Raw genomic sequence first — 57671 nt, forward strand, 5'->3', positions numbered from 1 at the left:
CAACAGTGGTGCCTACAAGACCGAGGTGACCGCTGGCGGCGCGACGTTCGTGACCGGGCAAAACGACATCCAAGACATCGTCATTCGAACCGACGGACGGATGTTTGGTTATCAGCGGCTGAACAACGTTGCCGATACGGTCGGTGCGTTGGTGGAAATCGACCCCGGTACCGGTGCCATCCTGTCAACGCAAAACGACAACATCCCTGGGACCGAATCGAGTTCCAATGTCTCGTCGATCGATGACCAAGGCAACACACGCAGCCGTGATCAACGTGCGCTCGAGATTACCAATTCCGACGAAGTGGATGCGTTAACCTTTGAGCGGACCGGCGTCGACAACCAAAGTAACCCGGCCCCCATCCCAGAATACGATGTTTATTTCTCGGTCCGTGAATCCGATACGGCATCGAAGTTGTATCGCGCGACCCAAACCGGTGACGCCACGCCGACGCGAGCTGCAGGCGGGAACCCACGCTACGGTGTGCTCGGAGACATTCAACCGGCCGGGGTGACCTATGCAACGACATTCCTTACGGCGCGGGATGCCGCGGATCCACCGAACTTCACCAGTATCCGTCTCAAGTCCCGTGTCGCCGGTGACGCAGGCAATTTCACGATCAATGTATTCGTCAGCACGAATCAACCCACGGCCGTGACCAGCGCCAGTCTCAGTTCTCGTACCATCAATTTGCGATTGAATGCCACCGGCGGTCCTCCGTTCACCGGCGCGGGATCGGCTCAGGACATCGTCAACGCGATCAATTCTCATGACGACGCCAGCCAGATCGTGACAGCGCTCGTCTATGGTGGCAACGCTGGCGATGGCGAAGGGAATGGCGGCACGGCGGCACTGAGTCTCGCCAATAGCGGTGGAGGCGTCTTCACCGGCGTCGGACTCGACGGTAACGGGCTTGGGCCCTTAGCCGGACGGGTCACTGGATTGTCCTTCGAGAATTTTGATGGCAGCGGCCGTCTTTTCGGGGTGACCAGCGGCGGTGAATTTATTGCGATCGATAAGAATTCAGCCTTGGTGACCCAAAGTACGGAGTTGACCGATTCGACCGGTACCCCGTTCAATTTCCAAGGGCTCACCCTAGGCCCGCAAAACGCTGAAGGTGGGATTTACGCCAACACCTTCTTTGCGATCACGGACGACGATCGCGTCGTGGCGATTGATGCCAATGGCGATGTGGTCAATATCTTTGACTCGGGCAATTCTTCGCAGTTGATCACGGTGACTCCTGGCTTACCGACGACCGATGGTTATTTCACGCTCTCGTTTGACAACGGTTCGGGGCCGCTCACGACCGATCCGATTTCCGCCAACGCGCCTGGCATCGTTAGCCCCAACGAAGTACAGAACCTTGACACGGTTGCCTACGATGGAACGTTCACGCTGTCGTTCCAGAAAGATCAGGGCGGAGTCACCAGCCCCGTCGATGCGATCAGCGACATCGCAACCACCTTCAGAGCTCAGGATCTCAACGACTTCCCCGCCGCACCTTTCGTGATCCGTGTTCAGAACGAAGAGATGTTGGTAACCGGTCGGTTCGGGACACTTCTGCAAGTCACGCGCGGCGTCAACGGCACCACCGCCTCGGCACATCCCAATACGGCAACCGTGTACGAAGTGGTGACCTCGCCGTTGGACAGCGTCTTGGGAACGACCGTGAAATCGACTCTCGCGGGGGTGGACATCGACAATCAATCAACCTCGAACACCCTTTCAGTTTCCGATGCTTCGCCGTTCCCAGCGGCAACCCCCTTCACGATTCGTGTTGATGATGAGGAGATGATCGTCACGAATGTTGCCGGCAACGATTTGACGGTAACACGAGCTGCGAATTCGACATCGATTGATTTCCATTACTTGGGGACTTCCGTAGAAGTCTTGAACGACACGTTGACGGTGTTTGATGCCGTCCCGTTCCCGACCACTGCTCCATTCAACTTGCGAATCGGCAACGAAGACCTTCGCGTGGTCGGCGTGAGTGGCAATCAATATGAAGTGATCCGCGGGATCAATGGCACGACGAGTAGTTCGCACGCGATTGGGGACACGGTGTTCTTAATCGACACTACCGCTCCGATCGCCTACGATGCCTCGACACTAGAGATTCGCAATGCGTTGACGGCTTTGCCGAGTATCGGTTTTGGCAATGTCAATGTGACGACCAGACCGTTGCTGGGAAATAGTGTGAATGCGGTAGCGATCGAATTCATCGGCGACCTCGCAGCAAAGGATCTAAAACCGCTAACGGTCGATACGACTGCTTTGGTGAGTGATCGGGTTGATCAAGTCACGCTGGGTGGTTCCTACACCGGCGGTACGTTCCAGCTATCGTTTGGGGGAACAGCGACCGAGCTATTGAATTACGATACCGATGCCACCATCGTGCAAGCCGCCCTGGAAGCGTTACCACTGATTGGTGCGGGTAACGTTGTCGTTACTGGCGGCACGCTACCAGGAACACCACTGAACATCCGTTTTGTCGGTGCGATGCTGAACCAGAATGTGCCTCCGATCACGTTGATACCGGCACCCGGTTTCGTGGCTGCCAATGAGCAGCAACTGGTCGAGATTATCGGCGCGCCGACGGGCGGCGGTTTTACGCTCGAGATGAACGATCCAGCCAATGGCCTTGTTGGCACAACAGCACTGATCGCCTTTGATGCCGATGCTGCCGCAGTGCAAGCGGCCTTGGAAGCCGGGATCGCCGCGCTGGTTGGAAATGTCTTGGTGACCGGTGCTGGCACGACGGCAGATCCGTTTGCCATCGAATTCATTGGAACTTTCGCTGAGACGAATCTAAGGCCCTTCAACTTCACCAACAGTTTGACCGGTGGAACCTCACCCGATGTCGTGATCGCGACGGCAGTGGACGGCCAATGGACGAATGAGCAGCAACAGGTCGAGATCACTGGCGCGCCGACAGGCGGAAACTTTACGCTGGAAGTGAACGATCCTAACAATGGGCTTGTTGGCACGACCCCGTTGATCGCGTTTGACGCCGATGCGGCGACCGTGCAAGCAGCGCTGGAATCCGGGATCGCTGCGCTGGTTGGAAATGTTTTTGTGACCGGTGCGGGCACACTGGCAGATCCGTTCACGATCGAATTCACGGGACCGTTCGCAGGCAAGAACCTAGGACCCGTCAACTTCACCAACAGTTTGACCGGTGGGACGTCACCCAATGTCGCGATTACAACGTTTACCGATGGCCAGGCGAGTCTGACCAATAATGAACGGCAGCAGATTCAGTTTGTGGGCACACCGACCGCGGGAACCTTCACCTTGTCGCTTTCGGATGTACCCAACGGACTGATTGGAACGACAGCGGGGATCGCGTTCAATGCTAATGCAGCGGCAGTACAAACGGCGCTTGAAACCGCATTTGTCGCTCTGACCGGAAACCTTGCGGTTTCTGGCGATGGCTCCGCAGGGAATCCGTACATCGTTGAATTCATTGGGGCATTTGCCGACACCAATATCACCCAATTCACCTTCGCGAGCAACCTTGTTGGTACCACCGGACCGGGGATGGCGATCACCACCTTGTTCAACGGAGACCACACCGCAACGGTTACTCGACAGATTCAAAGCCCGACCGTCGCGGTCCCCTTGGGCACCGACGTCGATGGAACCTTGAGCGTCAATGATGCTCTGTTGGAATTGGCGACGATTAACGCCAACGACATCCAAACCAGTGGATTCTTGCCGGATCCTGGTGTCACCGTTCGCTTCACCGGCCAATACCTCGGAACGAATCAGCCCGCATTGTTCGTTGACAACTTCTTGATGCTCAATGGTTCCGCTGCGCAGGTTGCCATCACCGGCGCTGCCGGGGACGGATTGCCGGATGACTTCGTCAGTAGTATTACGGGCATGTCAGGCAATTCGATCGGTTTGGCTTTTTCACCGGTCGACTTCAACCTTTGGCATCCGACGATGATGCGAGCGAGTGACGCTGGGCATGGAATCAATCAGGTTCCCGACTCCACGCGTACTCCTGCTGATGTCAATGCGAATATCATTGATGCGATCAATGGGGGGACACGAAATGCTAACCAGTCGGAGGGTGGAGCGAGTTTTTACTTTGGTTTCGAGCAATGGGTCAATTCAAACCAAACCAATGCCAACACCGAAAGCTACATCAATCCTGAGGTAGGAACGAATGCGCAATATGGCATTCGAACTCAATTGCAGCACCAGGATCTGAGCAGCACGGGGATCGCGAGCAACAGTTACAATTTGCCAGGTGGTGCACTTGGCTCGTTGCAGACGTCCGACTTCTCCTTGGCGGGTACGAGTAAACTCGATCGCCCGACGCTGTACTTCAGCTATTTCCTTGAGACCGAGGACTACGAAGGTCGCCACGAAAACAATGTCTCGGGCGATAACCCGTTCCGCGATAGCGCACGAGTGTTCGCATCGAGAGATGGCGGGGTGACTTGGGAATTGTTGGCAACCAATAACTCCCAGCTGAGTAACTCGAACGTCAGTGGCAACAATCAAGCCGAATTACCTGGCTTCCTGTCGCATCTATCCGATGCAGGACTCAACAGTGCCGATCCACGATCGGAACAGGATCAAATGGTTCAAGAACTGTTCGACAATACGGGCCAGTGGCGACAGGCGCGGATTGATTTGTCGACGTTTGCAGGCGAGTCCGACGTGCAATTGAGATTCGATTTCAGTACCGCCGGCATGATGGGCGAAGCAGGTCTGCCGAGTGAACAATTTGGTCGGTTAGAAGACAGCGCCCGATCCATTCGATCGTTGAACAACGATTTCGAAGGCTTTTATGTCGACGACATTATCGTCGGTTATGCAGAGCGTGGCGAAATGGTGTCGGGGACCATCGCCGATTCCTCGATTACGGACTTGTACGCAGCGGGTGCGCGAACCCAGGACACGGATTCCGACGCCTTCCCGGATATTGTCAGCGGACCTTACCAGCTCGAAATTCGACGCTCAGGGACTCCTCAGACCGAGCATGTTCTTTCCGCATCCAATGGTCCCTTCGTTAGCAAAACATTCGAGACCAACGACCGACACATCAATATTGTCACGGAAACGGCATCGGTTACTTTCGAGGCGGGAACGACGTACCCGGTGACGACCGCAGAGGACACCACGCTCAGTGGCAATCTGATCCCAGCGGCTGAGATTGCGGAATGGCAACCAACGTCAACCCATCCTTACACCGGGTCGCTGAGTCTCGAGTCGGGAGCGGTTTCTCAAGGCGGGGCAACCCCACAGCTGTACTCGGTCTATCACGCACAGCGAAGTGATCTTTCAACTGCTGGTGATGGCGCAGGTGTGATCGAGTTTTCGTACAGCGTCTCCTCTGCTGCCGAAGCACATGGATTGCGGTTCTTGATTGACGGTGTCGCTCAGAAATTGATGCCACCGGACCCTGATTTCCCATCGATCGATACAACCATCGCGACGGGCGATCTCGGATACCGAACCGTTCAGTTCTCATTCAGCAGTGGCGACCATTTGTTCGAGTGGGTCTATGATTTCAGCGACACGAGCGCCGCGGCAGCGGGACTCAATCGTGCCTTCATCGACGACGTCCGCATCCTGCAAGGCGGAACCGGGTTGGTCGCAGACCGCAACCGCGATCGAGCTCAGGGTGTCTTCGTGATTGATTCCAACTTCATCACCGATTCGTCGGTGGTGGGGATCAACGTTCAACCGGGGACGGCTGAGGCGGGCGGCAGCGTTCCGCATCCAGGATCGACGATCAATTTCCCACAATTGAACACTGCGAGATTAGTTCCCGGCGTCGTGATCCAAAACAACTTGGTTGCCGGATCCTCTGGGATCCGCTTTGCCGGTGAGAATACGGCGGATCCTCAGCGACCGGTGCCGTTTGGCAAAATCGTCAACAATACGCTTGTTGGCGATGGACAATCTGGTATCGGAATCGATGTGGTCGGGCTAGCGAGTCCGAACCTGATGAACAATTTGATGACCGATTTGGCCGTTGGGATTCAAAACGGTGGCACCGGTACGATCATCAGCGCGAACTTCTTCCAGAACAACGCTGCCAATGGAGCGACCGGCGGTGCTGCGATCACGCCTGGTGATTCCGAACCGTTGTTCGTCGACGCCGCAAATCGCAACTACTACTTGGAAGCCTCCTCCGCTGCACTCGATAGCTCGCAAGACGTTGAACAAGATCGCGCTAACTTTGTGACCTTCAAAAGTTCGCTGTTGATTCCCGCATCACCCACCGCTGCGCCAAACCGCGATGTGTACGGTCAATTGCGAGTCGACTCGGGCGGTTCGGGTGGCGGTACGGGTGCCGACGTCTTTAAGGACCGGGGTGCCGTCGACCGATCGGACACCGATCAACCTTATGCGGTTCTTTTGAATCCGGTGGACAACGATGTTCAAGGACAAGACCGCGATCCCAACGCAACGGTCGTGCATCTGACCAATCCGCTGTTGGAAAACTTCAAGATCCTGCTGGGGGATGGTCGAGGTCCCAGTTCACCGTTCGAAGGAACCGGGGTCAACGGCTTGACGGTGGAAGACGCCAGCAACCCCGCGATCTCGCAAGAAGCGGTGAAGATTGTCCATAACGGTCGATTGTTGGTGGAGAACGTCGATTATTCGCTTGGCTACAACACACAAACGGGTGTGCTGCTGCTATCACCGTTGTCGGCGTTGTGGGAGCAATCGGGCGTCTACACGATTACGCTCGACAACACCACGATTGCCGATTTGGCGGGCAATCCGTTGCGATCAAACCAGACCGATGGATCGACTCAGTTCTTTATCTTGATGCCAGACGTGCAACTCGATTATGGCGACGCGCCGGACAGTTTCGGTACGTTGTTGGCGAGCAATTCCGCTCGTCACACGATCCAACCCGGTGCGACACCCCGTTTGGGTTCGCGAGTGGATGGCGAATCCGATGCGTCGATGCCTACCGATGACACACCGCAATCGATATCAGTCGCTTCACCCTCGGGCTCCGCGCTGTTTGTGTTGACAAACACGCTCTCGAGTTCGACGATTGCGATCGACCCCGCGGTGACCGCCGTGGGTGGTGAACAGATTACGGTTCAAATTGGACCGAACAGCGCAACGTTTGAGTTGGTAGCGACCGGATTTGCAGCGAAACGTGGCAACATCGCCGTCCCGCTGTCGGTCACCGACGACGCGGAGTCTCTGGCTGTCAAGTTGGCCGATGCGATTGACGCGTCGCTGGTGTCCGAAGGGGACGCCGCCGTCGTTTCGATCGACGCTGCTGCCCCCGCGACCATCGCGATTGACGCGTTTGATGATGAAGATGGCCTCACGATTGGAATCTTCAACGATGGAACAACCGACTTCGGAGTCTTCTTGAAACCAGGGGCGCCGGTTACAACGATCGATCCCGCCGATGTACTCGGCTTCTTGAACCCACTGGATCAACTGGGAACGGCGGTTTCGATCAACGCCAGTTCCGCTGGCATGTTGGATGCATGGATCGATTTCAACGGAGATGGTGCGTTCGGACCGACCGAGCAAATTTTCACAAATCAGCCATTAACCGTTGGTGACAACACGTTACAAATCGTTTCACCCCTGGGATCCGCCGATGGAATGCGTTGGGCCAGGTTCCGCATCTCCGAGGAAGGCAATCTTGGACCGGACGAGTTGGCAATCGGTGGTGAAGTTGAGGACTATCAGGTTCAAATCATCAATGTGGAGCCGACCATCCCAGCGGACGACACGTTCACGATCGCCGAAGACGGCACGCTGGACACCGAGACCGACCTGACCTTGAATTCGCTATTTGTCAATGATGCGATCACGGGCTTCCTGCCACCGCGGTTTGTCGTCAACGATCAGCCGACCAAAGGCACGTTGACGGTCACCGACCCGTTAACCGGCCGTTTTGTCTACCAACCGTTTGCTGATTTCCATGGACAAGACAGCTTTACCTATTGGGTATCGACGCAACCGGTCCCTGGATCGACCTTGCCAGCCGATGTCGAACTGGCCACGGTCACGATCAATGTCACCCCGGTCAACGATACGCCAATGGCGGCGGATCAAACCTTCGTCACGCTCGAAGAAACGGCGATTACGGTGACGGCCCAGGACTTGTTGAATGGTGCCGTTGCCGACGAATTGGCCGAATATCCCCCGGCTCCCGGAACGCCAGCGGCGCCGTGGAACGAAGACAACCAAACCTTGACCGTCTTGTCCGTTGAATTGCCCACGGTTGGGGGTAATACCGTGGTCACAGCTGCCAACGCAGCATCGGGGCCATTTGTAACCGACCGCGGTCAATACGAAGTTCACTATGACACCAGCGGCAACTTTACGGATTTGGTCTTCACTCCGAACACCGATTTGAATCGCGACAACCAGCGATTGGTTGATGATCCGATCTTGCTCGAGGCGTTTTCGTTTACGATCACCGACAGCGGTGAATCGATCGATCCCGATACCGGCGCCATCATCGCCGGCACACCGCTGACGGCGACTCGAATGGTCTCCATTGAAGTCAAGCCGATCAACGACACGCCAGTTGCAAATAATGATGTCGTCAGCGAATTCAATGTCGATTGGGTTGCCTACTTTGTGGATCCAGAAGTCGCGCCGGTACCGAGCGAAGACACTGACTTGGTCATTCCGCACGGCTACTTGCTGCGGAACGATTTCAACGGACCGGCCACCGCCCACGATGAACTTGATGGTTTCAATGATGGTGCGTTGACCGTAACCGCAGTCGATGCGGTGTCGGTACTCGGTGGAACCGTGTCGATCGTTGACGATACGATTGTCTACCGTGCTCCGGAAAACGTTTACGGACTCGACACGTTCGTCTACACGATCACCGATACCGGAATCGACGAAGACGCCAGCGGCGTCCGAACCGACACACCTCTAACAACCACCGCGACGGTGACGGTCTTAGTCAAACCGATCAATGATACGCCATTGGCCAATGATCTTGACGTCACGATGATCGAGGCCCAAGAATTCTTGACCGGTACGAACATTTTGGATCCCAATGCCAGCAGCGATGGCGTTGGATTCAAGATCATCACAGCGGCGGACTTGCTGCGTCTCGGGGGCACCGGCGGTGCACTCGAAGCAACGTTTAGCAATGGCCTCGATGAGATGTACGACGAACACGAGCAAGATCTGCGAGTGGTCGGGTTCGGGTTGCCTGGATCAATCGAGCCGGACGTCGATGCGGCAACGCTGGTTTACGATGCATCCGACGAAGCGACGGCGACGCTCGCGACCGCGAGCGGCACGATCGAGTTCTTCTTCAAAAAGGATGCCACCGGCGTCGGCGCCTTGGTCCACTTGGTCTACACACCGAACACCGACTACAACAACAACACCGAATTCCCACCGACCGATTCGTTCATCTACTTCGTCGAAGACTTTGGCGAATTGACCGTTTACGGTGCGGATCAAGTCGGCGAACCGCCGATGTCGGTTGACCATGGCAGTTTGCGTAGCGCACCGGCAACGGTTGTCATGACCGTGACACCGGTGAACGATGTCCCCATCTTCCCCGACTTCGGAATGGTCTCGTTTGAGGAAGACGTCGCAGCCGACGGTTCAACGATCTATTACGACGTTTACAATGGCACGATCATCGATTCGGATGATCCAGCCGTAAACGGCTTGCCGGAGATGTTGTTCGTCAGTGCCGACACGGCGCTCGATGAACGGGCACGCGAAAGCTTGTCGTTTACGTACGCCACGGTCTATGAACCGGCTGGCATGTTCGCGTCGCTACCGGTCTTCGACACACGCGGCGTGCTGACGCTGACCCCCAATCCCGATGCCTACGGCTACGCCGTGTTCACGATCACAGTGACCGATACGGGGCAGAGCTATGATGCAGCGACGGATACTTTGGTCGACGCCTTCCACAGCGTGACGAGAACGTTGACGGTCAACATCACCCCCGTCAATGATCCGCCAGTCACGTTTGATCGTGATTTGGAAGTCGATGAAGTGGAAGAATTTACGAATTTCACGGATACCCCCACGGGTCAGACGGCGGTTTTGGTTTTAACACCTGATAGCTTCCTGACGGGATCCCAAGGCTTGTCGAAAGACAGTGACTTTGCCGACGACGTGGAAACGTTTGAAGAGTTTGACGAGGACGAGCAAACGCTCCGTGTCGTCGAGTTCACCGTGACCGATAGCGTGGGTGATCTCATCACCGTGGACAAGGACAATTTTAACGGTACCGAAATCACTTTGGCGACTGGTAAGATCACGTTCAACTTTGACGTCACCACCGGCGGATTTATCAGCGGCGAGTACTTGCCAAACGTGAACCTTAACGAACGTACTCCGTTCGTGCCCACCGAAGTCTTCAGCTACATCATTGAAGACTTTGGTGCCACCACAATCCCAGGGGCGGATCAGATCAGCCCGGTTGGCACTTCTCCGATCGACTACACCACGGATGGCGCGACGCCACCGGTTGGTTTGAATCACCGCAGCGAACCGAAGCAGGTTACGATTCGCACGCGTGCAACGAACGATGCACCCGAGTTTGCTGAGTTCGCAACCGTCACGTTCGCGGAAGATGTTCAAGCCGACAATACGCCGATTTACTACGACGTCTACGGTGGCGCGATCATCGCCAGCGACGATCCGGCCGTTCACCTCTTGCCCGAAGCGATCTTCGTCAGTCGAGATACGGCACTTGACGAGCGCGATCGCGAGACGTTGACGTTTAGCACCACCACGACGTACGAACCGGATGGCATGTTCGCCGAAACGCCGGTGCTCGACCAATATGGCGTTCTCAAATTGACGCCCAATCCCGATGTATACGGTTACGCCGTCTTTGAAATCACCGCAACCGATGATGGCCAGAGCTACGATTCGACGAGCGGTACGATGGTCGAGGACATCCGTAGCACGACGCGAACCTTGACCGTGCACATCACTCCTGTGAACGACGCCCCCGTCGCGTTTGATCGCAATTTGGAGGTGACCGAGGTTGAAGAGTTTGCAGATTCCACAAATGCGGCAACCGGGGCCGTTGCACGACTGCCGCTCGCGCCGGCGGACTTCCTGGGTGGAACGACGGAGAACCCAGAATTGGCGGAACCGAGTGACTTTACGGATGATGTGGATCGTGTTTCGAGTAGCGGCCAAGTCGAGTACGACGAGGAAGAGCAATCGTTACGCGTGGTTGAATTTACCGTGACGGATGTCAGTGGTAGTTTGGTCACAGTGGACAAAGATAATTTCAACGGTACCGAAATCAATTTGGCAACCGGCCGAATCACATTCCACTTTGACGTCGCGACGGGCGAATTCACCGAGGGCGAATTCTTCCCCAGTCTCGATATGAATGAGCGGACTCCATTTGATCCGACCGAAGTATTCAGCTACATCGTTGAAGACTTTGGTGCCACCACGATCCCAGGTGCGGACCAGATCAGCCCGGTCGGCACCTCTCCGATCGACTACACCACCGATGGGGCAACACCGCCGGTTGGAATGAACAACCGCAGTGAGTCGAAGCTGATGACCATCCGCACCCGTGCCATCAATGATGCACCGGAATTCCCAATGGTCCCAACGGTTCGATTCTTCGAAGACGTTCGGCCTGACAACACGCCGGTCTACTACAGCATCTATACCGGGTCGGTCATCAACAGCAACGATCCGGCGGACCACGGGCTGCCACCGGTTATCTTTGTCAGCCGCAGTACGGCCCAAGATGAACGCGATCGCGAGACTTTGACATTCTCAGTCTCGACGGTTAACGAGCCACCAGGGATGTTTGCTTCGACACCCGTTTTGGATGAATATGGTGTTTTGACGTTGACTCCGAATCCGGATGTTTACGGCTATGCCGTCTTTGACTTAACGGCAACGGACGATGGTCAAAGTTACGACGCTGCAAGCGGCAGCATGGTTTCGGACACCCGCAACACAACGCGTCGTGTCACGGTCAACATCCGACCGGTGAACGATCAACCGATTGCCGCGAATCAAACCTTCGACCCGGTCGACGAATCGGTCGAGTACGATGCGTTCGGTAATCTGATCGACCCTCTGCCACAAACGATGGTGCCGTTTGACGGTGCACGGTTGACGCAAGATGCCCTGGCGGGCGGATTCCTCGCATCGATGAATCCAATCTATGACGAAAGCGAGCAGCAATTTGATGTCGTCGAGTTCCAACTACTCGATAGCACCAATCAATTCGTGGTCATCGACGGCGATGACCTTGGCGCGGGGCTTCAAGTAGAAACCGTCACGTCGCGGACCGGCGGTGTCTTCACGTTCAGCTTTGTGGATGGCGTCTTCACCGAGGGTTCGTTTGCACCCGCTCGTGATTACAACGAAGAGCTCCCTTATGCTCCGTTGGATGGTTTCAATTATGTGATCCGCGACCGAGGCGCGATCAGCTTGCCTGGATCCGACCCAGCCTCCACGGCGAATACGGGATCCCGCCGCAGCGACCCGGCGTTCGCAGTGTTCCGCATTTTGGCGGTCAATGATCCGCCAATCTTTACGCTACCGAGCACCTTGGTGGAATCGCTCGAGGACGCAGGAGAGGTGACGTTTGAAGGTACGGCCATTGAAATCGGAAGTGGAGGTGGAGAAGACGAAGTCAGTCAAGACCTTGAATTCACCGTCGCTGCGGACGGGTTCTTGGTCACCGACTTCTTCTCCAACCCGCCAAGTCTGGCAACCGATGGAGGCCTGACCTTCGCTGCCTTACCGGATGTGTTTGGGTCGTTCGTCTTTGATGTGACGCTCCGTGATAATCCGGGCGAGTTGGACACGGCGACCACGACGAAGAAATTGACCATTGCAGTACGTCCCCAGAACGACGCGCCGCTGATCGATCCCTCCGAATCTCCGCTGAATTACTTCCTTGCCGAAGACACAGCGTACGACGTTCCATTGGTTGGCGATGCCAGCACGACGGGACTGCTTGACATTTTCTTGGTAGGTCCTGACAACGAAACCTCCCCGGTCGTGGGTGGCAACCAAAACGTCTCGATGGCGAGCCCGTTGCCGAACCGAACCGCTCAAGGCGGTACGTTGACGCCCGTGCTTGATTCAAGCAATGCCGTTGTCGGTTTGCGGTATCAACCAAGACAGAACTTTGTCGGAATCGACACGTTCGTTTACACCATCACCGATGATGGCATCAGTGTGGATTTGGGCACGGCAGGAACCCCAGAGAACGATTTCTTAACGACCACGGCCACGGCAACGTTTACGGTGAGCGGTATCAACGATCCGCCACAGTTCTCGGGTGCGGGAAATCATACGTCGGCGGAAGACCAAGGATCGGTCGTGGTGAACAATTGGGCAACATCCCTTCGCCCCGGACCCGCCGATGCAACCGACGAAGCGTCACAAACAATGGAGTTTGTCTTTACACCGATCGACGTCCCGGTGGGCTTCTTTGCCGCAGGACCATCGGCCGTGATTAGCGGCCGGTCCGCCAGTTTGGTGTACACCGCCGCACCCGACGTGTTCGGGGAAGCGGTCTTCAGCGTCTTCGTTCGCGATAGCGGCAACCCGACCGATCCGGTGGTTGGACATGACAATGAAAGCGATCCGGTGACCTTCACGATCACGGTGACACCGGTTAACGATATTCCAACGTTTACCGCCGGCGACGATGCAGAAGTCCTTGAAGACAGTGCACCGTTTGAGGAATTGAATTGGGCCACTGACATTTCACCGGGCCCCGCCAACGAAAGCGACCAAACCGTTCGTTTCGAAGTGGCGACTCCGACCTCCGCTCGACCACTGTTCGCAGCGGGTGGCTTGCCAGCGATCAGCGATTCGGGAACCTTGTCCTTCACCGTTGCGGAGAATGCAAGCGGAACCGCTATCGTGCAGGTGACTGCGATTGATTCGGAGGATGGCGTCTCTGAGACGGTCAACCTAACGATCACCATTGTGGAACAAGACGACCCCGTTGTATCGTTCGACGATACGATTGAAACGAATGAGGATGCGATCGTGGTTCTCGATGCAATCGAGTTGACCGGCAACGACGTCGATCCCGACTTGGAGACCAATCCGGCCGAGCATTTGACGATCGTCATGCCTGCATCGCAAATCACCAACCTGGGAGCGATGTTGACCTACAATTCGACGACCGAGCAAATCACCTACGATCCCTCGGATGCCGCAACGATTCAGGCATTGAAACCGGGTGAATCGGATGTCGATTCCTTCACCTATGTGGTGCGAGATATCTCAGGAAATGAAAGCGAATCGACGGTCGTGGTCAACATTGACGGCGTCAACGACGCTCCTATCTTGACTGGCGATCAGGTGCTGCTCAACGAAGCGGGAGCGACCATCATTCTGCCGCTGGCAAATGATGTCGATGTGGATGGGACCATCGACCCGTCCAGCATCATCATCACCACGCAACCCAAAGCGGGGGCGTTGACCGTAGAAAATGACGGAACCGTTCGCTACACCCCATTTGCCAGCTTCAATCGTAGCGATTCGTTCTACTACACGGTCGCTGACAATCTGGGGCAACAGAGCAACCCTGCCCAGGTGGTTGTCTCGCTCAGTCTGCTTCCAAACGTGCCCGACTTCGATAACGTCGTGGCCACAAGTCACGATACCACAACGATCGATGTGGGTGCGGTTGCCACGGCTGTCGATGGCACGTTGGATCTAACCAGTCTTCAGATCATTGACGGCCCATCGCACGGCACCGCGACGACGCAGGACGACGGTACGATTGATTACATCGCCGATGGTGGCTATATCGGTCCCGATTCGTACCAGTTTACGATCACGGACTCGGCTGGTCGCGTGAGTGAACCGTCGACCGTGACGATCAACGTCGTTGCCCATCGGCTGCAGAACCCAGATCCGACAATGTTCAGCGACGTGAACGCCAACGGCCAAGTCACGGCGCATGACGCTTTGTTGATCATCAACCGCTTGTCGGAAGTGGGCAACAACCAATCGAGCATCCCCGTGACATCGACCGATGTGGGACCGAACTACTACGACACGACCGGCGACGACCAGATCACCTCGCTTGATGCGTTGCGAGTGATCAACCAATTGTCTGCACCCTCCACGGGCGGTGGATCGGGTGAGCAAGTGGTTGGATCCGACTTCCTCAAGGTGGCCAGCATCGAGACCTCACACGTGGATGTCTACTCATCGGCTGAGAAGTTGGAACCGTCTGAGAAAGTCGTTGACACCTCCTCGGCCGCGCCGCGATCGACCGACGTGTTCGATTTGATCGCCGAAGCTCGTGAGTCGGAGACGAAATCGACCGATGAAGAAGTTTTGTCCGCCGTCGATGAAGCGTTTGCTGATTTGCTGTAGCCTCAGTCAACTACACCCCTTGCCTTGGATAGGTTCTAATGTGGCATTCGACCAAGGATGCCACTTTCAAGGGAAGTGAAACGTGATTGTTACGATTACAGGAAAATTGGTTCGCGTGGGCGAAACGGCGGTGGTCATTGAATCGATGCCTTTTGAATACGAGGTCTTGGTCGCTGATTTTACTCGCAGACAACTGCAGGGGAAAATCGGTGAGCAAGCTCGACTGCATACGCTTGAATACATCGAGGGGAATGCGGCCCAGGGGGGACGGTTGACGCCGCGGTTGATCGGGTTTCTTTCGGAGCCTGAGCGACAGTTCTTCGACCTGTTTTGCAGCGTTGATGGCGTCGGCGTCAAGAAGGCACTTCGGGCCATGGTTCGACCGGTCAAGGAGTTGGCCGTTTTGATCGAACAGCAAGACGCCAAAGCTCTGTCGGCGTTGCCGGGGGTTGGCCCCGCCACCAGCGAACGCGTGATCGCCAAGCTACGGCGAAAGATGCCTCGATTTGCCTTGATGGTCGATCGCGATGGTGTCGGCGAAACGGCAGAACTTGGCTCTCAAGTCGTCAGCGAAACCTTCGATGCATTGGTCACGCTTGGACACAGCGAAGCCGACGCACGAAAATTGGTCGACGACGCGATCGCGAGTGGCAAGAAGTTTAAGGATACGGAATCGTTGCTTACCGCGATCTATCAACGCTCTCATTGATACTCAGTTGATTCGCAGACCGCACTGCGATGGCAAAACATACCCCTCACTTCAAGCTGATCGGAGTAGAAAATGAACATCCATCGATTACCTTCCCTTCCGTCGCGCGGCATGACTCGCAACGTAACGGTTTGCCAAGCCGCCGTGCTCGCCTTGTCGGTGCTGCTGGTCACTGGCAACATGTACGCTGAGGAGACCACGAGCCAGTTGCAGGCCGACCCCGAGGGTTGGATCGACCTGATGCCATCGGCAGACTTAAATGGGTGGTACCGTGTCACGGTTCCCCCGGGTGGCGAATTGGGACGCGCACAATGGCATGTCGATCGGGACAACGGTTTGCTCATTTGTGATGGCGATGGAGGCCACGATATGCTGTTGACCGAAACAGAGTACGGCGACGCGATCTTCCATTTTGAGTTTCGCTACACCGTGGTGGAAGGCAAAACGGGGTACAACAGTGGCGCTTACGTCCGCAATTCCAAGAATGGCGAGATTTGGCATCAAGCCCAATTCGGCGATGGTCGTGATGGTTACCTATTCGGCGTGACCCCCAGCCCCGAAGGCAAACCCAAATTCTTCCGCTTGAAGGACCAGGTCACCGAGGGGCGAGTCAAACCAGCGGGACAATGGAATACGATGGAAATGACGGCCAAAGGCGAGAAGATCTCACTGTGGGTCAACGGCGAAATGACGTGCGAATTTGAAACCTGCGGGCGCGCTCAAGGCCATCTTGGGCTTGAAGGCGAAGGCTACCGAATTGAATTCCGCAACCTCAAACTCAAGCCGCTACCGTAAGCAATCAGGGATCGTCGCGCTGCGTTCAGCTAGAGTTGACGCTCAATCTCGGCAGCGACCGCTTCAATCGACCGTGAGTCGGTGTCAATGGTCTTGTGCGCAATTCGCTCGTACAAGGGAGTCCGTCGCTCGAGGACCTCGACCACCTCATCGGTGAAGCTCTTGGTACCCGTTAGCGATGGCCGCTGGTCGTCACCACCGATCCGCTCGACGATCGTTCGTGGTGACGCCTTCAACCAAAAGACGGGGCCCGCCTCGCGCAACACGCCAAAGTTGCTCTCTCGCTCAATCACACCGCCGCCACAATCGATGACCAACCCGTCACGTGCTGCAAACGTGCGGACGATTTCTTCCTCAAGATCGCGAAAGCCTGCCCACCCTTGCTGCTCGACGATTTCGGGAACCGATTTGCCCGCTTTCTTGATCAATTCCGCATCCAAACTGACCACTTCCAGCCCGAGTGCATCGGCGAGCAACTTCGCAACGGCACTCTTGCCTGTTCCTCGATATCCAACCAAGACCACGTTCATAGACTCGCCTCCACCACTTGTCGCATCACATCGCGAGGTGCCTTTTGCCCTGTCCAGAGTTCGAACTGAACGTAAGCTTGCCCCAAGAACATCTCCAACCCCTGAATGGAGATACCGCCGGCCGCCTCCGTTTCCTTCAACAGCTTTGTTTGCCGTGGATTGTAAACGGCATCAAAAACGACCAATCCCTTCCTCAGCAATTCAGCCGGTACAAGGCTGGCATCTTCCTTGGGGTGCATGCCCACGGGAGAACAGTGCATCACAATATCCGCTTTCGCAATTTGGTCTCCGAGCGTGTCGTTGGTCATTTCAACCCCGACGACCTTGGCTCGCCCACGCAGTTGGGCATCGGCGACCAAACGGTCCCGTTCGTCCTTCACGACACCCAGAATTGACAGTTCGGCCGGTGGCGCTTCGCAGGCAAGCGTGACGGCGATGGCACGCGCCGCGCCGCCCGATCCCAGGACCAGCACCTGTTTTCCTTCCGGATCCGCCCCCGCGTCTCGCAAAGCATTCAGCGCTCCGAGTCCATCGGAGTTGTATCCAATCAATTTTCCGTTGTCATTGACAACCGTGTTGATGCAACCAATCCCCTGAGCCGTCGGGTCGACCTCATCCACATTGAGCATGGCTTCGACTTTATGAGGAATCGTCACGGACAATCCTCGATACCCCATCGCTCGTACACCCTCGAGTGCCTTGCCCACTTGGCCCGGCTCGACATCATGAGCCACGTAGACGTAGGGAAGTCCGAGTTTCTCGAACGCCGCATTGTGGATTGCGGGAGAGAGGGAATGGCCGACCGGGTGCCCAAACAGGGCACAAACCGTCGTCTTGGCGTCAATCGCAGGCATCAAACAACTCGCACGAAAAGAGAAAGACACGATGGGTCGCAATGGGGCGACCACGATGCTTGCCCGTTGGGTTATCGGGAGCAGCGACAGTTTAGGGGGCCGCTGCGGTCCGATCAACCGACGGCTACCGCTCACGCGGCATGCCCCGCAAGTCGGATGCACCGATCCCCACCCATGCGAACTCGCGTGCTAAAATGCGAACAATAAAAAGCACCGAGCTCTTTCCGTGTCAAAAATCGATAAAAATCGTTGAGGAGAAGTTCCATGAGTCGTCCGTTCCTACTACTGCTAGCGGGTCTGATCCTCGTCCTCTGTGAACCTGCGATCGGCAAAGATCCTTCCGCTAAAAACAAAGAGACTTCCGCCAAAAAAACGACGGGCGACGCGAAACGATTGCAGGGGACATGGATGGCAGACCTCGAGCCTGGGTTGCAGGGTCGCCTTGTCCTCGATGGCAGCACGCTGCTTTACGTCCACATCAACGACCGACGCGAAACGGTGATTTGGGATGGGCACTTCGCCGTCAATGAGCAGACCACTCCCAAACAAATGGATTGGACGCCTCTACGGCGTCGAGAAAAGAGCCCTCAGGCGAGTTTGGCCATCTATCGACTCGAAGGTGATTTATTACTGCTGATTGGCAGCACCGAATCCGAACGTCCCGTCGCGTTTTACTCAGGCGGAGGAGATACTCGGCCCAAAACCGTCATCTTTCATCGCGCTCAAGCCAACTCGAAACAGCGTTTGACCTCCGAGGGTCGCAGCAAAAAGCGGTCAGCGGAATAGCCACTTCGAAAGGGGACGCGATGAGGTTAAGATCCACGCTCTCGCATTCGAAAGACAAGAAGAAAACGACCATGAGAATTCGATTCTACTGCTTCCTTGTTGCTGTTTCGCTGAGCACATCCCTTGTCGTCGGCCAACCGGTTGAGGTGCCAAGCCCTAACTCACGTATCGCGGCAACGTTGAGCCTTGTCGAAGGCGTGCCCCACTGGCAAGTTGTCGCACTGGGGCAGCCACTTCTTGAGCCGGGCAAATTGGGGCTACATTTCGCCGACGGGAATCTCGGACCGTTGCATACCCTCGCGGTCACCACCCGATCGATCGATGAGACCATCGAAACCACTTGGGGAAAGTTTTCCCAGTACGCGAACCGTTGCAATGAACTCACTTGGACGTTACGAGAGACGACAGCGACCGCACGAACGCTTCAAATCATCCTTCGTGCTTATGATGACGGCATCGCGGTTCGCTATCGGCTTCCCGAGCACAGTGGATGGGATTCCACGATTCGGCTGGCGGACGATCTGACGGAATATTGTTTTTCGGAGGATGCCACGGGTTGGTGCTATGCAGGGGAGCATGACCCGATCGGACCGCAACCGCTTAGCCGCTTTCATCAAAGCGAAAAGATCGCGGCTCGATTGCCGTTGGTGGTACAGTTTCCATCTGGGCTGCATGCGGCGGTCATGGAGGCGGCAATCGAACACATCGCTCCGATGGATTTGGTTGCTCTAGAAGGTCGTGACTCATCGTTCCGAACCCATTTCGCCGCATCGACCTTGGCGAGTGGCGGGGTCACCAGTTGGCGGACCCTGCTCGTCGGCAAATCCGCTGGCGATCTGCTGACTTCTCCCCTGCTGGAGTGTCTGAATCCAGCCTGTGCCATCGAGGACACCGATTGGATCCAACCAGGGCTGGCGATGTGGGATTGGCGAGCTTGGGGAGCAACGACCGACGATGGATTCACCTATGGATTGGATATGCCCAGTTGGCGGCGATTTGTCGATTTCGCGGCAACTCACGGTATCGGCTACCTGGTCTTGGATGCCGGGTGGTATGGGCTGGAATTTGAAGCCACCTCCGATCCTCGAACCAGTCGTCCCTACTTGCTTGTCCAACCCGACCCAAAGAGTCCTCGGCTCGTTCCGCAGGACCCACCGGCGAATTGGCAGGACCCCACAGATATTCCGGAACTGATCCGATACGCAAGAGACAAGGAAGTGGGCATCATTTTGTACTTCAACGATATCGCTCGGGTGAACTTCCCCTTCGACGAGACGCTGGCGCTTTACCAGAAATGGGGGGCCGCTGGAATCAAGTACGGATTCATGAAGGGCAATGGACAGAAGAAGGTGCTCGACACGCGAATGATTGTCAAAAAATGCGCCGAGCATCAGTTACTTTGCGATTTCCACGACGATCCGATTCCACCTTCGGGGGATCAACGTACGTACCCCAATTATGTGACGCGCGAGTTCTGTCATTCCCAATCCGATGCGCTTCGTTCCTTTTCACCAAGTGATTTTTGTGAGCAAGTGTTTGTGAACATGCTGGCGGGACCGTTGGACATGTGCAATGGACTCTACACCTTGGAAAACCCCGCACGAGACCGGCCGAAGGTCTTCATGAATGTCGATTCGACGGTCGTAGCCGAAACCGCGCGTGTGATGATTGTTTTCTCGGGACTGTCGATTTTGCCCGATTGTCCGGAGGCTTACGAAGCCAAGGCCGACCTGTTTGAGTTTCTTGGCAAGCTGCCGATGACTTGGCAAGAAACACGAATCCTGCATGGTAAAATTGGCCATTTCATCACGACCGCGCGGCGCAGCGGTAGCGAATGGTTCATCGCATCGGCAACGAACGAGCAGTCACGCAGCTTGCCCATCAAGCTTGATTTCCTGGAACCGAATCAAACCTACACCGCAACCCTGTACGAAGATGCGCCCGACGCTGATTACCTCCACAATCGTGAAGCTTATCGGATCCGAAGGATCGAAGTGAAACAGGGCGACAAGATCGATGCAACGATGGCTCCCGGTGGCGGACACTGCGTATGGATCCGCAGAACCCAGTAGCGTCTTCAGTTTTGTGGGGTGTTTTGCGTCCCCGAAGCCTAGCGGGAAGAATGGACATTGAACGAGAGCATGGACCCCGACGACGACACGCAACGGAGCGACCAGCCGGAATCGTCGCGGGACGCCGGTTCGCTGCACGGGATTCGCGTGGCGCTTGCCGGACGCTTTGGATCGATGCTTCGCCGCGAAGCGGCCAACGTGCTGCGATCATTCGGTGCCGAAATTGTTGATCAAAAGGGGGCCGAACTCGATTGGGTGGTGATTGGCGCGGACCAATCTCCGCTGAGCGAAGCCGATTTATTGAGCGAGTCCACTCGACATGCCATCGCGCTGGGAACCTGTGAGTTGGTGCACGAAACGGGGTTGTGGCAAAGACTCGGACTGGTCGATCTTGAACCCTCGACGCGGCGTTACTACACACCCGCCATGTTGGCTCATCTGTTGGGCATCTCGGTACGCATCGTCCGACGCTGGCAACGGCTGGGATTGATCACCCCTGTCGAGACGCTCCATCGCCTGCCCTACTTTGATTTTGCCGAAGTCGCCACGGCCAAACGCTTAGCGAAATGGATCGCAGCCGGGGAAAGCGCCACGGTGATCGAGCAGCGATTGGTTGAGTGGGTCGAGTTGTTACCGAACATACACCGACCTTTGGACCAATTGTCGATCTTGGTCGAAGGCAAGCAGGTGTTGCTGCGAGGCGGTGAAGGATTGATCGAGCCGGGCGGACAATTGCGGTTCGATTTTGATGCATTCGAGCAGGGAACGTTGAATGAGAAACAAATTAATGCATCGGCACCACCCCCGACCGTCTTGTCCATCGTTCGCGATAACAATACGTCCTTCCCGTACAACCTTGAGCAAGCGGATGGCGACGACGAAGACGAATTGATGTCAGCGGCATTCCAGGCAGAAGACGCTGGTGATTTGCAATTGGCAATCGACTTTTATCACGCCATGCTTTCGCGGGATGGCCCCCATGCGGATCTTTGTTTTCAGCTCGGCGAACTGCTGTACCGCCGTGGCGAAGCGATTGCCGCCCGAGAACGCTATTACACTGCGATCGAATTGGATCCCGATTTCGTCGAAGCCAGAGCCAGTTTGGGGATTGTGCTTGCAGAGACCGACCAACAGGAATTGGCCGTCGCAGCGTTTCGCGGCGCGCTGGAAATTTTTCCGGACTACGCCGACGTTCACTATCACCTGGCCCGAACCCTTGACGACCTAGCACGCTGCGCCGAAGCAGTCAAACACTGGCGGCGGTTTTTGTCGTTGTACCCCGACAGCCCCTGGGCCGCAGAAGCTCGAATGCGGCTCGACGGTCTGGACGATTAGTGTCTAAGCCGGACTATTCGTTGGAGTGGTAGGCTTTAGCCGATTGCGTACGGGATCCTTGCTGAATCGGCTAAAGCCTACGACTCCAACGTGCGCAGTCTGTTTTTTACTCAATCGATGTAAGCTGATTGCATACAAAGGGCTACGGGAAATATGTTTGGACTGATGAATAATCCTCCACGCCTGCCCCGCGATGACCAGAAGAAACGAGATAGTGAGTTCCTGGAGAATCCGGGCTAAGCGGAACATAACGCAGCGGAGCACCCAACCCGACAGGAAAGGTCGATTTTTTTGGAGGGACGCGTTAAAACGGGCTCATCCGACGGAAGCGCGCGGAACCCAGACTCGAGGTTTTTTGGAGGTATGGCTCCGGTGTCCAATGATCTCTTAGAAAAGAGTCCCCGACGGACGGTCGTCCGCCGGGAACCGGTAGCACCCTTGGCGCACCGTCGACCGGGATATCCCTTATCAAGTTGCACCTCTGCAGAGCTCCACTCCGTTTCTCCCGGCAACTGCACGATAACAAGTGAAAATAGCTCCTGCCAGCAATGATTGGACACCCGAGAGATGCCTCGAAAACCTCCTGCGCACGCTTCCGCCGGATGAGCGTTAAAACGTCCCGATTTGACGCCGCGGTACATCGGCGAGTACGAGTGCCAGCGCTGTTCGCAACTCTCGGACCTTCAAGGGAAGCCCCAACATTTTTCGATTGGGGCCACGCGTTGCCGCCGCGATCAAATGGGTCTGTTTGCGGTCGATCAACAATACCGTTGGAATATCTCGAGTGGCTTCCTCTTCTGCAAAACGATTGTGGGCTTCGATGGCGGCACTGCCGAGGTCCGAGGCTCCAAAGATCACCGCATCCGCAGGCCTTTCCTCGCCGGCCGCGAATCGTGATAACGCGCGATCGGGATCTTGAATGACTAACACGCGATACCCACGTGCCTTCAAACGATCACGCACCGCGTTTTGAAGCGTCGCCTTCGATTCGACGAACATGACCACATAGCCTTCCCCCTCATTGGACGGCAATTCATCGTCATCGTGATGTTCCGCCATCGGTTGATGGTAATCGCCACCGGCCGACCCGACGTCACCCCGTTCGAGCAGGGTGATCGCTTTTTTGATCTCGGCTTGCATCTCACCCGCGGACTGAAAGCGCTCGTTGACATTGTATCGCATCGACTTCTGCACAATTTGATTGGCGACACCGGGTACGTCCGGTACCAACGATGGCAACGGCGTGATATCGATGAAGCGATTGACATTCAGCCGAGCGAGTCGGTCGCGCGTTTCGATAAGCGCCGGCGTACCCGCCAGCATGTGGTAGAGCATGTTTCCCGCGAAGAAAACATCACTCCGCGGATCGTCTTTCCGAACCCCCGTCCCACGTTCGAGTGCTGCATAGTCAATCGCCCGCGCGTTCGGGCAATCGGCAACCACATCGGGGTTGTTGCGATCGGCAAGCGCCGCAAGACCAAAGTCAACCAACTTGGCTTTGCCATCGGTCGAGATCAACACATTCGACAACTTCAAGTCACGGTGTGAAATCCCCAACTGAGCAGCATGAGACAAGCCGGAACAGACATCATAGATGAGCTTGAGCGCCAAATCTGCGGGCAGTTTGCCTCGGACCTTCACCAATTCACGCAGCGTTTGCCCTTCGACAAACTCCATCACCAAGAACGGATGGCGGATGTCCGGGACCACATCATAAATGCTGACAATGTTTGGATGTCGGAGTTTCAAGCCCATCCGACCTTCGCGTAAAAACTGCTCCAACTCCTTCGGCTCATCCCGAAATCGCTTGCGCAGGACCTTAACGGCGAAGACCTTATCGTCCTTGGACGCCCGATAGACCCGCGCAAAGGTCCCTGCTCCAATCAAATAGAGGACCTTGTATTCACCGTAGTAGTAACCGGACCGGTCTCCCCGGAGGATCTTTTCGGTTTGCAGCGTGGTTACGATCCCCGCTCGCTGCATCGACTCGATGGTCGCAGCGAGCGAATGATTACCCGCACCATGCTCACTACGCACTCGATCGACCGCGCGGATGTCCGCTAAGCCAAGATCCTTGATCCGGAGGATGAATTGTTCGGGGGTCAGCGAACTCATAAACGACTGGTCAGATAATTACGCAACGAGAAGGTGAGTATCGGCCCTTACGAACGGTCCGCGGTCGAAGAACGCAAGACGATTCGTGAGCCACAAGCCGTGAAAACGGCCGTATCTGAATAGTTTACACAAAACCTTGCGTTTTGCGCCAGTCTCTTTGCCAGGAAAGCCTACTTGTTTGCAACCGTTTCTAGCAAATCCAATGCTTCACGCGTTTGTTGATACCCACCCAATTCGGCTGTGAGCTGTTGCAATTGCAGCAGAGCGTCAAAAGGAGTCGATTTGGCGGCTGCCGAAGGCTTGACCGATCGTGGTGGACGGCCCCGTTTTACCGTTCCCGCCGCTTTCTTGACCGGGCGTCCCGCTTTGCGTGTCTTCCCGCCGTTTCGCTTCGCATTGGAGCGAATCGTGCTGACGTATTGACCATTGATGTCGATCCCCTGCTTTTTCAGGTCCTCTGCGACCTTTTTCGGGGACGTGCCGGGATGCGCGGCATCATAATCACGAATCGCTTGTGCGGCATTGACCTTGGACGCCTTCTTCTTTGCCATGTTTTACTCAATTGATGATAAGAAAAAACGTCCGTGTCTCTAAACTAACTCGCTTCCAAGTCGAATACCGTATCGAAATTTCCGATCGCGTCAATCGTTGAGATAGGTCAACCAGGGAAGGTAGGTCAGATTATACGATACCGCCAGGGAAACCCTACAACGGTGCAGACAATCCTACATCCGAGCAACGACGTGGATACCCAACAAGTCAAGACCGAGTCGAAGCACACGCCCGCAGAGGGCGACCAGTGCCAAGCGAAGCGACGCGATTGCATCATTGTCCGCCTTCAAGACATGGCAATTGTCATTAAAGACGGCATAAGCTTTTGCCGTCTCATACAGATAATCGACCAAAGCGTTCGGCGCATAATCTTGGTGGACTGCCTTCAGTGCTTCCTCCAACCTGAGCAAACTGATTGCTAAAGCTCGCTCCGCCGGGTGATGGAACCGGTCGATGGATTCGGCAATTTCTGTCACGGCGGTTTCGCTCGAGCCCGCTTTGCGAAGAATGCCCTGCGTTCTCGCATACGAATACTGAATGTAGGCCGAGGTGTTCCCATCAAGCGAAACCATCTTATCAAGGCTAAATCGATAGTCACTGGTTCGATGATGTGATAGGTCGGCGTATTTGATCGCACCGAGCCCCACGGCTTCGGCAACCCGACGTTGTTCTTCACGGTCCATCGGCGGATCGATTCGCGACAATCGTTCGGGGTCACAAACCACTTGCCGGGCACGATCGATTGCGTCCGACAACAGCCCCTCGAGCCCGATGAGTGTGCCGCTGCGGGTTTTCATCGGACGCCCATCTTCTCCCAACACGGTTCCAAAATTGACATGCACCAATTTGACCTTGTCCCTACCGATCTGTTCTGCCACCGCAAACAGCTTTTCAAAATGCTCGCTTTGCCGCGTATCGACGACATACAAGATCTCATCGGGTGCAAACTCCTCAAGCCGATACGCCAAGGTTGCCAGATCGGTCGTCGCATACAAAAACGCGCCATCCTTTTTCTGGATGATCATGGGTGCGTCAAAACCCTCCAAGAAAACACAAACGGCTCCTTCGCTATCGCGTGCGAGTCCACGTTTTTTTAGATCCTCCACGACTTCGGACAGCATCGAATGGTAGAAGCTTTCACCGAGTGTATGATCGAAACCGATATCGAGTGCGTCGTAGATACGGTTAATCTCATCCTTGCAATGGGGCAAAAACTCCTCCCACAATCGTAAATTCTGTTCGTCCCCCTGGTGCAACTTCACCGTCTCTTGCAACACCGCATGATCAACGTCCGCGTGTTGTTGGGCCTTGACCCGCAAATCGGCATCGTTTTCGACGGCTGCGATTTTCTTGGTTGCGGAGCGAAGCTTGCTATCGAGTGATTTCAATTTCGATTGGGCGCTCGCCAGGCGTTTCTTCGCTTTCTTCTGTTCTTTGGGATCGGAGGTCGCTATCGATTCAGCCTGTAAACGCTCGACTTCGGATTCGGCCGCACACCGATCCGTTTGAGCCGTTTCGATCGATCGCTTGGCCTTGCGGTACTCGATCAATTGATTGACCAAACGATACAGCTTTGACAATTCGGGGACCGGGTTCTTCGCAACGAGATCGGGATCGCCAAAATGTTTGTAGCCATAAATGATGATTCCAAACTGAGTTCCCCAATCCCCCAGGTGATTGTCGGTGATCGTTTCGTGGCCGAGGAAACGCAGGGTTCGGGCGAGTGCATCGCCGATCACCGTGCTGCGAATGTGGCCAACATGCATGGGCTTGGCAACATTGGGAGACGAAAAATCGACGAGGATTCGGCGAGCCGGATTGGCCTTGGACACCAAACAGCGAGGGTCACCAAGCATCGCACGTAGTTGGTCAACTAAGTAGGAATCCTTCAATCGCAGGTTGATAAAGCCAGGACCAGCGACCTCCGCCGGCTCACAAAGGTCACCGACCTGAAGCGCATCAACAATCGCCGCAGCCACTTTGCGAGGGTTACTGAATTCGGCGTTCGTGGTGCCCCATTGCTTGGCAAGTGGCATTGCGCAATTGACCTGGTAATCACCAAATTTCGGGTCATTGGTGGCGCGGATCATTGACGCATACGCGCCGACGTCCCCCGTGAGTCCAAACTTCGTCAATTCCGACAGCGCGTCTGCCAATCGCAGACGTAGAAGGTCAGGGAGATGCATCGTGCAGTTCTTCGAGCCAAAAGAAAAAAGGAAAGGAGTCGTGCAGCTACTCGGCTTTCAGTCCGAGTTCTTCGAGGGGGATCCGCTTACCATCAGCCCAAAGCGATTCGAGGTCGTAGTATTCGCGAGTCTCTTCGTCGAACAGATGCACGACGACGCTGCCGTAATCGAGCACGATCCAGCGACTTTCTTGATAGCCCTCAATATTCAAGCGTCGATCTCCGATCTCTTTTTCCAAGACATCATCGATCTGTTCGCTGATCGCGTGCAACTGCCGTCGACTCGATCCGGTCGCCAAGACGAACAAATCAAACTCGGCGGTTTGGGCACAAACATCAAGTACCATGACGTCTTGGCCCTTGTTCTCTAAGGCAACACGAGCCGCCGCGGTGGCCAATTTACGGCTGTACTCCGTCCCGTGTGGGCGAATCGCTCGCGATGCGGTCAGCATCGGGTTCTTGCTCTTGCTCGATTTCGTTGCGGTCTTCGGGGATGCCGATTCGATCGTTTCGATTGCGTGTTCAGTTTCATTGGTTGGTTCTGTCATACGCGAAGTTTAATGGATTTACGGAAACTGTCACGCTCTAACAGCAGCAAAACGGCGAAAACACTCGCGAATTGCCGGTTTCAGTTCTCTGGCAGCCACAACCGTGATCCACTCGAGTCTGCGCACGGGGCCGCCGCAAGATCCCCGCTGCCCTCGACCCGTCTCGCCTTGATTCTCAGATACGGCGCAACGTACTTCGCACGATGCCCAAACGATCCCGGCACCGCTTGCGGGTCGGCATGAACCGGTTCAACCAAGTCTTCGATCACAAAACCGCTGCGGCACATCCCTCCGACGATCTGCTCCCATCGATGCAGAAACTCGGTTGCACCCGACTCCCTGAGTCGCCGCCCCGCCGGGGTCATCGATTGGGGGGCCGGAAGAGGCGTTTGGCGGTAATAGGGATGCTGCAAGCGATACAATTGATCGTGTTGAGGTTCGAGGTCACTCTGCAAACTGACGGGGTTTTTATGCTGGCTGATGTAGAGTCCTCGGCCTCGGAGCACGCGAGCGACCTGGCGAAAAACAGGCTGAATCTCTGGCACGTAACAGGTGCTGACCGGCTGAACGACGAGATCAAACTCGGCATTTCGCAGCATTTGCAGGTTTTCCATCGAGGTCTCAAACAGACGAACCTTCCAACCCCGCTCGGTCGCCATCTTTCGATCCAGCTCCAACATCGCCCCGCTCAGGTCCACGACGGTGACGGAAGCGCCCGCAGCGGCATACAATGAACTTTGTCGACCGCCGCCGGCTGCCAAACAAAGCACGTGCGATCCCTGCAGCGAACCACCGAGCCATCCACAAGGATCGAGCGTCGCCAGCGGGTTGGCCAATTCCGCCTCCGTGGCCGGTTGGCAGAGTGGGTTCCCCGCATCCGCCATCGCGTCGTAGACGCGGCGGTTATTTCGTAAGATCTCGTCAACGTTCATGGAAAGTCTGTCACTGTGATAAAACCAATCCGCAACCTTGCGTTACTGTTGACCATTTGTTTTGCTTTCGCAACCGCTCGGGCCGATTGGCCGAGTTGGCGCGGGCCGTTTGGCCACGGTAGCACCGACGGTGGCAACTATCCGACCCGCTTGGATGATGGCACGTTGTTGTGGCAAGCCGATTTGCCGGGCAAAGGCTGTTCCACGCCGATTGTCCTGGACCAGACGATTTTTGTTACCGCGCCGGTCGATGGCCAGGATGCGGTTTTGGCGTTCGATTGGTCGGGAACACGGCTTTGGGCCACCACGTTTGGAAATGAAATACTGGGGAAACACCGCAACGGCTCGGGCTGCAACGCGTCACCGGTAACCGACGGCTCGGGAGTGTTTGCCTATTTCAAGAGTGGGACACTCGCAGCTGTCAATTTGGATGGCTCGGTTCGCTGGGAAACCAACTTGACCGAGCGGTTCGGTGAGGACAATCGGTTTTGGGATCACGGTTCGTCCCCTGTCTTGACGAACAAACACGTGATCATGGCTCGCATGCACGCAGGCGATTCTTGGGTCGCAGCGTTCGACAAAGAAAACGGCGAGTTAGCATGGAAAGTGGATCGAACCTACAAAACGCCCCGTGAAGCCGATCAGTGCTACACGACGCCGTTGGTCATCGACTACCAGGGAAACGAAGCGATCTTGGTGTGGGGCGCCCAGCATTTAACGCTACATGACGCTGACGACGGAAAGGTCGTTTGGTCGTGCGGTGGCTTCAATCCCGACCAACACGAGTTGTGGCCAGCGATTGCAACGCCGGTCATTCTGGAAGAGATGATCGTGATCTGCTATGGCCGAAACGACCGGCGTGAACCCCGAATGTTTGGGGTCGCTCTTTCTGGCCAGGGTGATGTGAGCGAAACCAATCATGTCTGGCAGCGTGATGACATCAGCGCGTTCGTTCCGAGTCCCGCAGCCCACCAAGGGCTCGTCTACATTGTCCGTGATCGAGGTGAAATTGAATGCATCGCCCCGGCCACCGGTAAGTCGATTTGGAGCGATGCGTTTCCCAAACATCGGACATCGTATTATGCGTCGCCCGTGATCGTGGGCGACTACCTCTATGCGCCGCGCGAAGACGGGGTGGTCATGGTTGCTTCGATTGCCAATAACCAATTCGAGTTGCTATCAGAAAACGCGTTGAACGAGCCGGTCATCGGGTCACCCGTGCCGGTGGATCATCGCATTCTGATTCGTGGCGAAAATCACCTCTATTGCTTTGTGACCAAATAGCAGACGCTGTAACCGGGCTCGAGTGGACCGTCAAGGTTAGAACTGCGAACTGGGACGTAGTGGACTTCGCCAATAGTCCCTAAGAACATTTGAGTTACGGATTTCTGGCGAAATCCACTACCCCATAGTTTAAGGCTCATCCGGCGGAAGCGTGCGCAGGAGGTTTTCGAGGCATCTCTCCGGTGTCCCATCATTGCTGGCAGGAGCTATTTTCACTTGTTATCGTGCAGTTGCCGGGAGAAACGGAGTCGAGCTCTGCAGAGGTGCAACTTGACAAGGGATATCCCGGTCGACGGTGCGCCAAGGGTGCTACCGGTTCCAGGCGGACGACCGTCCGTCGGGCACTCTTTTCTAAGAGATCCTTGGACACCGGAGCCATACCTCCAAAAAACCTCGAGTCTGGGTTCCGCGCGCTTCCGTCGGATGAGCCTAATTTAAGGCTGACGGTCCACGAGCATGTTAGCCAAGGAGGTAGGGGTTAGGTCGTGGTCGTCGCCACCCAGCGGTCGATGGCGATCCGGTTGGACTCGAAAGCCATTTGGCCGAACAGCTCCGATGTTGCGTCCACCCAACGAAATTCCGTTAGCTCGGACGTTTCGAGCCGAATGACGGTGTCGTCCTCGGCTTTGCAGACAAAGAAGAGATCGATTACCGAGACGATGATGCCACCGTAGTGATAGTGATTGGGGTGCGTCATCATCAAGTGTCGCTGTGCAAGGGTCAGCTGCGTTTCTTCGTAGACCTCTCGCGCTAACGCATCTTCGATCGTCTCGTCGCGATCGACAAAACCGCCTGGGAGCCCCCATTTTCCTTGACCTGGATCCCGAGCTCGCCGAACCAACAGCAGTTGCCCCTGGTCATTCGTGACCAAGGCCCCCACCGCAGCGACGGGGCCAAAGAAATTTGCGAACGCACACTCGGGACAACGAAACGGAACCCTGCCGACATGCGGGTTCTTTACGCCACAGGAAGGACAGAAGCGATGTGCTTGCTCAATCGGTACCTCGCTCTGGGTCGCCGACATTCCCTGCTTCTTCGTCATCGCGACCGCTCTTGGGATGATGTGGAGTGTTGGTACCGCAAGTTGGAATCGAAGGTGCCGCCTGCGAATTGTGCCGACCGCAGCGTACCGCAGGCTGCAAACGATCGACTGACATGTTCGACGCCATCGATGGAATCGACGGCCCCTATTCCCAAGGACTCGACGATCTCCGCAGCAACTTGACTGTGCAGCAAGAGCCGATACTCGCTGCCCACGCGTTGGATCGTTTCGGCAATTTCGATCGAATCATCCCAAAGCGTGAACCCATCGCCCGATTCCTTCTCGTCTCCCCCGACGCTCGAATCGTCGGAACCGCCGTTGCTGCGATGGACCAACCGATCACTTGGCGGTTCGCTGATTTGCGTCCAAACCAAAACCGTTCCGCCCGGTTCGGTGTGTGTGGCCGCGGCACCGATGGCACGTGCCAGGTTCAGCCAAGTGTGCTGTTGTGCCGACCCCTCGATCGACGCGATCACCAAGGGGGCCGCCGGCGGGAACTCATCGTCGCTCCGTCGCGGTTGATCATAGGAACGACGAATGGCATCAGGGGTTCCCGAGAAGATTGCACCGGCGCAGCCTTGTTCGTTGGCCGCGACGGCCAGAATCAATTGCACCCCCAACATCCAACCGATCTGAGACTCGTTACCGGGCCGTTTGGTTTTGCGACTCGATGGGGCCGACAAATGATGACGAATTCGTGTGTTTGAATCCGCCAGCATGGGATAGACGCCACTCAACTCTCTGCCATCGACGGCATCCCAAGGCCGGGCGGCAATCAGCGGCAGCACCAAATCGGCATCGACTAACAGACGGCTCAAGTAGACCGGCTCGGCTTGATCATCGACCCCCAAGTAGCGAAGGGATTCACGGTTTTCGCTATCATGGCGAGAGATCGTCGCCAGATTCTCAAATTCAGCAGTGAGCCATTCCAACGTCGCGTCGGTCGCCTCGTCCCAGAGCACGATGTCCACCGCATCCGCATCGGCTTGTTCTATTTCAAGCAGCACCCCGCGGATCACCTCGACGAGATCGGGCAAATTCGGGTCAACCGCTAACGCGACCCGGTCACCGGGGGCGATTGCCGCAGAGAGCGGAGGATAGTCGGCCGGAGTTCGCAGCGCGTAGCGAACCGCTGCCGGGATGTCCTTGATTTGAGATCGACTCGTCGTGGCGTCATAGTGCCAAGCGAGATTCGAGGCAATTCGCGGTAGGACGTCCTCAAACGTGTGGGAAGGATGCGGAGGCAAATTCATAAATCAGATGTGGCTCAGCGAATCGAAACGATAAGACAAACGTCTCATGAGCCCTTCATTCTCAGCAAATCCTGGTCAGCCACCAGCACCCCATTGCGCAGGGGAGTCGATTCGCTCGTTGCAATTCATCTTGCGTCGACGGTGTCCGGTGGGTTATCAGCCAGTTCCGAACAATATTATTACCTCAAAATGGATCATTGGGAGCGTACCGTGTCACATCATTGGATCGACCCGAAGGCCTGCGAATCATTAGCAATTCTCGTAGAATCCGTGTCTTGTGCCATTTTGACTCAGAATCATTCGCCGATCTGCTTGGAAGTCGATATCGACCCGAGCATCCGGATTCCAGCCGACGGTGAAAAAGTTGCCGAGCTTGTCCGCACCCTGGTGAACCAATCCATCGCCGAAATGGGGGTCCAGGGGGGCGAATTGACGATCACGGCCGTGGATGTCTCCAGCGGATTGGAATTGGAGGTCGCTGATACGGGCCGCAGCATTGAGCAGCGAGCGACTTCGCTTCCGTTTATTGCGGCGGCGCTCGGGGCAAAGATCCATTGGCAAAATTGTCCCCAAGGCGGCGCGGCCGCGACCATCGTTTTCCGGCCCACCGCGGGCGCTTCGCGAATGGTGGCCTGAGCCATGTTAGGGATCTTCCAAAACAGCACGATTCCTGCGTTGGAGCAATCGCTCAATTTCTCGGAGCGACGGCATGAATTGCTTGCTGGCAACTTAGCCAATCTCCGCGTGCCGGGTTACCGAAGTCGCGATTTGGACGTCGATGGCTTTCAAAACGCGTTGGCCGAATCGATCCGAAACGCGGAAAACCCTGTCCAGCAAAACGTTACCGGTCCGGTGACCCGGGACGACCTTTACGCCGGACCGCGTTCGGCGACCGAACAGGTTGTTTACCACGACGGCAGCGATGTCTCGTTGGAAAGTCAAGTCACCGAATTGAACAAGAACCAACATCTACACAGCTTAGCGATCACAACGATGCGCAGCCAATTTGCGTTGTTGCGAGCCGCGATCACGGAACGAGCCTAGTCATCATGTTGCGATCACTCGACATCAGCACCTCCGCACTCGTTGCCCAACGGACTCGCCTGAATGCGATTTCGGGCAACCTTGCCAACATTTCGACGTTGAAAGACGAAAATGGAGAAGCCAACGCATATCAAGCCCGCCAGGTTGTCTTTCAAACGGACGATTCCCTCACCACCTCCGGGGCCTCAGGTGTGAAAGTCGCTGAAATCAAAACCAGCGACGCCGAACCACTTTACCGCTATCAACCCAACCACCCGCTGGCGATTGAAGAAGGGAAGTGGAAGGGATACGTCGCCTATCCCAATATTGATTTGACGACCCAAATGGTCGATGCACTGGAGACCACGCGTGCTTATGAAGCGAACGTCGGTGTGATGGAAATCACCAAGAGCTTAAGCCGAGAAACGTTGTCCATTTTGGCGTAACCCTGTGCCCTTAACTCATGAAACCGATCACCAACGCCTTTGCGCCGCCATCTCGACCGGTCAATCCCTTTGCGAACTCGCCCTTGTCGAAAACGGCTGGCGGACGCGAGGTGTCGACGGGGATGGATTCGTTTGCGAGCTTGATGAGCGATCAGGTTCACGGCGTCAATTCGATGCAGAACAATGCAAATGAAATGGTTCATTCGTTGTTGACCGGTGGCGACGTGAATGAAGCCGAAGTCTTGACGTCGGTTCAAAAAGCCGACCTCGCCTTTCGCATGTTGTTGCAGGTCCGTAACAAGTTGATGGAAGCCTATCGCGAGGTTCAACAGATACAAATTTGACGCGGACCTTCCGACGGAGGTCGCAAACACCTTGGGCAACGATGACTCTTTAGGAACCCGATACTCCATAGCGCAAAATTCAACAATTCATGAACTTCTTCAACCAATCAACCGAACAGATGCGAGAAGCCTTCAAGGCGATGCCGGTTCAATCGCGAATCATCACGGTGATGTTAGTCGCTGCGATTGCGATCGGCTTGGCATTTTTGGTTCAAGGCAGCGGTTCGACGAGTCATGAACCCTTACTCGGTGGTCGCGTTTTCAACGAAAACGAATTGGATTTGATGGAATTGGCCCTGGGGCACGCGGGGCTAAACGATTTCAAGCGAGAGGGACACCGAATCTACATTCCGAAGGAGGCCCGAAGTGAATACCTTGCTGCACTCAGCGAAGCAAAATCGTTGCCCGTTTCGCTTCAGACGCATTTGCAATCCGCGCACCGTGCAGCCAGCCCGTTTGAGTCAAACGAGCAACGACATGCTCGCGAGATGCACGCAAAGGAACTCGATTTCGGTTCCCATTTGGCCCGTTTTCCTGACATCAAGTTTGCCAGCGTCGACTATGATCGAGCCGAGCGTTTTGGGCTTAGCCGAGCGCGTCCTCAGTCGGCCAGCGTGATCGTGACTCCTGAAGGAACCGACCCGCTGCCGAAATATCGCATTGAGCAAATCAAAGAGATCATTCGAGCGGCTTATGCAGGAATGTCCAGCGAAGACGTATCGGTCGTCGACACGAACTCGGACGGCTCGATTGGATTTGACGAGGATGCGGATCCGTTGGCGGCAAAAAGACGCAACGAGATCGCCTACTATGAACAAAAAATCCGCAAACACTTGCTCGGCTACGGCAACGACATCCAAGTTTCGGTCTATGCCGAGATTGACCCCACCATGGACGTTGAAAAGACGACGCTGAGTTACGACAGCGAACGAACCACGTTACAGGACAAGTCGAAAAAGATCGATACGGAAAGCGTCCGGCCGATGAGCCAAGGTGTTCCTGGGGTGGTCCCCAATGCAATCGGGCTTCGTGCCCAAAGTCTGGATGGCACCGACCCCAACGCACAAGTTTCGAAAACGAAGGAAGACGAGCGAGAAAGCATTGGGGTGGCGGGGCAGCAGTATGAGAATTCTCGCGTGGCTTCACTTCAAACCACTCGCGTTCGAGCTGTGATTACGCTGCCTCAAACGTACTACCAAGAATACTGGAATCAATCGTGGCTGCGTGACAATCCCACAAAAACGATTGACGACGTCGAACCGATGCGCACCGCCGATTTGGAAAAGACCCGTCTGGAGGTCAAAAGCAATATTCAACGAACCGTGACACCTCTATTGCCCGAAGTCAATGCGGGCGAGAGCAAGATCGAATTGGTCGATGTGACCGACTACTTGGTGTTGCCACAGGACGAGATGCCAGAGCCCGACACGGCAAAAATTGCGTTGACTTGGCTGTCCCAATCATGGCGAACGATCGCTTTGATCTTCCTTGCATTGGTCGCACTGCTTGTCGCTCGGTCAGCGATTCGAAGCAGTGGTGATGGAGTCCCAGGGGAATTCAATGAAGGTTTTGGGCTTGAACTTCCCGCGGCACCCACGTTGGTCGCCGAAGACTCGACCAAAAGCGAAGCGATGGAAATTACAGGAGGCACGTTGAAAGACGAGTTGGTAACGATTGTCGAAAGCAATCCTGAGATCGCAGCCAACGTGATCCGAAGCTGGGTCGCCGAAGCTGCATGACGTGCTTGAGTTCGTCGCCTGCTTCGTGCGCAGGTACCGCTAAACGTGAACTCCAACGGGATGCCAGAACACTTCCGGCTCCCACGCCCCGCGACGGTCAAGATCCTATTTCGCTCTTTCCTTGCGAGGGGTGGTTCGCTTACATAGTATTCTCGTTAGCTGATCGACGACCGTGTTTCGCACCGGAGAATCCGCACTATGACAGCCGCTATGAAGACAACGGCAAATCGAGAAGCTGCGATGAGGCGTGTTGCGATCGTGCTAAGCAGCCTGCCAGCTGCGGTGGCTGCTAACTTGATCAGCAGCATCGACCCTGAATCGAAAAAGGTACTACGCCGCACGATGGCATCCTTGTCGGATGTGGACCCCCTAGAACGGCGCCGTGCCCTATCCGCCTTCAAAGGGCTCGTGCAGCAATCCCCAACGGAGCTTGCTGCCGCGCCGATTGACGAAATTTCTTTCCCCCACGATCCAGCCCCTGGCGATGCTTCGTTTCAAAGCCACGTTTTGAAACAGCTTCGGAGCGAATCACAAACTCAATCGGGTGAGGCTGCGGCAAACCTCCCCACCCCGTTGTCCTTCTTAGCCGACGTTGAAGATGACGTGCTTGTCCGTTTACTTTCGGATGAACACCCACAAGCGGTCGCGCTGGTCCTGGCGTCCATCTCACCGGCCCAAGCTGCGCGGGTTCTGCCACGCCTTGAATCGAGCATTCAAAATGACGCGCTCCGTCGGATCGGTCGGCTCGGCGATGTTCCCACCGAAGCGATCGAAGAATTGGCGGGCCATCTCCGGCAGCGCGTTGAACGCCAAAACGAGCAACAGGAAAACTCGACGGGGCAACGGGCCCTGAGTGCCATCTTGGCTGCGATGCCGAAACAAACGCAACCCAGCGAGCCGGATTCTGCAAAGCAAGCGTTCGAAAAGTCACCACCGAATATCACTCCACGGCCGGCAGCTGCCGAAACGCCGATCGAAGTCCATTCGCTGCGCGTGGCACCGGGGACCCACGTGACGGCGGACGACGTGCAAGTGGAACAACACGCCCCCCGAATCAAACCCGAATCAGAACGCAACACAGCAACGGGATCGGATGAGCCGATTTTGCAGTCGACCGACGCGACCCACAACTATCTGGTGAAGCTATCCGCCAAAGAACTCTGCCAAGCCCTCGCACAAGTGGAGATGCGAATCGCACTGCTGACACTGTGTGGGTTACCCAACCCGGTTTGTGATGCGGCCATGCGTTGTTTACCGAGGGCTCATGCGAAACAAGTTCGTACGCAAATGAACTCACTCGCCTCAATTCAATTGCATGATATCGACCAGGCCAAAGCGACCGTGGCCGCGGCGTCACTCAAGCAACGACGCACCGCCAGCGACGCGACGAAGCGTGCAAGAAAGACCGCGATAGCGGCGTAAGGCAGCGAAGCCGCAAGTAGCGTGCGGTGGCTCCGAAACCTACTCGTCCGAAGAAAACAACCATTCGCCCGATCACGGATTAAGGCGACACCGAGAAAAGGATGCAAACACAATATGGCGATCGTCTTGAAGTCGAATCGACCGTCCGATGCCGCGGATGCCTCCGACGCAGCTCGAAAAGTAACCGGATTGGCTGGGTTCAATCTTGAGGACTTTGCCGACCAGGGACGCCAAAGGTTGGAGCAATGCCGCGATCAAGTTCGACAATGGGTCGAGGATGCCAACCGCGAAGCAGCGACGATTCGAAAGCAAGCACACGACCAAGGCTATCAACAGGGATTGGCCAAAGCCGCAGTGGATGCGGATAAAAAGGTGAAACAGCAAGCAGAGAAATTGGCCACCGACTCGTTACAACGGATCCATCAAGCGGTCCAGCAGTTGCATGAGACGTACCAATCGTGGATGCAGCAGTACACGGAATCCTTGAGCTCGATCGCCATCAGTGCTGCAGAGAAAGTCATCAAGCGGAAGTTGGAACAAGACGCCCAGATTCTCGTCTCCTGGGCCGATGAGGCGGTGCGTAGCGCGCGATCGGCGACTCAACTGACACTTGCGGTTCATCCCGAAACCCTGGCCCACCTCGGCCAAACCCTCGATGAATTGCTCGCCTCCCCTGATTTGCCGGAGCAAACCACGGTCGAGCCCGATGAGACCGTGGCAATCGATGCGGTCGTGATTCGCCAAGTCGGCGGAGAGATTCGAGCGGGACTCGATGAACAGCTCGGTCGATTGCGGGAGATGTTATCGTGAGTTCGTCCGATTTTCGCTACACGCTTGATCCGCCCAAGTTTCACTTACCAGGCCCCACGGCTCGACTCATTTCGGAATCGATCACGTTTGAAATCAGCGGGCGCGTTGCCGCCGTGCGCGGCGATTCGATCGAACTCGAGGGGATCACCGCACCGATCGGTGCGATCTGTGAAATCAATCCCAACAGCCCGGATCGACGCCTCGTCAAAGTGATTGGCTTTCAAGGCGTACGCCCCATTGTCGCTCCGATGGAAACCATGGGCCAGATCGCTGCCGGCGACAAAGTCCGGCTGCTATCTCGATCGATCAACCTTCGTGCAGGCGCCTCGCTGTGTGGCCGAGTGATCGATGCCTTCGGTCGACCGATTGATAACCGCCCGTTGCCCGATGATCTGACCTTGGTGGATACGACTCGCCAACCTCCTGAATCCCTCGATCGTCCCCCCATCGATACGGCGTTGCAAACCGGTGTGCGAGCGATCGACACCATGCTGACTTGTGGCAACGGCCAACGACTCGGCATCTTTGCTGGATCCGGCGTCGGAAAGAGCACCCTACTGGGCATGTTGGCTCGAGGATCCAGTGCAGACCGGATTGTGATTTGCATGGTCGGCGAACGAGGTCGTGAAGTCCAGGAATTCATCCAGCGTTGCTTAGGCAAGGAAGGCTTGCAACGCAGCGTTGTGGTCGTCGCCACAAGCGATCGACCCGCCGCACAACGCATTGCCGCGACTTGGACCGCCACCGCAATTGCAGAGTCCTTTCGCGATGAGGGAAAGAACGTGCTGCTGCTGGTCGATTCGGTGACCCGCTTGGCGATGGCTCAACGTGAACTCGGGTTGGCTGCCGGTGAACCACCGACCACGCGCGGGTACCCGCCAAGCGTCTTCAACCTACTTCCGCAAGTTGTCGAACGGGCGGGACGAACGAACCATGGTTCAATCACGGCGTTCTACACGGTCTTGGTGGAAGGTGACGACAACAATGAACCGATCGCCGATACGCTGCGTGGACTGCTTGATGGCCACATCGTTCTCAGTCGCGACCTGGCCGCTCAAGCACATTGGCCACCCATCGATGTGCTACAGAGTCTGAGCCGCTTGCAGCCTCACTTGGTGCCAGCCGATACGATGAAGACAGTCAATTCGGCGCGAGCCCATTTGAGCACCTATCAGAAAAACGCGGACCTGATTTCGATTGGTGCCTATCGCACCGGCAGCGACCCCAATGTGGATGCCGCAATCGCGATGCGAGACCCAATGAAGTTGTTCTTGTCACAAGACGCATCGGAGATTGCTCCGATGGAACAATCCTTGACGGCACTCGAAGCACTGATTCGCCGTCCGACGCCACCCGTTGTCGCCCCACCTCAATAAACACGCGGTACCACCGCCAGCAACGTCAACATGAAATTTGAATTTCGTTTCGCATCGATCCTGCATCTTCGCTGCCGCCAACGTGACGAGGCGGGTGGAAAGGTAGGCGAAGCCAATGCAGCGATCGCAAAAATCGATAGCCAGATCGAAAGCATTCAAGAAGAACGGCGCACCCTGACTGCTGAAGACGCAAGCAGTCGCGTCGGAGAAGTCTCTGTCGATCGCCTGCTCACAAAGGGCCGATATGACTTACAGTTGCAGGCTGACATCAAATCGTTGCGTGAAACACGATCCAAGTTAGTCGAGGAATTGGAACGGCGACAAGTCAAACTGAAAGAAGCCGAAACGGAAGTCAAAAAATTCGAGCGGATGCAAGAAATTGAATTGAAGAGATACCGCGGCGAAATGCTACGCCGAGAACAAGTCGAAATGGATGAATTGAACAATCGCCGAACTGCGATGGCGCGGCACACTTCTTCGTAGGGCGGCACGGCCGCAGCGGAGTGAGCTGCCGCTCGCGCTGGCGTCGGCCCGCTTCCGTTGGGCGCTGGAATCGTGTTCGAACAACAATGGAACCTTACTCATGCTAAGAAAACTCACCAACTCCTTCGCCGCCTTTTGTGTTGCCACCGTTCTGACGCAAATGATGCTCGTTGGCTTTTTTCTTTTCCGTGGCACCATCAACGGCAACACGGGAACCAAAGTCGTCGCCTTGCTCAATGGAATTGATATCACTGGAAATCGGCTTCAGCAGATTCTGCAACAGAGTGAGGATATTGAGCAGCCCGACTTTGAAGAGATTTTGCAAGCAAGGAAAATGGAAAGCCTGGAGATGGACATGCGCCTACGTAGTCAAAATGAGTACCGTGACGAGCTCAGCACGAAGGAAGCAGCACTCCGCGAAGAACAGGCTTTTTTTGACGAACGACGCGAAGCATTCACGGAAAAGCTGAAAAAAATGGAACAAGGAGCTCGCGACAAAGGGGTGCAAGAGGTGCAACGGACCTTGCAAGCACTCGACGCCGTGCAAGCAAAGGAACAGCTTTTGAGAATTTATGACGATGAAAGAATTGATGAGGTCGTCAATATCATTCAAGCCATGGCGATCGAAAAACGAAAAGATATATTAGCGGAGTTTGCGACGCCGGCCGAAGCGGACAAGCTCGCCGAGATCCTTCGCCGCATTGGTGAAGGCTATCCAACAACGGCACTGATCAATCAGGCAGGTGGCGGCTGACGATTTGCGAGCGGGTTCTCCTCTCCGCATTTCCTCTCGCTGATCCACCGGGGGACCGCAAAGATGAGCGATACGCAAACGAATATCTCCACCGGCAGTGCTGCGCCGACGTCGCCACGCTGGCGCGATCGACTTGGTGCGGCTGGTTTGCAGATCGGGGCCGTCGATCCCTCCCAAGGACTTCTTGACGCTTTTGCGGAGATTTTTTCCCAAATGGCGGCGACGAAGGCTCCTTCCGAAAATCGCACGCAACCCAGCCCCGATTCGTCCGAGCGTGAGACCGACGACGAGCGAGATCCCGTCACGCAGCAGGACGAACGACCACGAGCAACATCCTCCCCTGAGCAGGAGCCACACGCGGTATTCGTAGACATTCCCGTGGACACGCAAAATGCAGACCACGAAATCGGTGAACACGGCATGGATCTAAAGCCGCAAGCGAATGTCAGCGAGGCTCCATCTAGCCGCCAACATCCAAGCGATGTGCCGATTGCAGAGGATCGGGGGGCGACGGTCTCGGTTGCATCGGAGGCCAGCGTCTCAGAACAGGTGCCGTCCAGCGAAGTCCAAAGCAACGTGACCGTGAATCCGAGTGGGGTGCTCCAACCGGGACCGGATGCGAAGCAGCGAGCCACCGAAGCGTCAAAGGAGACGCCCGTGCTGGGCGTGGGGGGATCGAAACCGCAGACTGCCGCCAACGAAGTGGAAGCGAGATCGGTGCCGCCCGCCACCGCTCCGCTCGACGAGTCCCAACCGAATGAATCGGATGTCGATGACGATTCAAAACAGCGTCGTGGTCGCCGACGTGAGCGAGCCAACGCGGTTGGAGGCACAGACAAACAGGGCAACGGTCAACGCCTCGCCGAGGCGGCAAACACCGGTCGCAACGCTGCGTCACAAAATGGGGCAGCGGCGATGCCGGTCGCAAACGCGGCTGCCGCAGAGTCCGCCCAAAGCGTCGCTCCCACATCCTCTGTCTCCTCACCGCCCGTCGACGCGACCTCCTCGGCGGTTGTGTCGAGTGCAGCCGCAGCCCTCGTCTCGAAAGTGACGTCGGCCATCACCTCATCGTCCAGCGGTCCTGCGGTGAGCGGGTTGGGACGCAGCGATGCGGCTTCGGGGACGACCGTTGCTGCGGGCGTCCCCACCTCTGGAACCAATGCAGCCGGCAAAAAGCAAGCCGGGCAATCCGCCAACTCGGCCACGACGGATCTGATTTCAAGAGCCAAGTTGATTCAGCGGGTCAGCAAAGCCTTTCAGCACATGGGGCCGGACGGTGGCCATGTGCGACTTCGTCTTGCTCCGGCGGAACTCGGGACGGTGCGATTGGAAATGCACATTCACCAACACAAAATGCAAACCCGAGTCGTTGCCGAAACCGAGGCGGCCGCATCGGCGCTTCGTGAGCATCTACCTGAGCTGCGGATGCGGTTGGAGTCGCAAGGGATGCAGGTCGAGAAGCTCTCGATCGAGGTCGAGTCCGATTCGCTCGCTGACAATTCATCGAATCACGGGCATTCAGCCTCCGAGCAGAACATGGGGGAGGCGCCTGGCCGCCGGCGGTGGCAAGCGCCACGCCCCGAGCCGCAGCTCGCTCAGGACGCCGCCGACGCTCACCGGCGGCCAACCGATGCGGGGCAATCTCCCTGGATCCCAACCGCAGGAATGGACGTCCGGCTGTAGCATCACCGCTACACAAAAAGCAGCGCGGACGTGCCGATCCGGGGCTGGGCAATTCTCAGGCGAGTAAATAGGATGTTTGAAGCCGTCTCTGGTCGCCACATTGGACGAGAACAGGAGCGACGGTTGGGGGCTCTTGTCCCGATCGAATCCTATTGACTTTCCCAAAACGCAGGGCGAATCCGTTTAAGCATTTGCGTACGTGGTCACTTGGGCACCGCTGCCCGAGAGCCAACCCTTTCGACGACTCCGCCGAACAAGCGTGCCCAAGCTGATTTGAAAAACGGCGCTGCCCCGCCAAAAACGTTCCTTTCGAGAACCGATTTCGATGCCAACTTATGATTATGAATGTGGATCTTGCGATCACAAGCTTGAAATTTTTCAAGGGATCAATGATCCAGTGAAAAAGAAATGCCCCGAGTGTGGCAAGAATAAACTGAAGCGCCTGTTCGGTAGCGGGGCGGCGATTGTGTTCAAGGGAAGCGGTTTTTATCAAACCGATTATCGTAGCGAGGGCTACAAAAAAGCAGCCAAGGCAGATAAGAAAACTTCGAGCGATTCGGCGGGTGAATCCAAGAGCAGCGAAAACAAGAGCAAGCCAAAGGCCGAAGCGAAGCCCAAACCCAAATCGACAGGCAAGGACGCATAAGGCGATGCGACCGCAAGCGAGCAAGCTGCCGCTTGTGGGCACCCGCGTCAAACGCGAACCAGCATACACCTGAAACCGGATGTCTTCATGCCCCATGTTCCCTCTCCACTGCGTTTAGCCGCCAAACGCAGTTCGCTGCTGATCATCGACTTGCAAGAAAAGTTGGTGCCGGTCATTCCGTCGGGTGAAGCCGTGGTTGAGCAAACGCTACGATTGATTGAAGCGGCCAATCTGCTTGAGGTTCCCCATGCTGCAACCGTGCAGTACCCACGGGGACTCGGCGGCTTAGTTCCCGCGATTGCGGAGCGAGTTGCGCCGCCCGAGGAAAAGACCGCGTTTAGCGCAGCGGTGTGCCGCGAAGCGATTGACACTTGGGCAACGCAGTCGCGTGACCAGATCGTCATCGTCGGTATTGAAACGCATGTTTGCGTGTTGCAAACGGTGCTGGATCTACTCGCCGAAGGGTTCCGAGTCTATGTGGTCACCGAGGCGGTCGCGTCCCGACACGGCCGCGACCACGAAACAGCGATCGAGCGGATGGTGAACTCCGGTGCGACGATGATCACAGCAGAATCGGTGATGTTTGAATGGCTGGAAACATCGAAGCACCCGCAATTTAAAGCGATCAGCCAGCTGGTCAAAAAGCGACGCTAGGCCGCGGGCCTAAAGCTCTAGCCCAGCCAACACGTCGTCACCACCCGCTCGGGTGACAAGGGCATCAAACAACTCTCGCTCGAGGCTGTTGGTGACGGCGCGGACCGCACCGTCGGCCATGATCAAATGAGCCGACTGAGCGTCTTCCATCGAGGCGATCGCCGCAAAGGCTTCGTCGGGAGTCATGTTTTCCGTTGACGACCAGACGGTCGTGCGATTGGGCAGTTCAACCATCATGACGGTATTGGCGAGTCCGTCGGTGACGTCCCGAAAACGAACTATCGTGTAGGGCGTTGGAGGAAACATGGATTCATCCGAGACGATCGCAAAAATGCCGGTTTCCCCTATTTCCCCCGAGGGCGACTGAAAGGACAGGGGTGGGTTCTGAAACACGGCCATGTTGGTCGAACTTGCCCAAGATTCATTCGAATCAATCGCCTCCCACTGAGCTTGACCTTCCACAAACGGTGACAGGGCAATTCGCCAGCCAATCGTTTCTTCCCCGTCCGAGTTGGCATTGACGGTAAAGGGAAGTTGCTTATACGCCGCGTGGTAGTTGTGGATTCCAAGAGCCACTTGCTTCGCATTATTGGATCGGGACATCCGCTGCGCGGCATGACGTCCAGCGTTGATCGCCGGTAACAGCAGGGCGACAACGACTCCACCGCACATCAACATCATCACACCGATCACCCCCAGCACGACCCAAAGGACCACATTACCGGAGGACTGCGGTTGCACTGGAGCGGCGGGCGGAACGGTAAAGGGATCGCTTTGGCCAGAGGGATGCGGGGGTTGATTGGACATCAAGGACCTCGGAATCAGTTTGGGTGTTGATCGGACGGGATCCTCGAATTGTACTGTATTCCATGCATCGTACTAAGCCGAATCGCCGCGAAGTTCACGGCGATATCGCGAAGGTGTCGTCCCGTACTCTTTACGAAAAACCTGGATGAAATAACTGGGCGTGGCATACCCGGATGCAACCGCGATCTTGGGAACGGGCAAATCCGATTCCAATAACAGCGTCCGGGCACGCTGAAGTCGTATGCGTTGCAGTTCTGCGTGCAGCGTTCGCCCGACCATGTGCGAGAAACGCAACTCCAGATTGCGACGGGAAATGTCCAACTGACGCAAAATGTCGGCAACTTGTATCGGTTCGCTGGCGTGGTCATGAATAAAACGAAGCGCTTCAACGACATCGGGATCCTCAATCGCAATCATGTCGGTGCTACGACGGGTCACAACGCTAAGGGGTTCCGCGATCAAGCACCTTGGCTCGACTTCGTCGCCACGCATCATCTGATCCAGTAGTTCTGCAGCGCGAAACCCAACTCCGGCGGCATTGAGCACCACGCTCGACAGCGGCGGATCGGCCAATTCACAAAGCAAATCATCGTTATCGACTCCGATCAGCGCCAATTCTTCGGGGATACGAATTCCCGCGACGTGGCACGCCTCGGCGACTTCACGTCCCCGATCGTCGTTGCATGCCATCACGGCGATCGGCAAAGGCAACGTCGAGAGCCACTCCGCAAGCCGCGGTTGTTCCCGTTCCCAGACTCGCAACCGTCGTGATTTCGGAGCATGGTAGACGTGAACCTCAAAGCCGGCTTTCTCAATCGCATGGCAGAACCCCTCTTGGCGTTTCGCGGACCACACGCGGTCGGCGATTCCAATGAAGGCAAACTGGCGAAAGCCGCGTCGCAGCAAGTACTCCGCCGCCATCGTGGCGGCGCCGACCGAATCCGATTTCACTTCGCTGAGTTGCGAGAGGGGGTGATCGGTATCAAGTTGTTTGTCTGACAAATCCAAAGCGATCGTCGGGAGTCCAGAATCGAGGATTGCTTTGGCGATGCGTGGTGTCTCGATTCGGGCAATGATCCCCGTGCCCCCCCATTCTCGCATTCGCGGCACCGCTTGTTCGAAATCACCCGGCGTCAAATAGAAACGCCACGGCCCATGCAGTCGACCGTAACGAATGATCCCTCGCAGCATCTGCTGTCCATACCCGCGAGCGGTTTCGACCAGCAGTGCAACTTTGGGAGGGCCATTCATGGGACGCTATCACGATCGTTGAGGAGCGGATCAGGTATTCTTCCACCCTAAAAGCCTATCGATTTCTTCGCCGCTCGACATCCGGTACAATTTGGGATCCCCAGCCAAGACCGCCCTCTCTTCAACCTCTTTCTCATCGAGGCAGCCATGTCAGCGACTTTTTCCGACACGACTCCTGAAATCAACATTCGTGAAACCGACTGTTTCATCAACGGCAATTGGGTTCCTTCGATTAGTGGGAAGACCTTTTCGACCATTAATCCAGCAACCGAGGAAGTCATCGCCCAAGTGGCCGAGGGGGATGCTGCCGACGTCGATTTGGCTGCCAAGGCGGCTCGCGATGCGTTTGACTCGGGCGATTGGCCTAAGATGGACGCGCGAGATCGAGGACGATTGCTTTATCAGTTGGCGGATCGAATCGAACAAGACATTGATGAATTGGCTGCTCTCGAAACGCTCGACAATGGCAAACCCATCAGCGAGAGCCGCTACGGCGATCTGCCTTTGGTGATCGATTGCATGCGTTACTACGCGGGGTTTGCGGACAAGATCCAAGGCAGCACCGTTCCGATCCGCGGCAACTATTTCTGTTACACACGGCGTGAACCGATTGGCGTTGCGGGACAGATCATCCCCTGGAATTTCCCGATGCTGATGACCACTTGGAAATGGAGTCCCGCCCTGGCTGCTGGCTGCACGATCGTCATGAAACCGGCCGAACAAACTCCGTTGACCTGCCTTCGGATGGCTCAGTTGGCCAAAGAGGTCGGCTTTCCCGACGGAGTCATCAATGTGGTTCCCGGCTATGGCCCTACGGCGGGCGCCGCAGTCGTGAAGCATCCGCTGATCGACAAGATCGCCTTCACGGGCGAGCATCGCACGGCTCAGATCATCACGCGAGATTCCGCGGAGACGCTGAAACGATTGACGTTTGAACTGGGGGGCAAAAGCCCCAACGTGATCTTCGCCGACGCGGATTTGGATGCGGCAGCGATGGGAGCGTATGTGGGGCTGTTCCTCAATCAAGGCCAATGTTGCTGTGCCGGCAGTCGCGTTTTTGTTGAGAACCGTGTCCATGACGAGTTTCTTGAAAAGCTACAAAAGTTGACGCGAGACCGAAAAGTGGGCAATCCGTTTGACCCCGCTACCCACCAGGGGCCACAGGTCGACCAGGCTCAATTTGACAAGATCATGTCGTATGTCGACAAGGGACGCGCCGAAGGTGCAACGTGCGTCACCGGCGGCCATCGCGTGGGTAACAAAGGGTACTTTGTCGAGCCGACCATTTTCGATGGAGTCCAAGATCAAATGGCAATCGCGACCGACGAGATCTTTGGCCCCGTGCTGAGCGTGCTGACGTTTGAGGACAAAGAGGACATGATTCGTCGTGCCAACAATACGTTCTATGGACTTGCTGCGGCAGTCTGGACTCGCGACCTTTCGATTGCCCACGATTTTGCTCGACGTGTCCGCGCAGGCACCATCTGGGTGAATTGTTACGATGTGTTTGATGCGGCTGCCCCCTTTGGTGGATTCAAGATGAGTGGGTATGGCCGCGAACTCGGTGAAGAGGGCTTGCGGGCTTATACCGAAAACAAAACAGTGACGGTGGCACTTTCGTGAACGATGCGATCAACCAAGTTGCGAAGCAAGAATTCCAGTGGCTCACTCAATTGCCATGGCTGCTGCTCGCGCTGATTGCTTTGCCGCTGGTGCTTGCCGCCTGGCGATCCAAGATCTATCCAACGCGGTGGTGGATCGCATGGGTCGGGTTGGCGGTCGCGTTGAGCCTCTTCACCGTCTTTGCTCCTGCGATGATCATTGCGGTAGGGATCCTTGATGGGTTGGTCATCACCGTCGCGGCGGTCGATTACTTGTTGCTCTATTTGGCGACCAACGATGGGATTCATGTTTCGCGAGAACTGCCTCGAACCTGCTCGTTGGGAGTCCCGGTGGCCAGTGAGTTGACCGTTGAAAATGGTACGCTGCTGACACTTTCCGGCGAGGTCTGTGATGATTTACCCGAACATTTTACGGCGTCACCGAATCAGCACACGTTGCGGCTTCCGCCACGCGGTCGGATGACCGCGCATCGTAAAATGACGCCCACCCGACGCGGCGCCTTTGAACTCGAGTACGTTTACATGGGTTTCCTTAGCCCGCTACGGTTGTGGAACCGCCAACTTCGGCTCGAACTTCACAATCGGTTGAATGTCTATCCCGACATGAAGCAGTTGTCGGATTACGCATTGCTGGCTCGCACGAATCGGCTCAGCTTGATCGGAGTTCGTCGCACGCGTCGAATTGGGCAAGATAGCGACTTCGAACGACTGAGAGATTACAGTCGTGATGACAATTACCGTCACATTGATTGGCGCAGCACAGCCCGTCGTCACAAGTTGACGGTGCGGCAATTCCAGAGTGACCAAAGTCAGCGAGTGATGTTTCTGCTCGATTGCGGTCGCATGATGACGAACGAGCGAGACGGCTACTCGCTACTCGACCATGCGCTCAACTCGGTATTGATGATGTCCTATGTCGCGTTAAGCCAAGGCGACGCGGTCGGCATGTTGTGCTTCTCCGATACGATCCATGCCTTCATTCCACCACGAGGTGGCAGCAGCCAGATGAATCGTTTGATCCAAGCGGGGTTTGACCAATTTCCGCGACTGGTGGAATCACGCTATGACCAGGCATTCTTGTACTTGTCGACGCATTGTAAACGTCGCTCGTTGGTGGTGCTGACCACCAACGTGATTGACGAAGTCAATGGCGCAGCCGTCGTCGACTACCTCACCAACCTAAGCGGGCATCATTTGCCACTCGGTGTTTTACTTCGAGACCATACCATGTTCGACGCGGCGGATTCCCCGTCGGGCAGCCGCTTTTCAATGTATCGTTCGGCAGCCGCCGCGGATATTTTGCTGTGGCGACACCAAGTCCTGAAGGATCTTGAACATCGCGGCGTGTTGGTCGTCGACGCGTTCCCCGATGAATTGACCGCCCCGCTCGTGAATCAATATCTTGAAATCAAGGCAAAGCATCTGTTGTAGTCGTCACGCAAGTCGGTGATGGCAACTTAACAACACAATAGGGGGTGATTGCCTGTACCGTCTTGGGACCGATTCCTGCAACACGCTGCAACTGTTCAACCGTTTCGAAAGGACCGTGACGGATGCGATCGGTGACGATCCGATCTGCCAACACAGGGCCGACGGTGGGCAACAGAGACAGTTCCGTTGAACCCGCTTCGTTGATGTCCAAGAGCAACAAACGAGCGTGGTTCTGCATACCCCGAGGCGGCTCGATGCCGAGCAGCGACCAACCACACAACCCGACCAAGGCGACCAGCGACAGCAACGTTCCGATGGCCAAGGTCCACTGGACTCGTACCTGAGCCAATGGGCTGTCGTCCGTTTTGAAACGCTCGCAACCGACCATCGTGAAGCAATGCATCGTCAAGAAAAAAGTGAAAACTCGTCTTGTTCGCAGACTTCGACCGCAGCGGCATATGGCCGAACGTCTACCTGCATTATGATGTTCCTGCGCAAAGTCCTTCAACCGACCTCATCCGCATCCAGATCGTTTTCAAAGAGAATTCTTCTGCAAATCGCTAGCATTTTTGGCATTTACCGTACGAGACTCCGACCCACCCATGAATGACTACAAGCATGAATGACTACAAGACTGTGACGGCAGACGAACGTTTAGAAAATGACCTGCGAGCTCTTGTTCGACTGTCCATTGCCGAAGACCTATGCAGCTCGGTGGATTGGACGACCGTTTGTTTGATCCAACCGGACGCCCGAGGGAGCTGCCAAATCGTTCCTCGCGTGAGCGGGGTCTGCGCGGGACTCGCAACCTTAGCTTGGATGGTCGATGAATTCGATGCAGACTTAGAGACCGAGTGTTTACAATCCGATGCATCTACGATGGTCCCGGGTAGGCCGATCGCGAAACTTCGCGGCAATGTTCGCGATCTTTTGACATGCGAACGCACGGTGTTGAACATCCTCAGTCGGTTGTGTGGCGTCGCCACGTTGACGCAGGCTTACGTGCATGCGATGGGCACGACGTCCTCGCGTTTGTACGACACACGGAAAACGACTCCCGGTTGGCGGCTGCTCGAAAAATACGCGGTCTCCTGCGGCGGGGGCCATAATCATCGTAGCGGCCTGTATGACGGCTTCTTGATCAAAGACAATCATCTCTCGCTTGCGGGAGTTGACGCATCGGGTCCCCTATCCGCCAGTGCCGCCGCCCGCAAAGCGATTGCGTGGCGAGGTGCCACCGTGGAGCATTTAACGGCCCCGCAAATCGTCGAAATCGAAGTCGATACGTTGGACCAATTTCGTGATGTCATCCAAGCTCGGCCCGACATCGTGTTGCTGGACAACTTCACCGTGGAGCAACTTCGCGAAGCCGTTGCCATCCGAAACGATTCCGCCCTGTCGCTCGAACTTGAAGCATCCGGGAACGTTCGTTTGGAAACCATCGCTGAAATCGCTACGACCGGTGTAGACCGCATCAGCTGTGGTGCATTGACGCACCAAGCCACTTCTTTGGACCTTGGATTGGATTGGTTCGATGAAACGCTGAGCTAGGGTTTTGTGCAGTAGGCCCGATGTCGTCGCATCTACTGTGACGTGGATCGTTTCGGCACGCACAAACCCAAAGTCACTCATGCAGTCACCAATCGTTCCTCATCGACGATGGTGGGATTTTATCCAGCCAACACTCGACGCTTCGGGCGTTTTCGCTTCGCTCGCGATCGTCAAATGGATTGCTCGCGGAGGCATCGACGAAACGGCTCAGGCGATGGGATTGATCGCCGTGGTGGTCTTCTTGTTGACGGGGCAGTTAACAGGACTCTACCGCAAAAGCCACGCGGGATCTGCAAACATGGAGATCTCCAGTATCGTGGCGACGTGGAGTCTCACGGCGTTGATCCTGGCGATGCTCGGGTTCGCGACCCGCTATAGCCAAGAATTTGCTCGCTCGGTCATCTTTGCTTGGTGGGTATTGGCACCGGCGTTGATTGGCCTATTGCGAATGGCATTGCGAATCGTCCAGCAAGGACTGCTTCGCCGCGGCGTTGGGACGCGGCAAATCGCGATTGCGGGCTTGAACCAACTCGGCATTCAAATGGCAACCAATGTCGCAGACGATCCCTCATTGGGGTTCAACTTGGTCGGCTTTTTCGATGATCGCAATGAAACCCGCTTCAACGGCAGCGATCATGCGTCCCATTCCCTTTCGGGCGACCTGCCCGAGTTGGTCCAACTGGCTCGGCAAGGGGCCATTGATACCATCTTCATCACTCTTCCGATGCGAGCGGAAGATCGAATTCGCGAACTACTCGATCAACTGAGTGACTCGACCGTTTCGGTCTACATTGTGCCAGACTTTTTTGTCTTTGAGTTGCTGCACTCGCGATGGACCAGCATGGGAGGGATCCCCGCTGTCAGCGTTTTCGAAAACCCGTTGTTTGGTGTCGATGGTGTGGTGAAACGGATCACGGACATCTGCATCGCGACGGCAGCCATCGGCGTGGCCGCAATTCCAATGCTTGCGATCGCCGCGATCGTGAAATTAACGTCGCCCGGCCCCGTCTTCTTTCGCCAAAAGCGTTATGGGCTTGATGGTCGCGAGATTCTGGTGTGGAAGTTCCGATCGATGCGAACCTGTGACAATGGGCCGGTGGTGAAACAAGCGACAAAGAACGATCCACGCGTCACGCGAGTCGGAAACATCCTGCGGCGATCCAGCCTCGATGAACTGCCTCAATTATTCAATGTGCTCGAAGGATCGATGTCACTGGTGGGGCCGCGGCCGCATGCATCCGCCCACAATGAAGAATACCGCAGTCGCATTCGGGGCTACATGCTACGTCACAAAGTCAAACCAGGTATCACAGGGTTGGCGCAAGTCAATGGCTGCCGCGGTGAAACCGATACGATTGAGAAAATGGAACAACGGGTCGATTGGGACCACCGCTACATCCGTAGTTGGTCGCTCTGGTTAGACCTGAAGATCCTGATCAAGACGTTGCGAGTGGTATGGAGCCAATCGGAAGCGTACTAGCAAACAGCATGGTTCTGGCGAAAGACGCGACAACAAAAATCGCCCTGGTCAGCAAAGTTTGCCAACCAGCGCGAATTGAGTTAAACGGGCCAGATCAGGACGGGCCAGATCAGGACGGGCCAAATCATTTGGTCGAGCGTCTGACGCTTCGGCACGATCGAGGCTAGGCAACCGGCTTCTTCATGAACGCTTCCGCGTCCGCAATCTTGCTGCCATCGGGAGTGGCGTCGTTGTCGACTTCGAACCAATCTTCCTCGAACTTCATGTAACCGCCCTTGCCACTATTGGCGTTCTTTAACGCCACGTTGGTCGTCATCGCGATCACGGCATCGCCCATGGCGACGGCCGGATAGCAGCGAACCTTATTTTCGGGTGATGGGTTACGGATACAGTAGGCCCAATCTTCGATCTCTTCGCGATAGCCACGACTCACCGGCCCCGCGTCGGCCGCTTTCGCGGTCGGTGCGGCAAAGTCGCCACTGGCACTCGTATCGAGTGCATAGCCGCCGCCAGCGTTTTTCGAAACACCCACCTTGCTGCTGGTGTCGCTGTTGCGGTACAGCAGGACGTCGGTTTCCTTATCGAGAATCAAAGTCCCCTTGGTTCCCATCACGACTTCGCCCCAGCCGCCGAAACCGTTGCCGTTGATCGACGAATAAGTCACCACGACCTTCTTGTTCGGATCGGTGTCGTAGCCGGCAACCGGGCCATAATTCTGCTGGTCAGGGTTGGGGTACATTTCAACGCGGTCGTAATACCCGACATCAAACGTTTCCGAGTAATCCGGCCCCGGGAATTCGAACATACAGTAAACATGGTCACCGACTTCACGATCGAGCGGCATGATGTGACGCCCGCCGACTGCGTGAACGCTCAAGGGGTGGACTTTCTTGCCATCATCACGTAGCGAGCTGAGGAAGATGCTAACCGCATCAAGTTGGTGGCTACCAAGTTCCGCCATCAAACCGGCACCCGTACGATCGAACAAACGCCAACGATGCAGTTCTTCCATCGAGGTGAAAATTTTGTCTTGAAGGGTGAACTGCTCGTATCCGAACTTAGACGGGTCGACATTTTTGTCTGCATCCCAAGCTTCCCACTGGGCCACTTCCATTCGCAGCCGCTCCACGTCTTCTGCGGGTGCGTCTGCAAGTTGCTTACGGCGGTACTCCAAGTCCTTGGCGATCCGGTCGAACATCTTTCCGTTCTTCATCTTTTCGCCACCGGGAATCGGCATCGACCAACTATCGGCTCCGGGCAGGTTGCCACGATGCCACTGGGCACGAATGTGATGCAGTTGGCCGAGTAGTCCCCAACGGATCAAGTTCACCGCGTTGTCGTACTTGACGTTGTAGTGACGTTGGTGGCCCGTTGCGAGGTGGATTGGGTTACCAGCTTTGTCTTCCAATTCCGCCGACATCCGAGCCATGACTTTGCACTGAGCCACGTTGTGCGCCATCAGTTTTTCAGTCAACACGTGCAGCCCACGCTCCATTGCTTGAGCGGCAACGGGTGCATGCAGCCAAAGAGGGAGTGCGATGATGACCGCTTCGATATCGGGATCGTCAAGGCAAGCCATGATCCCGCCGTTGCTGCCATCGTAGACCTTCACGTTGCGGCGAGCTTCGGCTTCATTCTTGTAGCCGGCGATATTGATCAAACCAGGCCGACGTCCAAGGGCTGCTGGACTCGACCAGTCACCGTTGAATGCGCGGAATTGGCTGAAGGGACGGATGTCACAAATCGCTTTGACGTCGACGTATTCCGGGTTACAACCGCCGATCAAGACGTTGCCTTCGTCACCGGTACCAATCACCGCGACCCGCACGGGGTCGTTGACTTTGCCATACCCGAAGTAGGCAGCCCCAAGCCCTGCACCGCTGACGGCACTGGCCGAAATGATGCCTCTCAGGAAGTCGCGACGGTTAACGTCATAATAGCTGCCAACGGCTTCGTAGTAATTTTCTTTGCCAACTTCGCGTTGTTCAGCGGAAAGCTTGTCAACCATTGTAATGCCTCGTGATTGGTTTGTTGTCGCTTGTAGTAATTGTATGCAGGAACGTTAGAAATGTTCCGATTAAACTTCGTCGTCGCTGGGGGTACCCCAGACTTTTCGCACGATCAGGTGAAGGAAATAGTCAAGACCGGCGAAACGCCCCGCGCCCGTTCCCGCTAACACCAGACAACCCATCGCTTCGATCAATTGATAAATACTCGATGTCGGTCCCGTTGCGGGCGGGAATTGGCTCAATACGACTGAACCGAGAAAACCGGCAGCGGCTAACCCTGCAACGGGTGTAAAGAGCCCAAGTAACAGGCATAAACCAACGGCAATGTCAAAATAGGGCAAGATCACGTCAATGATACTGGTGTCCATCAACGCGCTCAGCGGCTTCCTTAGATGATAAGCCCCATGCGTCTCCATTTGTTCACGGCTGGCGACCGAGTTCTGAGCGATGATGTAGTTTTTCCATACCGTGTCCACTTGCTTCAAAGTGGGCGCAGCTTTGCCCTTCCATTCCTTGCGAATGGTTTCTCGCTGGCCCCCGAGGCTGGCAACCCCGTCTCGAGTCGGGTCTTGGTCCAGCTTCTCCATCCGAGCTTTGCCCAACTGATATTCTTCCAGATCCGTCGCGTTCTCCTCCAGCACCGATTCGTACTGGATCACCGATTTTGCATAGTTTTCCTGAGCTTGTTGTCGCTGCTCGTCGTCAAATCCAAAATGATCGGCCACTCGATCGCGGTCCGTCGCCCACTGCAACATGATCGCGTCTTTGTCGAGCCGGATCGAACCGTCATGGTCCCAGACCATGCCACGAAATTCTTCCGCAAACGGCCCCTTGGCATTCACGAAAAACGGAGCGGCGGTCCAATTGCCGGCAGCGTATTTTTCGATGCCTTCCGTATAGAAATGCCATCCGATGGTCAGCCGAAGCAACACCAACATGGTCGCTCCGATGATGCTCAGCAGTCTCGGAGAAAGCTCCCAACCCACGGCCAAACGCAGCGGCACCAATAATTGCTTTCTCACGGAATGCAGACTCCTAGTCAGGGGGATCAATAGCGGGAAGCAGCTTTTTAGCAGGCTGCTAACAAAGGCAAGGTGGGAAGGAACGCGATTGCCGCCTGAAGCTGCCTTCAACGTTTTACTGGAGCCCATTATGGCAGCTCGCGTCATTAACGCCAAGGAGAAGCCTGGCAAATTTCCCAACTCCACCGCTGCGGCAAATCGTCCCGAAAACCGCTTGCCGAGAAGAAGAAAAGAGTCTCAATGCGCGACGGGTCGATCCGCAGAACATTTTTAGAGATTCGACTGTCAAGTCACTGACCTGTCGAGGTCGGATCGTTAGGCTAAGGAGGTTCTTGGCCGATCGATCCCCGCTTGAACCTCGTCCCTTGAATGGATGTCCCTTGAATGGATCCTGAACTGAGAGAGTTTGCATGAACGCACCGCTGGCCCAACCGACGACGGACTGCTCGCAATCCCCCCCCAAGCCATTTGCCCATCTGCATTGCCACAGCCATTACAGCCTGCTCGATGGCGCGGGCGACATCGGAAAGCTGGTCAATCGCTGTGTCAGCCACGGCATGAATGCGATGGCACTGACCGACCACGGTAACCTTCATGGGGCGCTCGAATTCTACCGCAAAGCTAAAGATGCCGGGATTAACCCCATTATCGGTTACGAAGCCTACATTGCCCCGGGAAGCCGGTTCGATAAGGGGGGCGCGGCCAGCAGCAAACAGGCAAGTTACCACCTCACCTTGTTAGCGAAAAATCGCACAGGCTTCGGCAACTTGGTCAAATTGGCCAGCGCCGCATCGCTCGAGGGCTTCTACTTCAAACCACGGATCGACAAGGAAATCCTGGAAAAGTTCAACGAAGGCATCATTTGCCTCTCCGGCTGTGTGAGCAGTGAATTTAGCCGAGCCATTTTGAAAGGCATCGAAACCGAAGAGCATGAAAAGGAAGCCCGCGATATCGCGGGATGGTTCCAGAAGGTGTTTGGCGACCGTTATTTCATCGAGATCATGAACAATGGGGTGGAGATCCAACGTCAGCAATTGCAGGGGGCAGTCGATATTGCCAATCGTGTCGGCATCCCGTTGGTGGCCACCAGCGATTGTCACTACGTCGATCAATCCGATGCCGAAGCTCAAGACATCATGCTTTGCATCAACACCGGGCGTTTTCGCACCGACACGTCACGGATGAAGATGGAGAACGACCAGTTCTTCTTACGCAGTCCCGGCGAAATGTACGAAAAATTCCCCGGACTGGAAGACGCTGTTGCCCGAAGCCAGGAAATCGCCGATTCGGTCGAAATCAACATTGAGCTTGGTAAACATTTCTTTCCCAAATTCGAGTGTCCCGACGACAAAAAACCGATCGACTACTTGCGAGAACTTTGCGTCCAAGGATTACTCGAACGTTACGAAGGCGACTCCGAACGGATCGTTGACGGGGAACTCTCCGAAGAAGTCATCGCGAGGCTCGATCGCGAGTTGGGCGTCATCGAAAAACTGGGCTTTCCGACGTACTTTTTGATCGTCTGGGACTTCGTCAATTATGCTCGCGATCAAGGCATCTCTGCAACGGCTCGTGGCAGCGGTGTCGGTGCAATCGTTTGTTACGCATTGTACATGTCACACGTCTGTCCGCTGCGATACGATTTGCTATTTGAACGTTTCTTGGACGAAAGTCGGACCGAACCGCCCGATATCGACATCGACTTTGAAAAGGAACGTCGTGTCGAGGTGATCGACTATGTCAAGCGTCGATACGGCAACGAGATGGTATGCCAGATCGGCACGTTTGGAACCCTGGCGGCGCGAGCCGCCATCAAGGATACGGGTCGAGCGCTCGGCGTGCCGCTGGCACGGGTCAACCAAATCACCGAAATGGTTCCTGACGAGCTCAAGATCACGATCAAGAAAGCCCTCGATAAGAGCGCCGACTTAAAAATGACCTACGACGCGGATCCCGAGGTTCGCGAACTGCTCGATCTGGCGATGAAGATCGAAGGCTTGGCCCGCAACATTGGAACGCACGCAGCAGCGGTGGTGATTGCCGATCGGCCGCTGACCGAATTCGTGCCGCTGACGCGCGTGCCCGGCAAGCAGGATGTGATCACCCAGTGGTCGATGGGGGACGTCGAAGCGTCGGGATTGCTGAAGATGGACTTCCTCGGTTTACGCAACCTGACGATCCTCAGCCGGACCGTGAAGTTGATCGAACAAACGACCGGTGAAGCAGTCGATCCACTCAAGTTCCCGCTTGACGACAAAGCGAGCTACGCGCTACTGCAGCGGGGTGAAACCAAGGGGGTGTTTCAACTTGAATCGGGTGGCATCCGCGATCTGTTGACGCGAATGAAGCCGGATCAGTTCAGCGACATCATCGCGACGGCAGCACTTTATCGACCAGGACCACTCGAAGGCGGCATGGTCGACGACTACGTGAACATCAAACACGGTCGTCAACAACCCGAGTACAAACATCCGGTGCTCAAAGACATCTTGGAAGAGACCAACTCGATCATGGTCTACCAAGAACAGGTGATGCGAATCCTCAACCGACTCGGTAACGTGCCGCTTGCCAAAGCCTACACCTGCATCAAGGCGATCAGCAAGAAGAAGGAAGCGTTGATCAACCAGAACCACGACGTTTTCATCAAAGGCTGTGGAGAAAACGGACTCGGCGAAAAGGATGCCGAAGAAATCTGGACCCTGATCGTTAAGTTTGCGGGTTACGGTTTTAACAAATCTCACAGCACCGCCTACGCACTGGTTGCCTATCAAACCGCCTACCTC

General features: G+C 55.9%; 39 protein-coding genes (2 of these 39 cut by a window edge). 25 read left to right on the forward strand and 14 right to left on the reverse strand.

Annotated elements, in window-relative coordinates; genetic code table 11:
- The 3 genes from Poly41_RS00060 to Poly41_RS00070 all read left to right on the forward strand — a co-directional run.
- Nucleotides 1–15343: the 3' portion of a tandem-95 repeat protein gene (locus Poly41_RS00060; RefSeq protein WP_146523904.1), read on the forward strand. The gene continues 6326 nt to the left of window position 1, outside the view; the window shows 15343 of its 21669 coding nt (coding positions 6327–21669); the start codon falls outside the window, past its left edge; it ends in the stop codon at nt 15341–15343.
- Nucleotides 15344–15425: 82 nt separating this feature from the next.
- Entirely contained in the window at nt 15426–16052 is a 627-nt protein-coding gene (gene ruvA, locus Poly41_RS00065; RefSeq protein WP_146523905.1) for a Holliday junction branch migration protein RuvA, read from the forward strand.
- Nucleotides 16053–16124: 72 nt separating this feature from the next.
- Complete coding sequence (locus Poly41_RS00070) at nt 16125–16847, forward strand: 3-keto-disaccharide hydrolase (RefSeq protein ID WP_146523906.1); 723 nt, start codon at nt 16125–16127, stop codon at nt 16845–16847.
- A 29-nt stretch (nt 16848–16876) separates the two neighbouring features.
- On the opposite strand, the gene Poly41_RS00075 is transcribed toward Poly41_RS00070, so the two are convergent.
- Both Poly41_RS00075 and Poly41_RS00080 read right to left on the reverse strand, forming a co-directional pair.
- Nucleotides 16877–17377 carry a shikimate kinase gene (locus tag Poly41_RS00075; RefSeq protein WP_146523907.1) on the reverse strand — a complete coding sequence of 167 codons (501 nt, stop codon included), beginning with the start codon at nt 17375–17377 and terminating at the stop codon, nt 16877–16879.
- Nucleotides 17374–18231 (reverse strand): shikimate dehydrogenase, encoded by an 858-nt coding sequence (locus tag Poly41_RS00080; protein ID WP_146523908.1) that lies wholly within the window; start codon nt 18229–18231, stop codon nt 17374–17376. The genes Poly41_RS00075 and Poly41_RS00080 overlap by 4 nt, the downstream gene beginning before the upstream one ends.
- A gap of 264 nt (nt 18232–18495) precedes the next feature.
- Between Poly41_RS00080 and Poly41_RS00085 the strand changes: the two genes are divergently transcribed.
- The 3 genes from Poly41_RS00085 (at nt 18496) to Poly41_RS00095 (ending at nt 22424) form a co-directional block, all read left to right on the forward strand.
- Complete coding sequence (locus tag Poly41_RS00085; RefSeq protein WP_146523909.1) at nt 18496–19017, forward strand: hypothetical protein; 522 nt, start codon at nt 18496–18498, stop codon at nt 19015–19017.
- Between the two features lie 71 nt (nt 19018–19088).
- Nucleotides 19089–21089, forward strand: coding sequence for a glycoside hydrolase family 97 protein (locus Poly41_RS00090; protein ID WP_146523910.1), 2001 nt, complete (start codon nt 19089–19091; stop codon nt 21087–21089).
- Nucleotides 21090–21158: 69 nt separating this feature from the next.
- Nucleotides 21159–22424 carry a tetratricopeptide repeat protein gene (locus Poly41_RS00095; protein WP_146523911.1) on the forward strand — a complete coding sequence of 422 codons (1266 nt, stop codon included), beginning with the start codon at nt 21159–21161 and terminating at the stop codon, nt 22422–22424.
- Nucleotides 22425–23033: 609 nt separating this feature from the next.
- On the opposite strand, the gene Poly41_RS00100 is transcribed toward Poly41_RS00095, so the two are convergent.
- The 5 genes from Poly41_RS00100 to Poly41_RS00120 form a co-directional block, all read right to left on the reverse strand.
- Nucleotides 23034–24539, reverse strand: coding sequence for a serine/threonine-protein kinase (locus Poly41_RS00100; RefSeq protein ID WP_146523912.1), 1506 nt, complete (start codon nt 24537–24539; stop codon nt 23034–23036).
- A gap of 170 nt (nt 24540–24709) precedes the next feature.
- Nucleotides 24710–25090: a hypothetical protein gene (locus Poly41_RS00105; protein WP_146523913.1), complete on the reverse strand. Its 381-nt coding sequence runs from the start codon at nt 25088–25090 to the stop codon at nt 24710–24712.
- A gap of 174 nt (nt 25091–25264) precedes the next feature.
- Nucleotides 25265–27277: an arginine--tRNA ligase gene (gene argS / locus Poly41_RS00110; RefSeq protein WP_146523914.1), complete on the reverse strand. Its 2013-nt coding sequence runs from the start codon at nt 27275–27277 to the stop codon at nt 25265–25267.
- Between the two features lie 46 nt (nt 27278–27323).
- Nucleotides 27324–27824: a ribosome silencing factor gene (gene rsfS / locus Poly41_RS00115; protein WP_231615289.1), complete on the reverse strand. Its 501-nt coding sequence runs from the start codon at nt 27822–27824 to the stop codon at nt 27324–27326.
- A gap of 80 nt (nt 27825–27904) precedes the next feature.
- Nucleotides 27905–28756 carry a class I SAM-dependent methyltransferase gene (locus Poly41_RS00120; protein ID WP_231615290.1) on the reverse strand — a complete coding sequence of 284 codons (852 nt, stop codon included), beginning with the start codon at nt 28754–28756 and terminating at the stop codon, nt 27905–27907.
- Between the two features lie 15 nt (nt 28757–28771).
- Here Poly41_RS00120 and Poly41_RS00125 point away from each other — a divergent pair, with 15 nt between their 5' ends.
- Nucleotides 28772–30040 (forward strand): PQQ-binding-like beta-propeller repeat protein, encoded by a 1269-nt coding sequence (locus tag Poly41_RS00125; RefSeq protein ID WP_146523915.1) that lies wholly within the window; start codon nt 28772–28774, stop codon nt 30038–30040.
- A 478-nt stretch (nt 30041–30518) separates the two neighbouring features.
- Here Poly41_RS00125 and Poly41_RS00130 read toward each other — a convergent pair whose 3' ends face one another.
- Together Poly41_RS00130 and Poly41_RS00135 are read right to left on the reverse strand one after the other, a co-directional pair.
- Nucleotides 30519–31082, reverse strand: a complete 564-nt coding sequence (locus tag Poly41_RS00130; RefSeq protein WP_231615291.1) for an NUDIX domain-containing protein — start codon at nt 31080–31082, stop codon at nt 30519–30521.
- Entirely contained in the window at nt 31079–32335 is a 1257-nt protein-coding gene (locus Poly41_RS00135; RefSeq protein ID WP_146523916.1) for a lactate racemase domain-containing protein, read from the reverse strand. The genes Poly41_RS00130 and Poly41_RS00135 overlap by 4 nt, the downstream gene beginning before the upstream one ends.
- 270 nt (nt 32336–32605) lie before the next feature.
- Between Poly41_RS00135 and Poly41_RS00140 the strand changes: the two genes are divergently transcribed.
- From Poly41_RS00140 to Poly41_RS00200, 13 genes are all read left to right on the forward strand, one after another.
- Entirely contained in the window at nt 32606–32971 is a 366-nt protein-coding gene (locus Poly41_RS00140) for an ATPase (protein ID WP_231615292.1), read from the forward strand.
- Nucleotides 32972–32974: 3 nt separating this feature from the next.
- Nucleotides 32975–33379, forward strand: coding sequence for a flagellar basal body rod protein FlgB (locus Poly41_RS00145; protein WP_146523918.1), 405 nt, complete (start codon nt 32975–32977; stop codon nt 33377–33379).
- 5 nt (nt 33380–33384) lie between these two features.
- Nucleotides 33385–33804 (forward strand): flagellar basal body rod protein FlgC, encoded by a 420-nt coding sequence (flgC, locus tag Poly41_RS00150; protein WP_146523919.1) that lies wholly within the window; start codon nt 33385–33387, stop codon nt 33802–33804.
- A gap of 17 nt (nt 33805–33821) precedes the next feature.
- Nucleotides 33822–34148, forward strand: a complete 327-nt coding sequence (gene fliE / locus Poly41_RS00155; protein ID WP_146523920.1) for a flagellar hook-basal body complex protein FliE — start codon at nt 33822–33824, stop codon at nt 34146–34148.
- Nucleotides 34149–34237: 89 nt separating this feature from the next.
- On the forward strand, nt 34238–35887 hold the full coding sequence (locus Poly41_RS00160; RefSeq protein WP_146523921.1) for a beta-cystathionase: 1650 nt from the start codon (nt 34238–34240) through the stop codon (nt 35885–35887).
- A 210-nt stretch (nt 35888–36097) separates the two neighbouring features.
- Nucleotides 36098–37309, forward strand: coding sequence for a hypothetical protein (locus tag Poly41_RS00165; protein WP_231615293.1), 1212 nt, complete (start codon nt 36098–36100; stop codon nt 37307–37309).
- A gap of 114 nt (nt 37310–37423) precedes the next feature.
- Complete coding sequence (locus Poly41_RS00170; RefSeq protein WP_146523923.1) at nt 37424–38119, forward strand: FliH/SctL family protein; 696 nt, start codon at nt 37424–37426, stop codon at nt 38117–38119.
- Nucleotides 38116–39495, forward strand: a complete 1380-nt coding sequence (locus Poly41_RS00175; RefSeq protein ID WP_146523924.1) for a FliI/YscN family ATPase — start codon at nt 38116–38118, stop codon at nt 39493–39495. Before Poly41_RS00170 ends, Poly41_RS00175 begins: the two co-directional genes overlap by 4 nt.
- A gap of 30 nt (nt 39496–39525) precedes the next feature.
- The gene (fliJ, locus tag Poly41_RS00180; RefSeq protein WP_146523925.1) at nt 39526–39978 is read left to right on the forward strand and encodes a flagellar export protein FliJ; all 453 of its coding nucleotides are present in this window, start codon (nt 39526–39528) and stop codon (nt 39976–39978) included.
- A 100-nt stretch (nt 39979–40078) separates the two neighbouring features.
- The gene (locus Poly41_RS00185) at nt 40079–40732 is read left to right on the forward strand and encodes a hypothetical protein (RefSeq protein ID WP_146523926.1); all 654 of its coding nucleotides are present in this window, start codon (nt 40079–40081) and stop codon (nt 40730–40732) included.
- 63 nt (nt 40733–40795) lie between these two features.
- The gene (locus Poly41_RS00190; RefSeq protein WP_146523927.1) at nt 40796–42415 is read left to right on the forward strand and encodes a flagellar hook-length control protein FliK; all 1620 of its coding nucleotides are present in this window, start codon (nt 40796–40798) and stop codon (nt 42413–42415) included.
- 325 nt (nt 42416–42740) lie between these two features.
- Entirely contained in the window at nt 42741–43061 is a 321-nt protein-coding gene (locus tag Poly41_RS00195; protein ID WP_146523928.1) for an FmdB family zinc ribbon protein, read from the forward strand.
- 87 nt (nt 43062–43148) lie between these two features.
- Nucleotides 43149–43715 carry an isochorismatase family protein gene (locus Poly41_RS00200; protein WP_146523929.1) on the forward strand — a complete coding sequence of 189 codons (567 nt, stop codon included), beginning with the start codon at nt 43149–43151 and terminating at the stop codon, nt 43713–43715.
- 9 nt (nt 43716–43724) lie between these two features.
- Here Poly41_RS00200 and Poly41_RS00205 read toward each other — a convergent pair whose 3' ends face one another.
- Nucleotides 43725–44522 carry a DUF1559 family PulG-like putative transporter gene (locus tag Poly41_RS00205; protein ID WP_146523930.1) on the reverse strand — a complete coding sequence of 266 codons (798 nt, stop codon included), beginning with the start codon at nt 44520–44522 and terminating at the stop codon, nt 43725–43727.
- 72 nt (nt 44523–44594) lie between these two features.
- A complete protein-coding gene (locus tag Poly41_RS00210; protein WP_146523931.1) occupies nt 44595–45773 on the reverse strand; it encodes an AraC family transcriptional regulator in 1179 nt (392 codons plus the stop codon).
- Between the two features lie 147 nt (nt 45774–45920).
- Between Poly41_RS00210 and Poly41_RS00215 the strand changes: the two genes are divergently transcribed.
- Together Poly41_RS00215 and Poly41_RS00220 are read left to right on the forward strand one after the other, a co-directional pair.
- Complete coding sequence (locus tag Poly41_RS00215) at nt 45921–47396, forward strand: aldehyde dehydrogenase family protein (RefSeq protein ID WP_146523932.1); 1476 nt, start codon at nt 45921–45923, stop codon at nt 47394–47396.
- Nucleotides 47393–48826 (forward strand): DUF58 domain-containing protein, encoded by a 1434-nt coding sequence (locus Poly41_RS00220; protein ID WP_146523933.1) that lies wholly within the window; start codon nt 47393–47395, stop codon nt 48824–48826. The genes Poly41_RS00215 and Poly41_RS00220 overlap by 4 nt, the downstream gene beginning before the upstream one ends.
- Here Poly41_RS00220 and Poly41_RS00225 read toward each other — a convergent pair.
- A complete protein-coding gene (locus Poly41_RS00225; protein ID WP_146523934.1) occupies nt 48804–49229 on the reverse strand; it encodes a ComEA family DNA-binding protein in 426 nt (141 codons plus the stop codon). The two genes, Poly41_RS00220 and Poly41_RS00225, sit on opposite strands and share 23 nt — an antisense overlap.
- Before the next feature lie 215 nt (nt 49230–49444).
- On the opposite strand from Poly41_RS00225, the gene nadC reads away from it, so the two are divergent.
- Nucleotides 49445–50377, forward strand: a complete 933-nt coding sequence (nadC, locus tag Poly41_RS00230) for a carboxylating nicotinate-nucleotide diphosphorylase (protein ID WP_231615294.1) — start codon at nt 49445–49447, stop codon at nt 50375–50377.
- A 79-nt stretch (nt 50378–50456) separates the two neighbouring features.
- Nucleotides 50457–51857 (forward strand): undecaprenyl-phosphate glucose phosphotransferase, encoded by a 1401-nt coding sequence (locus Poly41_RS00235; protein WP_146523936.1) that lies wholly within the window; start codon nt 50457–50459, stop codon nt 51855–51857.
- 163 nt (nt 51858–52020) lie between these two features.
- Here Poly41_RS00235 and Poly41_RS00240 read toward each other — a convergent pair whose 3' ends face one another.
- Nucleotides 52021–53865 carry a Gfo/Idh/MocA family protein gene (locus tag Poly41_RS00240; protein WP_146523937.1) on the reverse strand — a complete coding sequence of 615 codons (1845 nt, stop codon included), beginning with the start codon at nt 53863–53865 and terminating at the stop codon, nt 52021–52023.
- Nucleotides 53866–53934: 69 nt separating this feature from the next.
- The gene (locus Poly41_RS00245; protein WP_146523938.1) at nt 53935–54888 is read right to left on the reverse strand and encodes a DoxX family protein; all 954 of its coding nucleotides are present in this window, start codon (nt 54886–54888) and stop codon (nt 53935–53937) included.
- Nucleotides 54889–55298: 410 nt separating this feature from the next.
- Here Poly41_RS00245 and dnaE point away from each other — a divergent pair, with 410 nt between their 5' ends.
- Nucleotides 55299–57671, forward strand: partial view of a DNA polymerase III subunit alpha gene (gene dnaE, locus Poly41_RS00250; RefSeq protein ID WP_146523939.1) — the 5' portion only. Its footprint extends 1209 nt past the window's final position; the window shows 2373 of its 3582 coding nt (coding positions 1–2373); the start codon lies at nt 55299–55301; the stop codon falls past the right edge of the window.

Source organism: Novipirellula artificiosorum (assembly GCF_007860135.1).
Lineage (GTDB): Bacteria > Planctomycetota > Planctomycetia > Pirellulales > Pirellulaceae > Novipirellula_A > Novipirellula_A artificiosorum.

Coding starts and splice junctions, on each gene's coding strand:
- Poly41_RS00225 (WP_146523934.1), bottom strand. CDS start 49,229: ATGCATTGCTTCACGATGGTCGGTTGCGAGCGTTTCAAAACGGACGAC.
- Poly41_RS00210 (WP_146523931.1), bottom strand. CDS start 45,773: ATGAATGGCCCTCCCAAAGTTGCACTGCTGGTCGAAACCGCTCGCGGG.
- Poly41_RS00135 (WP_146523916.1), bottom strand. CDS start 32,335: ATGAATTTGCCTCCGCATCCTTCCCACACGTTTGAGGACGTCCTACCG.
- Poly41_RS00120 (WP_231615290.1), bottom strand. CDS start 28,756: ATGAACGTTGACGAGATCTTACGAAATAACCGCCGCGTCTACGACGCG.
- flgC (WP_146523919.1), top strand. CDS start 33,385: ATGTTGCGATCACTCGACATCAGCACCTCCGCACTCGTTGCCCAACGG.
- Poly41_RS00165 (WP_231615293.1), top strand. CDS start 36,098: ATGAAGACAACGGCAAATCGAGAAGCTGCGATGAGGCGTGTTGCGATC.
- Poly41_RS00100 (WP_146523912.1), bottom strand. CDS start 24,539: ATGAGTTCGCTGACCCCCGAACAATTCATCCTCCGGATCAAGGATCTT.
- Poly41_RS00075 (WP_146523907.1), bottom strand. CDS start 17,377: ATGAACGTGGTCTTGGTTGGATATCGAGGAACAGGCAAGAGTGCCGTT.
- Poly41_RS00240 (WP_146523937.1), bottom strand. CDS start 53,865: ATGGTTGACAAGCTTTCCGCTGAACAACGCGAAGTTGGCAAAGAAAAT.
- Poly41_RS00200 (WP_146523929.1), top strand. CDS start 43,149: ATGCCCCATGTTCCCTCTCCACTGCGTTTAGCCGCCAAACGCAGTTCG.
- Poly41_RS00195 (WP_146523928.1), top strand. CDS start 42,741: ATGCCAACTTATGATTATGAATGTGGATCTTGCGATCACAAGCTTGAA.
- Poly41_RS00215 (WP_146523932.1), top strand. CDS start 45,921: ATGTCAGCGACTTTTTCCGACACGACTCCTGAAATCAACATTCGTGAA.
- Poly41_RS00235 (WP_146523936.1), top strand. CDS start 50,457: ATGCAGTCACCAATCGTTCCTCATCGACGATGGTGGGATTTTATCCAG.
- Poly41_RS00080 (WP_146523908.1), bottom strand. CDS start 18,231: ATGCCTGCGATTGACGCCAAGACGACGGTTTGTGCCCTGTTTGGGCAC.
- Poly41_RS00070 (WP_146523906.1), top strand. CDS start 16,125: ATGAACATCCATCGATTACCTTCCCTTCCGTCGCGCGGCATGACTCGC.
- Poly41_RS00160 (WP_146523921.1), top strand. CDS start 34,238: ATGAACTTCTTCAACCAATCAACCGAACAGATGCGAGAAGCCTTCAAG.
- Poly41_RS00085 (WP_146523909.1), top strand. CDS start 18,496: ATGAGTCGTCCGTTCCTACTACTGCTAGCGGGTCTGATCCTCGTCCTC.
- Poly41_RS00190 (WP_146523927.1), top strand. CDS start 40,796: ATGAGCGATACGCAAACGAATATCTCCACCGGCAGTGCTGCGCCGACG.
- Poly41_RS00185 (WP_146523926.1), top strand. CDS start 40,079: ATGCTAAGAAAACTCACCAACTCCTTCGCCGCCTTTTGTGTTGCCACC.
- Poly41_RS00205 (WP_146523930.1), bottom strand. CDS start 44,522: ATGTCCAATCAACCCCCGCATCCCTCTGGCCAAAGCGATCCCTTTACC.
- Poly41_RS00095 (WP_146523911.1), top strand. CDS start 21,159: ATGGACCCCGACGACGACACGCAACGGAGCGACCAGCCGGAATCGTCG.
- Poly41_RS00145 (WP_146523918.1), top strand. CDS start 32,975: ATGTTAGGGATCTTCCAAAACAGCACGATTCCTGCGTTGGAGCAATCG.
- fliE (WP_146523920.1), top strand. CDS start 33,822: ATGAAACCGATCACCAACGCCTTTGCGCCGCCATCTCGACCGGTCAAT.
- nadC (WP_231615294.1), top strand. CDS start 49,445: ATGAATGACTACAAGACTGTGACGGCAGACGAACGTTTAGAAAATGAC.
- argS (WP_146523914.1), bottom strand. CDS start 27,277: ATGCATCTCCCTGACCTTCTACGTCTGCGATTGGCAGACGCGCTGTCG.
- Poly41_RS00105 (WP_146523913.1), bottom strand. CDS start 25,090: ATGGCAAAGAAGAAGGCGTCCAAGGTCAATGCCGCACAAGCGATTCGT.
- Poly41_RS00130 (WP_231615291.1), bottom strand. CDS start 31,082: ATGACGAAGAAGCAGGGAATGTCGGCGACCCAGAGCGAGGTACCGATT.
- Poly41_RS00170 (WP_146523923.1), top strand. CDS start 37,424: ATGGCGATCGTCTTGAAGTCGAATCGACCGTCCGATGCCGCGGATGCC.
- Poly41_RS00090 (WP_146523910.1), top strand. CDS start 19,089: ATGAGAATTCGATTCTACTGCTTCCTTGTTGCTGTTTCGCTGAGCACA.
- fliJ (WP_146523925.1), top strand. CDS start 39,526: ATGAAATTTGAATTTCGTTTCGCATCGATCCTGCATCTTCGCTGCCGC.
- rsfS (WP_231615289.1), bottom strand. CDS start 27,824: ATGACAGAACCAACCAATGAAACTGAACACGCAATCGAAACGATCGAA.